Consider the following 49,016-nt stretch of genomic DNA (forward strand, 5'->3'; position numbering starts at 1 on the left):
TCGTTACATCGCCGCTCCGGGGGCACGCCACGACGGGCCGTCCCTGGCCCATCGTGCCTCTCGCGGCATCCATGCCGCTCAACCCCCTCCACGACGATTCCACTCGGCCTGCGCTCAAGGGGCGGGTAGATCAAGATCAAAAGCAGATCAAAAGCCCCTCGCCTAGCCGGCCGCCCCCAGCCCTCTCCCGCAAGCGGGAGAGGGCTGGGGGAGAGGGGCCGTTGATTTGGCTTTTGATCTACCGCTTGTGATCTACCCGCCCCTTGAGCGCCAGGCCGAGTGGAGTCGTCGCGTAAGGGGTCGTAGCGGCCGGGAGCCGCGCAGAGGGATGGGGCCATGGATGGCCCTCAGCCCGGCCCCTGGAGCAACGGCGGAGGGAGGGAACCCGGAGCGCAGCGTAGGGCCCAGGTAGGGGCAAGCGCTTTTGGTTACTTTTCTGGCGATTGAGAAAAGTGACTCGCGCGTAAGGCGCGAAACAAAACGTTCAGCGCACGCGATAACGCAGAAAAACAACAGTCGCCTGGCAAACCGCAAGGTGCGCGAAGCACACCCTACAAAAGCCCCGCGCGTAAGGCGCGAAACAAAACGCCCAGCACACACGCCATGGAATGTTTCCACCCCATAAGCGCAGCAACCCTGCGCGCCAAGGTCGCGAAACCGACCTCTATCCCCCAAGGGATATATACGCCCCCAAACCCCCATTGCTAGTTTCGCTCCACGAGCACAAGAACCAGAACAAGGGGCGAGCGGTGAGCGATTCCAGCCAAGCAGTCGATATCGAGTTCCGTCAGGTGGTCAAGCGCTACGGCGCCACCCCGGCGGTCAACGGTGTGAGCTTCCAGGTGCGCCGCGGCGCGTTCCATTCGTTTCTCGGCAGCTCAGGCTGCGGCAAAACCACCACCTTGCGCATGATCGCCGGCTTCGAACAGCCGTGCGAAGGGGAGGTGTTGCTGGCCGGCCGTTCGGTGGCTGGCGTGCCGGCGTTTCAGCGGCCCGTCAACATGGTGTTCCAAAGCTATGCGTTGTTCCCGCACTTGAGTGTGGCCGACAACATCGCTTACGGCCTGCGCTACCAAACCCCGCGCCCGGACAAAAAAGAACAACGCCGCCTGGCCGACGAAGCGCTGGAAATGGTGCGCCTCAGTGGCTACGGCCACCGCAAGCCGAGCGAGCTTTCCGGTGGCCAGCAGCAGCGGGTGGCCCTGGCCCGCGCGTTGGTGAACAAGCCCACCGTGCTGCTGCTCGACGAACCGCTGGCCGCCTTGGACCGCAAGCTGCGCAAGGAAATGCAGTCCGAACTGCTGCGCTTGCAGCGTGAGGTCGGCATCACCTTTGTACTGGTCACCCACGACCAGGAAGAAGCGCTGTCCATGAGCGACAGCATCAGCGTGATGCAAGACGGCTTGATTGTTCAGACCGCCACCCCCGAACAGCTCTATGAAACCCCCGCCAGCCGCTACGTGGCTGACTTTATTGGTGAGTCCAACCTGTTCAACGGAACCGTGCGCCGCATCGAGGGCAACAGCGTGGTGCTGGAAACGCCACAGGGCCTGCAATTGAGCAGCCCGCGCAGCCCCACTGGCCTGGCTTTGAGCCCGCAGGTGCAAGGCTGCATCGCCGTGCGCCCGGAGTTGATCAGCATCGGCGCGGCCAACTCGCCGCTGGGCCGCGAAGTAACGCTCGATGGCCAAGTGGAAGACCGCATTTACCTCGGCAACCTCACCGAGTACCGCGTTCGTACCGAACCCTTCGGCATCGTGTGTGTGCGCGTGCCTCGGGTGCGGGAGCACAACCAGGCGAGCTTTGAACACGGCGCCGCCGTGCAGATCGGCTGGGACCAGGCCAATGGTCTGGCGATGGGCCTTTGACAGGCAGCGCAGTTCGGCAAGTACACCCATAACTCACCGACACGTTTAAGGGGATCACGCGAAATGGACAAAAAAGACTTCATCAAAACCATGCGTAGCTGGCAGAACGGCTCCATCACCCGCCGCGACTTTCTCGGCCGTACGGGCCTGGGGGTAGCAGCCGCCGTCGTCGCCACCAATATGCCCGGCATCCTGACCAGCCAGGCCTTCGGCGCCGACAAGGGCTCGATTGGCGACCGCGTGGCCATCGCCACCTGGCCCAACTACCACAACCCCGCCAACCTCGAAGCCTTCGCTAGCCAGACCGGCGCCAAGGTACAGATGAGCGTGTTCGGTTCCAATGAAGAAATGCTCGCCAAGCTGCAGGCCGGCGGAAGTGGTTGGGATGTGTTCGTGCCCACCAATTACACCATCAGCACCTACGTGGAGCTGGGCCTGATCGAGCCGCTGGACCTCACGCGCCTGTCCAACTTCGACCCCAACGCCTACGAAAAACGCTTTATGGAACAGGGCATCGTCAACGGCAAGGTGTACGCCGTGCCGAAGAACTGGGGCACCACCGGCTTTGTGTACGACAGCAAGAAAATCGCCGGCAAACCGGCCAGTTGGAAAGAGTTCTGGGACCTGGCCAAAGGTCCGGCCACCGGCCGCGTCATGGTGCACGACTACCAGCTCACCGCCATCGGCAACGCCCTGAAATCCTTCGGCTACAGCTTCAACTCGCTGGATGAAAAAGAACTGGCCGATGCCGAGAAACTGCTGATCGAAGTGAAGCCACACCTGTTCGCCATCAACTCCGACTACCAGCCGAGCATGCGCAGCGGCGATGCCTGGATGTCCATGTGCTGGACCGGCGATGGCTCGCAATTGCACCGCGATCTGCCCAACCTGGAGTTCACCCTGGGCAAGGAAGGTGGCGAATTGTGGAGCGACTTCTTTGCCATTCCCAAAGACGCCGAACACCGCGATGCGGCGTATGCGTTTATCAACTTCCTGCTCAACCCGCAGGTAAACAAGCTGGAAGTGGAAGCGCACGGCTACCCGAGCGGCGATAAACGCGTGGATGCGCTGCTGCCCAAGGCCATGCTCAACGACCCGATCATGTACCCGGCGGCGGAATTGCTCAGCACGCTTGAGTTCGGTGCCGCGGCGACCCTAACCAGCCCGGTGCGAGCGGAGTTGATGGCGCGGTTTAAAGCCGCGTAAGCCACCACGGTCCGTCCCCTCTGCCCGCGTGCGGGAGAGGGCTAGGGTGAGGGTTTTGCTGTTAAAGGCCCCTCATCCCCAACCCTCTCCCGGAGGGAGAGGGGGCAAACCGCGTGAGATTTGAAACTATGCCCAAGGATTCCCCCATGAACATAGCCGTTAGCGCACCGCTGCCTGCGGTGGCTGCCGCTGCGCCGGCCAAGGCGCACGGCCTCGGCCGGCGTATCACCTGGCTGCTGCTGTTGCCTTCAACCCTGTGGTTTGTACTGCTGCTGTTGATGCCGCTGGTGGTCATCCTGCTGTTCAGCCTGGGTGAGCGCAGCGCGGTGGGTGGTTACAGCCCGGCCTTCACTTTCGCCAATTACCTCAACCTGGCCTCTCGCGCCGCGGCGTTCAGCAACACCCTGGTGCTGGCCCCGCTGGGTACATTGGTGTGCCTGCTGGCGGCATACCCGCTGGCGTATTTCCTCGCGGTAAAGGTGCAGCGTAACCGCTCGTTGCTGCTAACCCTGGTGATCGTGCCGTTCTGGACCAGCTTTCTGATCCGCACCTACGCCTGGATTTTTATCCTCAGCGGCAAGGGCATTCCCGCGCTGCTGGCCAGCCTGGGGCTGGACGATGTGCGCCTGATCAACACCCCCACGGCGGTGCTGATCGGCATCGTCTACGGCTACCTGCCGCTGATGGTGTTTCCGATTTTTGTCAGCCTGGAGAAGCTCGATAAGCGGCTGCTGGAGGCCTCCCATGATCTGGGCGCCGGCGCTTTCGAAACCTTCCGCCGGGTAACCCTGCCGCTGTCGGCACCGGGGGTAATCACCGGCGTGATGCTGGTGTTCATTCTGCTGATGGGCGAGTTTCTGATTCCGGCCATTCTCGGTGGCGGCAAGGTGTTCTTTGTTGGTAACGCGCTGGTCGATCTCTTTCTGCAATCGCGCAACTGGCCATTCGGCAGCGCGGTAGCCATGACCCTGGTGGCGATGATGCTGGCGATCATCGCGGTGTATCTGAAACTGGTGGCGCGCTTCGGCGGCCGCCAGCAAGACGGGATGCTTTGAGATGAACGACAAGGCCCTGTGGCTACGAAGCTACTCCACGTCGGTGTACCTGTTTCTGTATGCGCCCATCGCGCTGATCATGCTGTTCAGCTTCAACGCCGGGCGCAGCGGTTTGTCATTCGAGTGCTGTTCCACGCAGTGGTTTGGCCGCGCCTTCGACAACCCGTTCATCATGGAAGCGCTGGGCAACAGCGCGCTGATCGCGCTGTGCTCGGCGCTGCTGGCCACCCTGTTCGGCACCCTGGCGGTGTTCGGGTTGCAGCGGGTGGGCGGGCGCGTGCGGATGCTGTTCGATGCGCTGACCTACTGCGCGATCATCGTGCCGGGCATCGTAATCGGCATTGCCACACTGATCGCTTTTATCACCTTGTTCGACCTGTTCAACCCGCTGCTGGCCGCGCTGGACATGGGCATTCCCAAACTGCGCATGGGCTTTTTCACCGTGATTGCCGCGCACTCACTGTTCACCATGGCGCTGGTGATGGTGATTGTGCGAACCCGGGTAGATGCCTTGGACAAGGCGTTGCTGGAGGCGTCCGCCGACCTGTATGCGCCGCCGCTGGACACCTTCTGGCGGGTAATCCTGCCGCAGATTGCGCCGGCGATTCTGGCCGGGTTTCTGCTGGCGTTCACCTTCAGCTTTGACGATTTCATCATCGCGTTTTTTGTGGCCGGCTCGGAGTCGACGTTGCCGATCTACATCTTCTCGTCGATCCGCCGCGGCATCACGCCGGAGATCAATGCCATATCCACCGTGATCATCCTCGCCTCGCTGGCGTTGCTGTTCACCTCCCGTTATCTGCAGGGCCGTCGGGCCGCGTAAGCCCGGCCTGCCAAGGAGAGATGCGATGCGCGATCAGCTGTATATCAACGGGCAGTGGGTAAACCCGGACCTGGGCGGGTATTTCGAAACCCTCGACCCTGCCACCGAAGAGGTGATTCAGCGCGTGCCAGCCGGCAGCGAAGAGGATATCGACCACGCCGTGCGTGCGGCGCGGCGGGCCTTCGATAATGGCTGGGGGCAAAGCAGCGGCGCAGAGCGTGCCGACTGGCTGGAAGCGCTCGCCACGGAACTGGAAGGCCGCCAGGACGCCCTGGCCCTGCTGGAGGTGCGCGACAACGGCAAGCCACTGCCCGAGGCGCAGTGGGACATTGGTGATGCCATCGGTTGCTTTCGCTACTACGCCGAACTGGCGCGCGAGCTCGATCAGCAACAGAACGAACCACTGGCGTTGCCGGACGAGCGCTTTCGCTGTCATATCCGCCGCGAGCCCATTGGTGTGGCGGGGCAGATTATTCCGTGGAACTACCCGTTGCTGATGGCTTCATGGAAGGTCGCCCCGGCCTTGGCGGCGGGTGCCACGGTGGTGCTCAAACCTTCCGAGCTTACGCCACTCACTGCGCTGGAACTGGCCGCGGCGGCAGACACGATCGGCCTGCCGGCGGGGGTGCTGAATATTGTCACCGGCCTTGGCGCCGATGCCGGCAGCCCGTTAAGCCAACACCCGCAAGTGGACAAGCTGGCCTTCACCGGCAGCGTGCCGACCGGGGCAAAAATCATGTCGGCGGCGGCTGCCGATATCAAAAACATCAGCCTGGAGTTGGGCGGCAAGTCGGCGTTTATCGTGTTCGACGATGCCGATATCGACGCTGCTGTGGAATGGATTCTGTTCGGTATTTTCTGGAACCAGGGCCAGGTATGCAGCGCCACCTCGCGGTTGCTGGTGCAGCAGGGTATTGCCAGCAAACTGCTGGAGCGGCTGGTGGAAGCGGCGCGGGCGATTACCATCGGCAGCGGCCTGGAGCAGGGCGTGTTGCTCGGACCGTTGGTAAGCAAAGGGCAGCTGGAAAAGGTGCTCGGCTTTGTTGAGCAGGCCACCCGCAGCGGCGCCAGATTGCTCACCGGCGGCAAACGGCCGGCGCATCTGGAACGCGGCTACTTTATCGAGCCGACCATCTTCGATGAGCCGGCCGAGAACAGCATTATCTGGCGCGAAGAAGTGTTCGGCCCGCTGCTGTGTGTCAAACGTTTCAACACCGAAGAAGACGCCATCCGCATGGCCAACGCCAGCCGCTTCGGCCTTGCTGGCGCGGTGATGAGCGCCGACCCGCAGCGCGCCACACGGGTAGCCAATGGGCTGCGCGCCGGGATTGTCTGGGTGAACTGCTCGCAACCCACCTTCAACCAGGCGCCGTGGGGCGGCATGAAGCAGAGCGGCATCGGCCGCGAGCTGGGGCGTTGGGGGCTGGATAACTATCTGGAAGTGAAGCAGGTGACGGAGTACATCGGTACCGAGCCGTGGGGGTGGTACTTGAAGTAATCGGGGTGGCCTAAACGCATCGAGGCTGAAACCTCTCCTGCAGGGCAGAGCTCTTGGGTAGGAGAGGCTTTAGCATCGAGCTGTTGCACTAGGAACGTTCCATATAGATGTGATCCGGCACTCCAGCCAACGTCGAAACCCGCTGCACCACCACACGAAACCCCAGCCGCTCATACAACGCCTGCGCCAACGGATTTTCCGCCGACACATCCAGCGCCGCCTTGGGCAACCCACGGGCACAGCCCAGTTTCAGAAAGTAGTCAATCAACTGGCTGCCAATGCCCTGGCCCGTCAGCCCGGTTTGCACGCCAAGGTGAGCAAGGTAGTTCAGGCCCTTTTTCGGCGGCTTGATCAGGTGCTCCATCTGCAAGCCCCTGCGGATGACACCGACCGAACTCCATAGCCCGTAGAACCGCAGAATCTGCCAGGTGGCCGCGAGCATATTGCGCAGGTTGGCATCGGCGCTGATGAGGGTTCCGGCCACCACCACCCGGCCATGTTGTTCACCGACCCAATGCTGGCGATGACTAAATTGTCCCTGCGTGCCGACAAACGCTTGGCGCAGAAAATCCTGCACGCGGTCGGCGCCAAATACGTAGTTGAAGGCGGCAGGGCCAGAGCTGTAGATGAGCGGAACTGCGGCGTCGACATCATCGGCGCGGGCGGGGCGAAAGGTCAGGGACATGGCGGCCTCGTGCAGGCGGGGAGAGGGATGAATCTAGCACGATGGTTCCAGTATTTGGCAGGGGCTTATTGCAGCCAGTCGAGCACACCCAAACCGGCCGCACGGCCGCTGGCAAAACAGGCGGTGAGCAGGTAACCACCGGTGGGTGCTTCCCAGTCGAGCATTTCGCCGGCGCAGAACACACCGGGCAATTGCTGGAGCATCAGGTGGTTATCCATAGCCTCGAAGGGCACGCCGCCGGCGCTGCTGATGGCTTCATCCAGCGGGCGTGTGCGCACCAACGTTAGCGGCAGGGCTTTGATCGCCTTCGCGAGCAGCGCGGGGTCGCCAAAGGTGGCGGCGTCGGTGAGTTCACGCAGCAGGCCGGCACGCACGCCTTCCAAGCCAAGGGCGCTACGCAGGTGGTTGCTGATGGATTTGCTGCCGCGCGGTTTGTTCAGCAGGGCCAGCACCTGCGCGGGGCTTTTGTGGGGCAACAAATCCAGGTGCACGATGGCGCTGCCGTGTTCGCTGATGGTGTCGCGGATCGGCGCCGACAAGGCGTACACCAGGCTTCCTTCCACTCCTTGTGTGGTGACCACAAATTCGCCCAAACGCGGCGCCGCACCCCGGAGAGAAATCGCACAGGATTTCACCGGCGCACCGGCAAACTTGTCGGCGAACACGGCGCTCCAGCCTGCCACTTCAAACCCGCAATTGCTCGGTTGCAGGGGCGCCAGCGCAACGCCACGTTCAGCCAGCAGCGCTTGCCAGGCACCGTCGGAGCCCAGCCTTGCCCAACTGCCACCGCCGAGGGCCAACACCACGGCGCGGGCTGCAATCGCCTGTTCGCCCTCTATGCCGGCAATGCGCAAACGACCATCCGCGTGCCAGCCTAGCCAGCGCTGACGGGTGTGAATAACCACACCATGCTCACGCAGGCGCTTGAGCCAGGCGCGCAGTAGCGGCGCGGCTTTCATATCAGAGGGGAAGACGCGGCCGGAGGTGCCGATAAAGGTGTCGATACCCAGCCCGTGAATCCAGGTGCGCAACTGCTCAGCATCAAAATCCTGCAGCAGGGTTGCGATCTCATCGGCACGTTTGCCGTAGCGGCCGATAAACGCCGGCTTGGCTTCGCTGTGGGTGATATTCATGCCGCCGACGCCGGCCAGCAGAAACTTGCGCCCCACCGAGGGCATGGCATCGAACAGCTCAACCTTTACCCCGGCCAGCGCCAGCACTTCGGCGGCCATCAGGCCGGCGGGACCGCCGCCGATAATCACGACGGGCAAGGGCGAGGTGGGGCTGGCTACGGACATGGTGGCGGGCTGCGGCTAAGGAGAGCGGCATTCTAACCGAGCTCGGCGCAAACGGCCGCTACACTGACTGCCGACCAAGCCAACCAGGGAACGAACCATGGCAAACGACACAGGTAACGCACCACCGGCCAAGCTTGGGCTGTTTTTACTGAGCGGGGTGGTAATTGGTTCAATGATCGGCGGGGGCGGCTTCAACCTGCCGCAGAACATGTCGGCCCACGCGAGCCTGGGTGCCATCGCCATCGCCTGGGCGCTGACCCTGGTGGGCATGTTCTTCCTTGCCAACTGCTTTCGCCTGCTCTCCACCCAACGTCCCGATCTGACTGCCGGTGTTTACGCCTATGCCCGCGAGGGCTTCGGCGACCTGGCCGGTTTTCAGGTGGCGTGGGGTTACTGGCTTAGCGCGGCATTTGGCAATGTGGCGTTTGCGGTGTTGATCATGAAGTCGCTGGGCTATCTGTTTCCGGTGTTCGGCGATGGCAAGAACTGGCTTTCTATCGGCGGCGCATCGCTACTTATCTGGATTATGCACTTTACGGTGTTGTTCGGCGTGCGTCGGGCGGCGGTACTTGGCTCGATTGCCAGCGTACTGAATGTCAGCAGCCTGTTGGTGACCATCGCGATCATGGCGTTGATGGTCAAAGCCGATATGTTTCGCCTCGACCTTTGGGGCGAAGGCCAGCAGTTGGGTAGCGTGATGACCCAGGTGGAAAGCACCATGCTGGTGACGCTCTGGGTGTTTATCGGCATTGAAGGCGCAGTGGTGATGTCGGCGCGGGCGCGCAAACCACAGCAGGTGGGCCAGGCCACCTATATCGGCCTGATGGTGTGCACGCTGCTGTATTTCCTGCTGTCGGCGCTGCCGTTCGGGTTTATGACGCAGCCGGAACTGGCCGGGCTGGATGAGCCGGCGGCGGCCTATATTCTCGAGCGCCTGGTGGGCCGCTGGGGCGCGGTGTTCGTGATTTGTTCGTTGCTCATTTCGCTGCTCAGTTGCTGGCTGGCCTGGACCATTCTGGTGGCCGAGCTGCCGTTTGCCGGGGCCAAGGACGGTGTGTTTCCGCGCATTCTCGGTCGGGAAAACCGCTTTGGTTCACCGGCGCCGTCGTTGTGGTTATCCAGTGCGGTCATGCAGATCATCGTGTTTGTGGTGCTGTTTGCCGAGAACGCCTGGATCTGGCTGATCAGTGTGACGGGCGTGATGATTCTGCCGGCGTACTTAGCGAGTACGGCGTACCTCTGGCGTTATGCGCTGCAGCATCGGTATATGGATGAGTGGGGGCGGGCACTGCGCAGTGGTGTCTTGGGCAGTGTGTATGCGGTGTGGTTGTTGTATGCGGCCGGGCCGCAGTATTTGCTGATGTCGAGTTTGCTGTTTATGGCGGGGCTGCCGGTGTTTTATTACGCGCACCGGCAGAATTGGCCGCATGCGCCGTTGTTTACGCGCGCTGAGGGCGTGGCGGCAATGGCGTTGGTGGTGGTGGCGGGGTTGGCGTTGTGGGCGTTCTGGACGGGGTTGGTGGAGTTGGGGTAGCGGGTTGCGTCTTCCGACGATCGTCGTTTTTCTGGTTCAAAAGATCGAGGCTAAAGCCTCTCCACAGAGGCTTCGTTTTTTGTAGGAGAGGCTTTAGCCTCGATTCCTGCAAACGTCTATGGCGGGTCATTAGGGTTGTTGCGATGCCGCTTCGATAAACGCTTTGATCACCGGCGGCACCCTGCCTTCCAAACCGGCCCGCTCTGGTTGGAACAAGGTACCGACGAAAAACGGGTGCTCTTGCAGCTCAATCCCCCGCGCATCGCCTTCGTCGTCCCACGCGGTGATGCGCAGCGGGCCGCTGGCGAGCGCCTTGGCAAACTCCGGGTTCAGGCCGTAACGGCAGTGGTAGCCCTCGGTGATGCGCAACTCACCGTAGACGTTGGCCAGCTGCGAGTTCGGCGCCAGTTGAATATCGCCGCTCACTTCTACCAACCCACAGCTCAATGGCGCAATCACCAGGCGTTTGCCCTCGGGGTGGGTTTCGGCGTGTTCGGCATCGGCCCAGCCGAGCACTGAGCGGGCGTATTCGAGCAGTGCATGTTGGAAGCCGCCGCAGCTGCCGAAGAAGGGCACTCGCTTTTCCCGGGCGTAGCGGATGGCGTACAAGGCGCCGTCCATATCGCGGTATGGCGTGGCCGGCACGGCCCATAGGCCGTGGTACTCGGCGAGGTGTTTGTGCCCGTTCAGGCTTTCGGTGGCCAACCACTGCGGTTCCACATGCACGCCAACTGCCGCGCCGGCCAGGGCGAGTGCTTTGGGGATGGCTTGGTGGGCAATGACGTCGGCGTTGTAGTCGCCGATCAGGCCGATGTGCAGGGTGGTCATGGGCGGTGCTCCGTCGTTGGGTTAAACGAGGTTTAACCCAACATACGTGGCCTTTACTCCCCAGGCCAGACACGCATTACCAGATAGGGTGGTTTGCCGCTGTCTTGCTGTCCGGTAAAGGCTGTCGTTTTGTAGAGCTGGTTGACCGAGATATACAGCCAGCCGTTGTCGCTCACATGCACGCTGTCCGGCCAGTCGAGGCGGGCATCGCGCACTAGCGGTCGAAGACTGCCGTCGGTGTTCAAAACGTCGATGCCATTTTCGTTGAGGTTGGTGAAAAAGTGCCGGCCGCGGGCGTCGGTGGACGCGCCATCGGACACCGGTTTGGGCCCTACACGTTTAATGGCTGCGCCAACCTGCTTATCGTCAGCGTCCTCGCGCAGCAGTTTGGTTGGCAGCGAATACCAGGTTGTGCCGTTCATGGCGCCGAAGAACAGGGTGGCGCGATCTTTGGACAGCGTCAGCGGGTTAACTGCCACGCTGGCGGGTTTGCCCTGATATTCGATGGCTTTGCCGCCGATGATCATCTTCGCTTCTGGCTCCGCTTGCAGCGCGGGGTGGCCGCTGAAACGACGTGCCTTGCCAGTGGCGATTTCAACGGCAATCAGACCGGGGTTGGCGATATCGGCGAGGTAGACCCAGCCGGCCTGGTCATCCACGGCCAGTTCTTGCACGAAGCTGCCTTTGGGCGCGATGGCTTGCGGCAGCTCGATGCGATACAGCTCGCGGCCGCTGTCGATGTCGAAACCCCACACGCGGGTTTTGCCCAGGCTCAGGCCCATGTCGGTTATCCACAGGCGATTTTTGCTGTCGACGACGATGCCCAATGGGCTGTCGATTTTTTCGTCGCTGGCGGTAGCGGTGCCTCGTTGGATGGCGGCGTGGGGCCAGGGTTGATAGTGCGTGCTGTCGATGATTTCAATCAGTTGCGCGGGGCCAGGGGCGCCCAATGGATGTACGGTGGCGAAAAGACGGTTGTTGGGCGCCGGGGCGACATTGCCAGGGCGAATCGGCAATTGGGCAACCAGCTCTAAGTCGCCGGTCTGGGTTGCGGCCGTCGCGCTGTTGAGCGTGCCGATGCTCAAGGCTAGCCATGCGGCGCTGGCAATGAGGTGAAAGGGGGCTGTAACGGACTTCATGGCAGGGCTTCCTATTCAACCAGAGGGGGGGGGCAGAGCTTGGTGTACGCCCGGTCGTTGAAGAAGCGCAGTGGCGTTGAACCTCTTTCAAGTCGAAAACGAAAGTTGCCGGATGTTTCCCCCAGGGTTACAGCACAAAGAACAGGATGGCGACAAAGTGCAGCAAGCTGCCGGCCATTACGAACAGGTGCCAGATACCGTGCCAGTGGCGGAAGCGGCTGTCGTTGGCGAAGAAGATGATGCCGACGGTGTACAACACACCGCCGGCGGCCAGCCATTTGAAGCCGGTCATGCCCAGGGCGGCAATCAGCGGTTTTACCGCGATCAGCACGATCCAACCCATCACCGCATAAATGATCAGCGACAGCACCCGCGCCTCCGAGCGCGGTTTGATTTCCTGCAGCATGCCGATCACGGCCAGGCCCCAGACGATGCCGAACAGCGTCCAACCCCAGGGCCCGCGCAAGGTAATCAGGCAGAACGGCGTGTAGCTGCCGGCAATCAGCAGGTAAATGGACAAATGATCGAGCTTTTGCAGCAGCCGTTTCGAAGGACCCTGCACGCTGTGGTAGACGGTGGAGATGCTGTAGAGCAGCACCAGGGTGACGCCATAGATGGCCACGCTGACGATCTTCCAGGCATCGCCCGTAAAGCTCGCCAGCACCAGTAACCAGACCGCGCCGATGGCGGCCAGTACGGCGCCGATCAGGTGGGTCCAGGCGTTGAATTTTTCGCCGTAGTACATGGGTTTGTTTGCCTTGAAGGAGTGTTCAGTGCTGGCTTTGCCAGACACGGTTGGCACTGTGATGAAGCAGCCCGTGGCGCCTGGCCAGGGCCACACGGTCCTTGTCGTAACCGCCGCCAATCACCCCCATCACGGGAATATCCCGCTCCAGGCAATGGCGGATCACGCGTTCGTCCCGTTCGGCCACGCCCTTGTCGGTTAGTTGCAGATAGCCCAGGGCATCGTCCTTGTGCACATCCACGCCGGCGTCATACAGCACCAGGTCGGGTTGATACAGCGGCAACAAATAATTAAGGGTGTCGTCGACCACCTTCAAGTAGTCGGCATCGCCCATGCCCATGGGCAGCGCAATATCCCAGTCACTCTCGGCCTTGCGCGCGGGGAAATTTTTTTCGCAGTGCAGCGATACGGTGATGGCCTCCGGCGTGTCAGCGAGAATGCGCGCCGTGCCGTCGCCCTGGTGCACATCGCAGTCGAAGATCAACACACGCTGCACCCGGCCCGCGGCCAGTAGGTAGCGGCTGATGATTGCCAGGTCGTTGAAAATGCAGAATCCGGCGGCGTGATCGTAATGGGCGTGGTGGGTGCCGCCGGCCAGGTGGCAGGCCAGGCCGTGTTGCAGCGCAAGCTCGGCGGTCAGTAGCGAGCCGCCGACCGCGCGCACGGTGCGCCGCGCCAATGCCTCGCTCCAGGGCAGGCCGAGGCGGCGTTGTTCGTCGCGGCTGAGATCGCCGCTGAGAAAACGCTCGATATAGCTGGGCTCGTGGGCCAGGGCGAGAATGTCGGCCGGGCAGATGTCCGGGCGAATTAACTGAGCATCGGTGGTCAGGCCGCTGTCGATCAGGTGGTCGCGCAGCAGGCGGAATTTTTCCATCGGAAAACGATGGTCGGCCGGAAAGGGCGGGCTGTAGTCGTCGTGATAGACCAGGGGCAGACGCATACACTCAACCAGGTAAAAGAGGCCGCCAGTATCCCCGCAGGGCCGGGCGACCTCAAGCCACTCGCCAGACAGGATGTTGTCATGACTAAACCGATAGAACTGCACACCGACCGCCTGCTGCTGCGCGCCTGGCGGCCGGAAGACCTGACGCCCTTCGCCGAAATGGTCGCCGACCCCGAGGTGATGCGTTTTTTCCCCGCCACCCAAAGCACCGCCGAAGCCGCCGCGTTGATGGAGCGCGTGCATGCCCATATCGCTGAACATGGGTTTGGCCTGTGGGCGTTGGAGCGCAAAGACACCGGGGCTTTTATCGGTTTCACCGGGCTGGGGGTCGTGGGTTTCGACGCGCCGTTTTGCACGCCGGGTAGCCCCACCATCGAAATTGGCTGGCGGTTAGCGCGCAGCGCCTGGGGCCAAGGCTTTGCCACTGAAGCGGCGCGGGCATCGCTGGCGTGCGCGTTCGAGCAGTTGCGGTTGCCCGAAGTGGTGGCCTTTACCGTGCCGGCCAACACGCCCTCGCGAGCGGTAATGGAGCGCATCGGCATGCAGCGCAGGCAGGCGGATGACTTCCAGCACCCCAATCTGCCGGCCGATCACCCGCTGCGCGCCCATGTGCTGTATCGCATCAGCCGCGCGCAATGGTTGGCGCAAAAGCCGCCGAGGTTGGACTGATGGCCACCGGCCTTTTTTACCGTGAAGGCCGACATCGGCGGGCAAAGCCATTACCATTTCCCCAGCCTGAATAAATGCGTGATGAGGAATAACCGATGAGCCAACTACTCGATGATCTGGTGGCGTTGCTGAGCCTGGAGCAGATCGAGGAAAACATGTTCCGTGGCGTCAGCCAGGACCTTGGTTTTCGCCAGCTCTACGGTGGCCAGGTACTGGGCCAATGCGTGTCGGCGGCCAGCCAGACAGTTGAGCCCGAGCGTCATGTGCATTCCTTGCACGGCTATTTTTTGCGCCCGGGTGACGCCAGTTTGCCGGTGGTGTACCTGGTGGACCGCGTGCGCGATGGCGGCAGCTTCAGTACCCGCCGCGTAACGGCCATTCAGAAAGGCGCGCCGATCTTTACCTGCAGCGCCTCGTTCCAGGCCGATGAAGAAGGCTTCAGCCATCAGATTCAGATGCCCGATGTGCCTGGCCCGGAAAACTTTCGTTCGGAAACCGAGCTGGCGGGTGAGGCTGCTGCGTTTATTCCTGCGCGCATGCTGGAGCGTGCCACCAGCCCCAAGCCGATTGAAATTCGCCCGGTCACCAGCGGCAACCCTTTCGAGCCGGTGGTGCGTGAACCGGTGAAGTACGTGTGGTTTCGCGCCGACGGCACCCTGCCGGACGAGCGTCAGTTACACAAATACCTGCTCGGTTACGCCTCGGACTTCAACCTGCTGACCACCTCTATGCTGCCCCACGGTGTGTCGGTGTTTCAGAAGTTTATGCAGGTGGCCAGCCTCGATCATTCCCTGTGGTTCCATGCCGACCTGCGCATGGATGACTGGCTGCTGTACGCCATGGATAGCCCGTGGTCGGGCAACGGTCGCGGCTTTGCCCGCGGCAGCATCTTTAACCGCGCCGGCCAGTTGGTGGCCTCGGTGGCGCAGGAAGGTTTGACCCGTGTTCGGGAAGACTGGCGGTAATAAACCGGCGCACGGCAACTATCCCTGATGGGATAGTTGCCGTTGAAAGTTGCACTGCCGCACATCGTCAACTTGCTCGTTTAAAAACAGATTTGAAATATGGGTTAGTGCGACTGGCTATATATAACTGCACTTCTCTTGATGGTTAGTTCGTCGGCCGACTAACTAAAAAGCCCATTAACACAATTGTTTATCTGACATGGCGTTTTGCCGTTAGTCGGGTTCCAATCCCACGAAATACGACGCTTCGCTTGTTTTTAGGTGGCCCTTCTCATCGTAATGTTATGTAGGACATTGGCTATAGGTCATGGCTATTATTTCCTACACAACTAACTGTCCGGTACATAGAACAAACACTTACGTGAAACGCGCGTTAGTTGGCCGGTTCAATGATTGATCGTTGACGCCATAAAGTTGTTTTGAAAGCGGCCGAAAGTCTACTAACTTCCAACCAAGCGTGAATACACGACTAATTTCGTAGGAGTTCTTAGACATGAAACGCCGCTTTCTGCTGCTCCCTGCAGTGCTGCTTGTACCCATGGCCTTGAACGTTGAGGCTGCGGGAACCGTGCAGGGTCAACTGGGCATCCAGATCATCATTGGCGCCGGCTGCACCGTGAATAACGGCACCAGCAATGCCACCACCAACAATTTCGGCAGCATTACTTTCGGTTCGTACCCAAGCCTGGCCAACAACATCGACGCGCAGTCGGTAGGTGCCACTGCCGGCAGCTCCTTCGGTATCGAATGCGCCAACGCCACCAACTACAGCGTGGCACTGAACTCGGGCCTCAACAGCACCGGCACTCAGCGGCGTATGGCCAGCGGCGGCAATTACGTGCTCTACAACCTGTACCAGGACGCCGCGCGGTCTACTCCATGGGGCAATGGCACCAACGGCGGCACCGCATTGGCCGGGGTCGGCAACGGCGCCAACCAGGACATGGTGGTTTACGGCCGGGTACCCAACCAGACCACCCCGGCCACCGGTACCTACACCGACACAGTGCAAGTCACCATTACCTGGTAACAGCGCAAGTCCGCCCGTAGCCGGGTCATTACGAGGGTTTCGCCACCAACGCGACACGGAAGCACCTCTTCTCTGCCAGGAATTGCCATGCGTTGCCTTCGCGATTTTCGGGGGGCGTGGCTGCTGTTGAGCATGCTCAGTTGCAGCCCGGCCGCCTACAGCGTTACCAAATCCGCCACTATCGGCCTGAGCGCCGAGGTGTTGCCGGCGTGCAGTGCCGGCAGCACGGCACCGGTTACGCTGGGCCAGTTCGGCACCTTGAATTTTGGCACCTACTTCTCCCTCAATGCCCTCGTATCGGTGGCCAGCAGCGTTGGCAACGGCTCGCTGCGGGTTAACTGCCTGCTCAACACCCCGTATCGGGTGCTGCTCAGTGCCGGCGGCAGCGGTAATGTGGCGACACGGCGCATGACCGGCCCGGCCTCGGCGCAGATCACTTATAACCTCTACACGTCGGCGGCCTACACCACCATCTGGGATAACACCACCGGCGTAACCGGCACCGGCACCGGGGCCGACCAATACCTGCAAGTGTTTGGCCGTGTGCCAAAACAGGCAGCACCGACCCCGGGCACGTACACCGACACCATCACCGTAACTGTGAGTTGGTAATGAGCGGCTGGTCGTTGCGTTACCTGTTTCTGGCGGCCTTGCTGTGCCTGCTCAACGCACGGAGCTGGGCTGACACCGGCGTCAACGACGTCCCCATCAACAAGGCCTTCGTGGTCAAGGCTGCCATCGTCAACGGCTGCATCCTTGGCTCCGGGGCTGCGGATGTCACCAGCTACGGCAACATCAGCTTCGGCCAGGTCAGCCTGCTGCCCAGCAATGTCGATGTCACCAGCAGCACCGGCGCGGACTCCATCCTGCTGCAGTGCACGCCGGGTACATCGCTCACCATCGGCCTCAGCGCTGGCCTCAATGCCACCAATATTTCCGCTGGTCGTTTTCTGATCAAGGGCAGCGAAACCTTGCGTTACCAGCTCTACCAAGATGCAGGTACTACCATTTGGGGTAATGGGTCCAATGGCGGCACGGTGAAAAGCCTGACGTTTCCTGCCGGCACCGCCACGGTGGCCTATCCGGTATTCGCGCGTTTGTTCGCGGTCACGCCTATGCCTTCAGCGGGGATTTACAACGACACAGTGACAGTGACCATCACCTACTGAGCCGCATAATTAAAAAACAGGAGTTACCCATGGCCGAATGGAGTCGTTCTCGGATACTGCCCATCCTCGCCTTGCTGCTACTCACCAGTGGCCTGGCGCAAGCCGCCAGCTCCGTGTTGATCTGGCCGATCAATCCGCAGATTGAAAGCGCGCAGAAAGCGGCAGCGTTGTGGTTGGAAAATCGCGGCCAGGCGCCCATCGCCTTGCAGGTGCGGGTACTGGCCTGGAACCAGGCCAACTACGGCGACCAGCTCAGCGCCCAGCGCGCCGTGGTGGCCAGCCCGCCGGCGGTCACCATTGAGCCCGGCAAGCGGCAGATGATCCGCCTGATGAAAATGCAACCGGTGCCCGCTGCCAGCGAGCAGACCTTTCGCGTGCTGGTGGATGAATTGCTGCCGCCCGATGCCAAGACGGATGCGGCGCTGGGGGTGAAGTTCCAGATGCGTTATTCGGTGCCGCTGTTTGTCTTTGGCGATGGCGCCGGCCTCGCCAGTGCCGCCGCCAAGCCGACCCCCGGTATTCAACTGCTGCAACCAGACCTGCGTTTTCAGGTGCAAAACGAGGGCGGCAAGCGCTATCTGGAGCTCAACAATCAAGGCCCTGCACATGCCCGGCTGGCGAGCGTGGCGGTGACCCAAGGCGGCAAGAAAACCGTGATCGCCGAAGGCTTGCTTGGCTATGTATTGCCCGGCGCACGAATGCGCTGGGAGTTGCCGACGACGGTGGCGGGCAACGCTTTTGCCCTGGAAGCACGAATAAACGAGCTGGCGGATATCCAGCCCATTTCACCGCACTGATCGCGCGAGAGCCGCGTGCAGAACATCAGGGACGAGCAAACGCCATCGCCAGGCAGGCGATGCGCTGGCCTCGTGCATCCGGCGTTTGTGCTGCTGGCGTTGTTGCTGCTGGGGGTCGGGCCACCCGTGCGTGCGGCTGAAGGGGCCAGACCCATTCCCGGGCCATTGCGCGATGCCCTGGCCGCCGCCGATGCCGCGGCACCCACAAACAACGCGCTAATGCCTGCTGCGCCACAGGCCGCAGCTGACCCGGTAAAACCGGCCAGTGCCATGCCCTGGCCACTGCGAGATGCCTTGGCGGCGGTGCCGGTACCGGCTTCAGCGCCGACCTTGCCAGGCGCTGTGACACCGGCCGATACCGTTCCCGCCGCCCGAATGCAGGCGCCGGGTGCCGCGCAGCCCGAGCCGGCCCCGGCTACCGCGCCCGACGTGGCGGCAACAGCGGGTGAGTACACCCTTTTTCTGGAGTTGGTGGTGAATGAATTGCCCAGCGACCGTGTGGCCCAGGTGACTGTTCGTGGTGAGCGCTACTTCGTCAGCAGCGAAGACTTGCTTGCGGTCGGCGTACGCCTGCCCGACGGCGCCAGCGGCGGGTTGGCCCTGGATACCATCACCGGGCTGCAATTTTCCTACGACCAGGAACTGCAGCGCCTGAAACTGGTGCTGCCCAGCGACTGGCTACCCGACCAGCAACTGGGCGAGCGCTCGGTGTATGCCGCGGTGCCGGCGCAAAGCTCGTTCGGCCTGCTGTTCAACTACGACGCCTACTACAACGACACCGAAGAGGGCAGTCACTACCTCAGTGGTTTTCTCGAGCAGCGCGTGTTCGGCAGCGCCGGCGTTGTAGGCAACACCGGCGTGTACCGCCACAGCTTCAATGACCTGGGTGCCGACCAGGACGGCTACATGCGCTATGACACCTACTGGCGCTACAACAATCAGGAAACCATGACCCGCTATATCGCCGGCGACCTGATTACTGGCGCTCTCACCTGGAACAGCGCCGTGCGCCTGGGCGGTGTGCAGGTGTCACGCAACTTTGCCCTGCGCCCGGACCTGATCACCTACCCCTTGCCGCGCTTTACCGGCGAAGCGGCGGTGCCCACCTCGGTGGACCTGTTTATCAACAACGCCAAGGTCAGCAGCGACCAGATCAACCCCGGCCCCTACACCGTCAGCAACGTGCCCTATATCAGCGGAGCGGGTAACGCCACCGTGGTCACCACCGATGCGCTGGGCCGTCAGGTGGCCACCGATGTGCCGTTTTACGTGACCAACTCCCTGCTGCAAAAAGACCTGTACGACTACTCACTGTCGGTGGGCAAGATTCGCGAGGACTACGGCCAGGAAAATTTCTCCTACGGCACGCCGGTCAGCAGCGGCACCTTCCGCTACGGCCTGACTGATTACTTCACTGCCGAAACCCACGCCGAAGTGGGCGAAGAACTGCGCCTGGGCGGCGTCGGGGCCACCATCGGCCTGGGCAACGCCGGCACCCTCAGCACCTCGGTTGCGCAAAGCCAGTACGAGGGCAAGAAAGGCCTGCAAACCAACGTCGGCTACAGCTATTACTCGAACACCTTTGGCTTTGGCGCCCAGCATGTGCAACGCAACGAAAAGTTTGTCGACGTCAGCATGCTCAGCGCCCTTGAGCTTGGCCGCGACGAACTGAGCCTGGCCAAAACCACCGACCAGGTGACCTTTTCCTTCAGCCCCGGCGATATCGGCAACGTGGGCATCGGCTACTTCGCCAGTGAAACCATGGACGGCCAGCGCACCCGCCTGGTCAACCTGTCGTTCTCGCGCAGCCTGTGGGGCAACAGCAGTATGTACGTGGCGATGAACCGCGACCTGGATGGCGAGGGCTATTCAGCGGTGCTGCAACTGATCGTTCCATTCGATGTGCGCTCCACCTTCAGCGCCAGTGTGGAGCGCGATACCCAGGGCCAGTTTCGCGAACGGGTCAACTTTGGTCGCACCGCGCCCACCAGCGGCGGCGTGGGCTACAACCTCGGCTACGCCACGGGCGACAGCACCTACGAACAGGCCGACGTCACCTGGCGCACGCCCTATGCCCAGGTACAAGGTGGGGTGTACCGCGATAACGGGCGGCTGACCCAGTGGGGCGATGTCACCGGTTCGTTGATCGCCATGGACGGCGATGTGTTTCCCGGCAACCGCGTGGATGACGCTTTCGTACTGATCAGCACTAACGGCGTTAGTGATGTGCCGGTGAGCTTCGAACATCAGTTGATGGGCAACACCAACAGCAACGGCCATCTGCTGGTGCCCTCGGTACCGTCTTACTACGGCGGCCAATACGAGATCGACCCGCTTGGCCTGCCGGCGAACATGCGCGTCCCCCAGGTTGAAAACAAAATTGCGGTGCACCAGGGCAGCGGCGCCTTGCTCAGTTTCGACCTGCGGCGCGTGGTGGCCGCCAGCATTGTGTTGATCGATTCACGCGGCGAAGTGATCCCGCGTGGCAGCGAGGTGACGGTTGAAGGCACCCACCTGCGTGCCTTCGTCGGCTGGGACGGCCTGGTGTATTTCGAAGGCTTGCAGGCGCAAAACCAGCTGCGTGTAACCCGGCCTGATGGCCAGCAATGCGGGGCGGCGTTTGCCCTGGCCAATACCAATGAAGAAGTGAGTCTGGTCGGTCCGTTGACCTGCCGGTGATCCTCTGGGAGTGCAACATGGATGGAATACAGCAGCGTATGAAACGGATCTGGGCGCAGGCTCGACGCGGCTTGTTGTGTCTGCTGCTGGTGGGCAGCGGCGGCGTGGCGCACGCCGCGTGTGTCACCTCCGCCACCAATGTCAGCCTTGGCACCGTCAGCTCGCTGGCGCTGCAAACCACCACCATGGGGAACTACGGCGCTTCGGGTATCAGTTGCACCGGCGGGCTGTCCTTGCTATCGGGGTCGTATGTAAGGCTGATGCTCAACACCGCCAGTTTGAACCTGACCAATGGCGGCTACTCGATTCCCTACACCGTCAGCACTACCCAGGGCGGCGCACCCTTGCAAAACGGTGTGACCGGCACGGCGACTGGCCTGACCGTGCTGTCGCTGGGCGGGGGCAGCAACGGCATCGCCCTGTATTTCACCGTGCCGATGGGCCCCAACGTGCAGGCCGGCACCTACACCGGCACGGTGAGTTTCCGTTGGTATTACGCCATCTGCGACGCCGGCGTGCTCGGGGCATGCGCCTGGAGCCGTTCGCCAGGGCTAGTGCAAGGGTGCGTCACGGTAGTGGTGGAACTCTGTAGTGACCCTACCAACTGGGGCACGGGTGTACTGACCAGTGCCACGCTGACGCTGGTGGTGACCAAGTCCTGCCTGATCAACACCGCCACGCTCGACGTCGATTTCGGCAGTAAAGCGTTGGTCAATCAGTTCACCAAGTTCACCCAGACCGTCAATGTCACCTGCACCAACAACGAGGGTTACAGCGTCAGTTTCGACAACGGTGGGAACTACTCGGCACCCTGGCGCCAGATGGCCAGCGGCGCCAACCGCATGCGTTACAACCTCTACCAGCCCAATACCACGGTGATCTGGAACGCCACGCAGCCCATGGCGTTTCTGGGAACGGGGTTGGGGCAGAGCTTCACCTTTGATGCGGCGGTGGATGCGACGCAGAACAATGTCCCAGCGGGGGCGTATCAAGACAACGTGATCATGACGCTGAGCTATTGAGTTCTTCGTTTGCAGGATTCGAGGCTGAAGCCTCTCCTACAACGGCTCACCGTACCTTGCAGGAGAAGCTCCAGCCTCGATGCGCTTGAGCCCGACCCCGTATACTCCGCCGCTCCCCTCGCGCTGGAGTTAACCGATGAGCCTGGCCCCGATCCGTCACTGGGTGTTCGATATGGATGGCACCCTGACCATCGCCGTGCATGACTTCGCGGCCATTCGCCGTGAACTGGAGATTCCCGCCGAAGACGACATTCTTCATCACCTGGCGGCATTGCCTGCCGAAGTGGCCGCGGCCAAACATGCCTGGCTGATGGAGCATGAGCGCGAGCTGGCGGTGAATGCGCAAGCAGCGCCGGGGGCTATCGAGCTGGTGCGTGAGCTGCACGGGCGCGGCCACCAGTTGGGCATTCTGACCCGCAATGCGCACTCACTGGCGCTGCTGACGTTGGAGGCGATTGGCCTGGGCGACTGTTTTGCCACGGTGGATATTCTCGGCCGCGACGAAGCGCCACCCAAGCCGCACCCTGGCGGGTTGTTGCACCTGGCCGAGCAATGGCAGGTGGCGCCGAGTGAGATGGTGATGGTGGGGGATTACCGCTTTGACCTGGACAGTGGCCGCGCGGCGGGCACGCATACGGTGCTGGTGAATGTGCCAGAAAATCTGTGGCCGGAGCTGGCCGATTGGTATGCCGAGGATTGTCTGGCGCTGTTGCAGTTGAGCCGCGGGTAACGACTATCTCCCCCCCAAACACCCCGTCATCCCAGCGAAGGCTGGGATCCAGAATGTTGGATGGGGTTCGATTCGCGACCCACTGCAAAAATCTGGATCCCAGCCTGCGCTGGGATGACGGTGTCAGCTTTGAGGTTGTGCTTTAAAACAAGAATTACCGCTGCGCCTTGGTATGCCGAGGACTGCCTGGCGTTGTTGCGGTTGAGCCGCGGGTAACGACTATCTCCCCCCAACACCCCGTCATCCCAGCAAGGCTGGGATCCAGAATGTTGGATGGAGCTCAATTCGCGACCCACTGCAAAAATCTGGATCCCAGCCTGCGCTGGGATGACGGTGATAGGGGCGATAGGTAGTGGTTTAAAACAAGAATTACCGCTGCGCCTTGGTATGCCGAGGACTGCCTGGCGTTGTTGCGGTTGAGCCGCGGGTAACGACTATCTCCCCCCAAACACCCCGTCATCCCAGCGAAGGCTGGGATCCAGAATGTTGGATGGAGCTCAATTCGCGATCCACTGCAAAAATCTGGATCCCAGCCTGCGCTGGGATGACGGTGGTAGGGGCGGGAAGTAGTGGTTTAAAAAAAGAAATACCGCTGCGCCTTGGTATGCCGAGGACTGCCTGGCATTGTTGCGGTTGAGCCGCGGGTAACGACTATCTCCCCCAACACCCCGTCATCCCAGCGAAGGCTGGGATCCAGAATATTGGATGGAGCTCGATTTGCGACCCACAGCAAAAACCTGGATCCCAGTCTGCGCTGGGATGACGGTGGTAAGGGCGGGAAGTAGTGGTTTAAAACAAGAAATACCGCTGCGCCTTGGTATGCCGAGGACTGCCTGGCATTGTTGCGGTTGAGCCGCCGGTAACGACTATCTCCCCCAACACCCCGTCATCCCAGCGAAGGCTGGGATCCAGAATGTTGGATGGAGCTCGATTTGCGACCCACTGCAAAAACCTGGATCCCAGTCTGCGCTGGGATGACGGTGGTAAGGGCGGGAAGTAGTGGTTTAAAACAAGAAATACCGCTGCGCCGTGGTATGCCGAGGACTGCCTGGCGTTGTTGCGGTTGAGCCGCGGGTAACGACTATCTCCCCCAACACCCCGTCATCCCAGCCTGCGCTGGGATGACGTTGGTAGGGTGGTTTAAAACAGAAAATACCGCTGCGCCATCGGCAGTTCATCGGCCGCTTCACACCACAGCAATTGCCCGTCGGCTTTCACCTGATAGGTCTGCGGGTCCACGTCGATCTGCGGGGTGTAGTCGTTGTGGATCAAGTCGCTCTTCTGCACGGTGCGGCAACCTTTCACTACGCCAATCAGCTTCTTCAAGCCCAATTGCTCAGGCACGCCGAGGTCCATCGCTGCCTGGCTGATAAAGGTCAAGCTGGTGGCGTGCAGCAATCCGCCGTAGCTGCCGAACATGGGGCGGTAGTGCACCGGTTGTGGTGTGGGAATCGACGCGTTGGCATCGCCCATGAGGCTTGCGGCAATCGCGCCGCCTTTGAGAATCAGGGTCGGTTTTACGCCGAAAAACGCTGGGCGCCACAGCACAAGGTCCGCAAATTTGCCCACTTCAATCGAGCCCACTTCATGGCTGATGCCATGGGTGATGGCCGGGTTAATGGTGTACTTGGCGATATAGCGTTTGACCCGGAAGTTGTCGTTGCCAACGCCATCACCGGGCAGCGCGCCGCGTTGTTTTTTCATCTTGTCGGCGGTCTGCCAGCAGCGCGTGATCACCTCGCCAACCCGGCCCATGGCCTGGCTGTCGGAGCTGATCATGGAGAAGGCGCCGAGGTCATGCAGGATGTCTTCGGCGGCGATGGTCTCGCGGCGAATGCGGCTTTCGGCGAAGGCCACGTCTTCGGCAATGCTGGGGTCCAGGTGATGGCAAACCATCAGCATGTCCAGGTGTTCGTCGATGGTGTTGCGGGTGAACGGCCGGGTCGGGTTGGTGGAACTGGGCAGCACGTTGGGCAGGCTGCAGGCCTTGATGATGTCCGGCGCGTGGCCGCCACCGGCACCCTCGGTGTGGTAGGTGTGGATGGTGCGACCCTTGAAGGCGCCCAGGGTGGTTTCGACAAACCCGGATTCGTTGAGGGTGTCGGTGTGAATGGCCACCTGCACGTCGTACTGGTCGGCCACGCTCAGGCAGTTGTCGATGGCCGCAGGCGTGGTGCCCCAGTCTTCATGCAACTTCAGGCCAATGGCGCCGGCTTTGACCTGCTCGATCAATGGCTCCGGCAGGCTGACGTTGCCCTTGCCGGTAAAACCGATGTTCATCGGGAAAGCATCGGCGGCCTGTAGCATGCGCGCCATGTGCCACGGCCCCGGCGTTACGGTGGTGGCGTACGTTCCGGTGGCAGGGCCGGTGCCGCCACCAATCATGGTGGTGGTGCCGCTCATAAGCGCTTCTTCGATCTGCTGCGGGCAGATGAAGTGGATATGGGTGTCGATGCCGCCGGCGGTGAGAATCATGCCTTCGCCGGCGATCACTTCGGTGGCACCGCCGATGGCGATGGTCACGTCCGGTTGAATGTCCGGGTTGCCGGCTTTGCCGATGGCGGCGATGCGGCCGCCCTTGAGGCCGACGTCGGCTTTGACGATGCCCCAGTGGTCGATGATCAGCGCGTTGGTGATCACGGTGTCGACCACATCGGCTGCGCACAGTTGGCTCTGGCCCATGCCGTCACGAATCACTTTGCCGCCGCCGAATTTCACTTCGTCGCCGTAGACGGTGAAATCTTTCTCCACCTCGATCCACAGTTCGGTATCGGCCAGGCGCACCTTATCGCCGACGGTGGGGCCGAACATATCGGCGTAGGCTTGTCTGCTGATTTTCATAATCGGTTTCCCAGAAGTGCTTCTGCGTAATCTCTTGCCCTCACCCCCAGCCCCTCTCGCACAAGTGGGCGAAGGGAGCCAAGCGGCGTTCGTACCTCCAACGCCCCCTCTCCCGCTTGCGGGAGAGGGCTGGGGTGAGGGGCTCTTTTAAAGATCGCCCATCACCCGCCCGGCGAAGCCGAACACCCGGCGCCCACCTGCCAGCTCCACCAGTTCCACATCACGCGACTGCCCCGGCTCAAAGCGCACGGCGGTGCCGGCCGGAATATTCAGGCGCATGCCACGGGCCACGGCACGGTCGAAGGCGAGGGCGTCGTTGGTTTCGAAAAAGTGAAAGTGCGAGCCCACCTGAATCGGGCGGTCGCCGCTGTTGGCGACGTTCACCGTGGCGGTGCGCCGCCCCACGTTGAGTTCGATGTCGCCGGGCTGGATCTGGTATTCACCGGGAATCATGGCGCGCTCCTTTCAGGGGTCAGGATCAGTTGCATAAAGGTCAGGTCCAGCCAGCGTCCGAACTTGCGGCCCACCTGCGGCATCTGCCCGGTGGTGATAAAGCCCAGGCGCTCATGCAGGCGAATCGAGGCCGCGTTGCCGCTTTCGATGGCCGCCACCATCACGTGTTTGCCACCCGCTTTGCAGCGCTCGATAAGAGCGCGCATCAGCAATGGGCCGACGCCCTTGCCGCGCTGGTCACTGCGCACATACACCGAGTGCTCGACGGTGTTGCAGAAACCGTCGAACGGCCGCCAGTCGCCATAGGAGGCGTAGCCCACCACCGCATTGGCTTCATCGACGACCACCAGGATCGGGTAGCCCTGCTGGGCGCGGGCGGCGAACCAGGCCTCGCGGTTGGCAAGATCGACCACTGCGTCCATCCAGATGGCGGTGGTGTTGAGGACTGCGTCATTGAAGATGTCGCGGATGGCGGGCAGGTCGGCCGGGACGGCGTCGCGAATAATCATGGGCTCTCTTCTTTTTCTCAGGCGATGGGCTGGTGCACGGTTACCAGTTTGGTGCCATCGGGAAACGTCGCTTCAATCTGGATTTCCGGAATCATTTCCGCGATGCCTTCCATCACTTGTTCACGGGTAAGCAGGGTGGTGCCGAAATGCATCAGCTCGGCCACGGTGCGGCCATCGCGCGCGCCTTCGAGCAGCGCGGCGGAAATATAGGCCATGGCCTCGGGGTAGTTAAGTTTCACCCCCCGCGCCAGACGGCGCTCGGCCACCAGGCCGGCGGTGAATATCAGCAGCTTGTCTTTTTCGCGTGGGCTCAGGTCCATCGGTCAGGTACTCCAGATTCGCGGCGGTACGGCAGCGCGGCCCAGCAGGGCAGGGCGCAGCACACGCCAGAGGTCGATCAGCCAGGCCCGCGCATGCAGCGCCTCGACAGCGAGGCACCGTGCAACCACCAGGCCCGGCAATTGGCTGAGGTCACCGCGCACCCGGGCATGGGGTCCGGCGCAGAGTTCGCGGCAGTGTTCGAGTAACTCGGGGGCCAGGTCGCCGGTAATCAACAACGTGGCAAACACCGGGTTGCCGGCCAGCCCAATGGGCGAGTCGAGCAGGCCGTCGCCACCGACCACGCGTTGGCGTTCATGCCAGAGCAGCTTACCGTCGCGGCGGATATCCAGGTGGGCCTGAAAGTGGCCCTTGTCGAAGCGCTCGCCGGCAGCGGGGCGGCCGAGGGCGACCATGTCCCAGTACAGCAGGTTGGCATCGCCCTGCAGTTCGATACGGGTAGTGAGTTCGGCCTGGGCGGCGGCGTACACAATGGTTTCCTGCGGCAGCCATTCCAGGGTGGCGCCGGCTGCAACCTGTACATCGAGCTGCTGATACGCCGGGCCGGCGGCGCGGTACCACTTGGCCGCACCGGGGCTGGTGAGCTGCGCCCAAGCCTGCTCCTGCACCTGCACGCTGATATTCAAACGGTCGCCGCCAGCAATGCCGCCCGGCGGGTGCACGATGATGTGCTGACACACCTCCGGGCCCTCGGCATACAAGTGCTTCTGCACCCGCAGCGGGCCCTGGTGGCGACGCATTACCGGGCGCGTGCTATCGCCCTGACGGGCATAGGCCAGCTCCAGCTCGGCGTACCAGTTGGGGGTGAACAGGGCAGGGGGCAACGGTGCGTTCATCAGCTTCTTGGTTAATTCGGACTGTTGCAGGCTAGAGCAATAGCCGTGCCTTTTGCGCCGAAGTAGTGCGATGAAAGGCTGGAGGTGGCGAGCGCGGGGAATTTGTTGGCGTATTGATCAGGTTTTTGCTGGGTCGCTGCTACAGGGCGTGTGCGCGCTTTTGGTGCGCCGCAAGGTCTATGGGCTGAAATGGTGCGTAGTGCTGCTGATGCTAATCGAGGCTGGCTCAACCACTGCTCCCAACTGGCTCTCTCGCCACGCTCGGTCTCAATCCTACAGTCAGCCCTCCACCATCAGGGGCGCCTGACATGTTGTTGATTCTGGCCTTTGCCGCCGGCCTGCTGCGCGGTTACAGCGGCTTTGGTTTTTCCATGGTGCTGGCGCTGGGCTTGCTCACTGTCAGCCCGCCGGCTCTGGCCATTCCGGTGGTGTTGCTGCTGGACCTGGTGTGCAGCGTCAGCCTCTGGCCAGGCGCGCGCAAAACCTTTGATGCCGGCGTGGGCCTGCGCTTGCTGGCCGGCATGCTGTTGGCGGTGCCGGTAGGCTCGCTGGCCTTGGCACGGTTGCCGGAACAGTGGATGGCGCCGGTGGTGGCGCTGATGTGCTTGCTGGGCGGCGTGCTGGTGCTGTTCCGTCAGCCAGTTGCGGGCCGCCCGATGGCGACGAAGTGGGCCATGCCGGCGGGCTTTGTTTCCGGCTTGGTGACGGCCATGGCGTCAGCCGGAGGACCGCCCGTCGTGGTGTATCTGCTGCGCAGTGGCCTGTCACCCGCCAGCGTGCGCGGCACCGCCATCGTATTTTTTGCCGTGAGCGATGTACTGGCCCTGGCGAGTTTGTGGTGGTTGCAGGTGCTGAGCCTGGCACACCTGCAACTGGCTGCCAGCCTGCTGGTGCCGGCGTTATTGGGCAATGTGGCAGGGCAGTTATTGTTCCGCCGCAAGCCCATGTCGTTGCACCTGTTGATTGGTGGTGTGCTGGTGTTGCTCTCGGCAGCCACGTTGGCCAAAACGCTGTTGTAGCTATCAGCAGCGCTGCATATTTTTTGTATACAAAAGTCAGCGTTCCTGGTTACATTATTTGCGCGCCTACGACACCGGTAATCGCCGGTGTGTATTGCGTTGGTCTCAAGCCATGCAACATGCCGTGCTGCTCGAACCCCCTGAGCGTCTTCTGCGAACGTCGCTCCACGTCAATCAGGCTCGCCAGAGCCCGCGTCCCAGCGACGAACTCCGCATGACCCAAACCGCTCGTTGAAATTGGCCTCCAAGGGGGAGCCTTACCCATGCCCAAGACTTTATTGGTCAAGAACGCTGAACTGTTAGTGACCATGGACGGCGAACGCCGCGAGATTCGTCGCGGTGGCCTGTATATCGAAGACAATTTGATCAAGCAGGTCGGCCCCAGCGACACGCTGCCGGCCACCGCCGATGTGGTGCTGGACATGACCGGCAAGGTGGTCATTCCCGGCCTGGTCAATACCCACCACCATATGTACCAGAGCCTCACCCGCGTGGTGCCGGCCGCGCAGGATGGTGAGCTGTTCAACTGGCTGGAAAATCTGTACCCGATATGGGCGCGCCTGACGCCGGAAATGATCGCGGTGTCCACCCAGACCGCCATGGCCGAGCTGATTCTCTCCGGCTGCACCACCTCCAGCGACCACCTGTACATTTACCCCAACGGCTGCAAGCTGGACGACAGCATCCACGCCGCCGGCGAGATCGGCATGCGCTTTCACGCCGCCCGCGGCAGCATGAGTGTCGGCCGCAGCCAGGGCGGCCTGCCGCCAGACTCGGTGGTAGAGAAAGAAAGCGACATCCTCAAAGAATCCCAGCGCCTGATCGAGGACTACCACGACGCCAGCCATGGCTCGATGCTGCGCGTAGTCGTGGCGCCGTGCTCACCGTTTTCGGTCAGCCGTGACCTGATGCGTGAAGCCGCCGTGCTGGCGCGCCAATACGGGGTGTCGCTGCACACGCACCTGGCCGAGAACGTCAACGACATCGCCTACAGCCGCGAAAAATTCGGCATGACGCCTGCCGAATATGCCGAAGACCTCGGCTGGGTGGGGCACGATGTGTGGCACGCCCACTGTGTGCAACTCGACCAGCACGGCATCGAGCTGTTCGCCCGCACCGGTACCGGCGTTGCCCACTGTCCGTGCTCGAACATGCGCCTGGCCTCCGGCATCGCGCCAATCCGCAAAATGCGTGACCACGGCGTGCCGGTAGGGTTGGGCGTTGACGGTTCGGCCTCCAACGACGGCGCCAGCATGATCGGCGAAGTGCGCCAGGCCTTGCTGCTGCAGCGCGTGGGGTTCGGCCCGGATGCCATGACCGCCCGCGAGGCGCTGGAAATCGCCACCCTGGGCGGCGCCAAGGTGCTCAACCGCAACGACATCGGCGCCTTGGCGCCGGGCATGATCGCCGACTTCGTGGCCTTCGACATGAGCCACGTAAGTTACGCCGGCGCTCACCACGACCCGCTCGCGGCCCTGGTGTTCTGCACCCCTACCCAAGTTCATACCAGCGTGATCAACGGCCGTGTGGTCGTTCAGGACGGTCGCATTACCACCGTCGATTTGCCGCTGGTGCTGGAACGTCATAACCAACTGGCCCGCCAACTGGTGACCGGCGAGTAATACCCCCGGCCGTTGTTCCGAGCCTTGGGTGCGGCGGCCGGAAAACCCAGGCAACACAGAACTCATCGACTGCTGTTAGACGCATAAAAACGACAAAAGCGAGCTACCTACCATGACTTCTCCTGCTACATCTCGTCCCGAAGACGAAAACCTCGGTATCGGCGCCAACCTGGCGTATGGCCTGCAACACGTTCTGACCATGTATGGCGGCATCATTGCCGTGCCCCTTATCGTCGGTCAGGCGGCTGGCCTTGCGCCTGCCGAAATCGGCCTGCTGATTGCCGCCTCGCTGTTTGCCGGCGGCCTGGCCACGTTGCTACAGACCCTGGGTTTACCCTTCTTCGGCTGTCGCCTGCCGTTGGTTCAGGGTGTGTCGTTCTCGGGCGTTGCCACCATGATCGCCATTCTTGGCAGCAACGGTGCGGGTGGTTTGCCTGTGGTGTTCGGTGCAGTAATTGCAGCGTCGGTGATCGGTCTGCTGATCACGCCGGTGTTCTCTCGCATCATCAAATACTTCCCACCACTGGTGAACGGCATCGTCATCACCACCATCGGCCTGACCCTGATGCCCGTCGCGGCACGCTGGGCCATGGGCGGCAACAGCCAGGCGCCGGACTTTGGCAGCGTGGCCAATATCGGCCTGGCGGCGCTCACCCTGGCCTTGGTGCTGCTGCTGAGCAAGCTGGGTAGCGCGAGCATTTCGCGGTTGTCGATTCTGCTGTCGATCGTCATCGGCACCCTGATCGCGACCGCCACCGGCATGGCCGATTTCTCCCGTGTGCTGGAGGGGCCCATTGTTGCCCTGCCGGGTTTGCTGCACTTCGGCATGCCGCAATTTCAGCTTGCGGCCATTCTGTCGATGCTGATCGTGATAGTGGTGACCATGGTGGAAACCTCGGCCGACATTCTGGCCGTGGGCGAAATCATCGACACCAAGGTCGACTCCAAACGCCTGGGCAACGGCCTGCGCGCCGACATGATCTCCAGTGCCTTGGCGCCGCTGTTCGGCTCATTCACCCAGAGTGCGTTCGCCCAGAACGTGGGCCTGGTTGCGGTAACCGGCGTGAAGAGCCGTTACGTGGTGGCCACCGGTGGTCTGATTCTGGTGACCCTCGGCTTGTTGCCGGTAATGGGGCGCCTGGTCGCTGCCGTGCCGACTGCGGTACTCGGTGGTGCTGGCCTGGTGCTGTTCGGCACCGTTGCAGCCAGCGGCATTCGCACCCTGGCGCAGGTGGACTACCGCAACAACATGAACCTGATCATCGTCGCCACCTCGATCGGCTTCGGCATGATCCCGATTGCGGCACCGACCTTCTACCACCAGTTCCCGAGCTGGTTCGAAACCATCTTCCACTCCGGCATCAGTTCGGCGGCGATCATGGCCATCCTGCTGAACCTGCTGTTTAACCACCTACGCGCCGGCAACTCCGATCAGCAATCGGTGTTCGTAGCCGCGAGCGACCGCACCGTGCGCTACCGCGATATTGCCTGCCTCAACGACGGCGACTTTGTCCGCGATGGCAAGCTGTTCGACTGCGACGGCAAGGAAGTGCCGATAGTGGAGGCCGATGAACACCATGGGCCGGGTGCGACGTTGAACCAGAAGCGTACAGAGCACGCGCACTGATAGTCGGATCAACGGCCCCTCTCCCCCGGCCCCTCTCCCGCGAAGCGGGCGAGGGGTGACGTAGGGCGACGACCTCACTTGGTCAGCCCCCTCTCCCGCTTGCGGGAGAGGGCTGGGGTGAGGGGCCGTAGATTGTGATCCACCGTTTTTGATCTACCCGCCCCTTGAGCGCAGGCCGAGCAGAGTCGTTGCGTAAGGGGTCGTAGCGGCCGGGAGCCGCGGAGAGTCCTGAGGGCCATGGATGGCCCTTCAGGACGGCCCCTGGAGCGACGACGTAGCGAGGGGAGTCGGAGCGCAGCGTAGACCCAAGGTGGGGGCTAGACCTTTTGCTTACTTTTAGGGCGATGCTAAAAGTAAGTCGCGCGTAAGGCGCGAAACAAAACGTTCAGCGCACGCGATCAAAAAACCACCGCAATCCCAAAAGCCAACAGCTGGTGCGCAGAGCACACCCTACAAAAGCATCGTGCGTAAGCGCGAGATCACTTATCCCGATCTACCGCAAAAGCCGACCATGCCTGCCGGCTCGGCATAATCTCCAACCGGTTGATATTGATGTGATCCGGCAGATTCGCCACATAGAAAATCTGCTCAGCAATATCTTCCGCACTCAACGGCGTAGTGGTGCCATACATGGCATCGGACGCCGCCTGATTGCCCTTGGTACGCACCAGGGTAAATTCGGTTTCAGCCATGCCCGGCGCAATGTCGGTCACCCGCACGCCGGTGGCAATCAAATCGCACCGCAGGTTGTAACTGAACTGCTTCACGAACGCCTTGCTGGCCCCATACACATGGCCACCCGGATACGGCCATTCACCGGCCACCGAGCCGATATTGACGATGCTCGCGCCCTTGCCGGTTTCCAGCAATTTTGGCAGCACCGCGTGGGTGACGTTGACCAGCCCGGTGATATTGGTATCGATCATGGTGTGCCAGTCTTCCAGCGCCACTTTCTGCGCCGGCTCCGGGGCCAGGGCCAGGCCGGCGTTGTTGATCAGGCTGCGCACGTGGCGAAAGCCTTCCGGCAGGTCATCGACCATTTTCTGCACAGCGGCCGCATCACGTACGTCCAGCACAGCGATATGCACAGGCACCTTGGCCGCCAGCTCTTTCTGCAGCTCGATCAGGCGCTCCTCGCGGCGCCCGCTCAACACCAGCGACCAGCCCGCTTCGGCAAAACGCCGTGCTGTGGCGCGGCCAAAACCCGATGTTGCCCCTGTGATAAATACCACCTTGCTCATGTTTACCTCGTCTTCACGGCGACTTGATGGAGCGGTCAGTTCGACAGCTCGAGAAATTTGCGCACCCGCTCGGTTTCCGGGTTGCTGAAGAATTTGTCCGGGGCCGATTTTTCGATGATCAGGCCTTTTTCCAGAAACACCACCTGGTCGGACACAGCACGGGCGAATTCCATTTCGTGGGTGACCACGATCATGGTGTAGCCCTCGCTCGACAGATTCTTCATCACCTGCAGCACTTCACCGACCCGCTCGGGGTCCAGCGCTGAGGTGGGTTCGTCGAACAATATCACTTCCGGGCTCATGGCCAGCGCGCGGGCAATGGCCACACGCTGCTTCTGCCCGCCCGACAGGGTAAAGGGATAGGCGTCTTTGCGCTCGCTCATGCCAACCTTTTCCAGCAACTGCTCGGCGATGGCGCGGGCCTGATCCTTGGCCATGCCTTTTACGTAGATCGGCGCTTCCATTACGTTCTGGATCACCGTCAGGTGCGGCCACAGATTGAAGCCCTGGAACACCATGCCGGTCTTGGCGCGCAGGGTGGCCAGCTCTTTGTTGTTCATCTTGCGCCCGGCGGCCTCGTTCACGCCGATGCGCTCGCCGGCGATATGAATGCTGCCGCGGTCCGGTACTTCCAGCCAGTTGATGCAACGCAGCATGGTGGATTTACCCGAGCCGCTGGAACCCAGCACGCTGACCACTTCGCCTTTTTTCACTTCCAGATCGATATCGCGCAACACCTCGATATCGCCAAAGCTCTTGGACATGCGCTTGATGCTGACTGCCAGCGCAGCGTTTGAATCAGACATAGTCAAAACCTCGTTTGGCGCCGAAGCGGCCGGCCCATTTGAGTGCCAGTTCCAGGCAGATGCTGATCAGCCAATACAGGATGATCACCAGCACGAAGGCCTGGGTGGGAATGAAGTAAGTGGACTGCGCCGAGTTGGCGGCGGCGGTCAGTTCCTGCACGGTGATGATGGTCAGGAAGGCGGTGTCCTTGAGGGCGATGATGAGTTGGTTGCCGAGCAGCGGCCGGGTCTTGATCACCAGTTGCGGCAGAATAATGCGCCAGAACAGCCGCCCCGGCGTAAAGCCATGGGCCAGGGCTGCTTCCACCAAACCGGCTGGCATTACCAGGCGGCTGCCACGCAGAATCTCGGCAAAGTAGGCCGCGTGGTAAATGATCAGGCTGATAAAACCGGCGGTCCAGGCGTCCATGCGCACGCCCAACTGCGGCAGCCCGTAATAGAGCAAGTAAGCCAGGATCAGAAACGGCAAGGTGCGCATCAGGTTTATCAGGGTGCGAATCACCCAGGAAAAACGGTCGCCTGCTTCCAGCCGGTACACCGCCAGGCAACCCAGCACAAACGCGCACAGCGTCGACAATACAAACAGCACCAGGGTGCCGATCAGGCCGTTGATAAAGGTCTCGCGGGCTTCCCACAAAATCGTCCATTCAGTCATGGTGTGTCGCCCTTACATGGCCAGTCGGTTGGCTTTCTTTTCCGCCATTGCCTGCAGCTTGAGCAACACGCTGATGATCAGCATATACAGCAAGGCAGCGCACAGAATCGGCGGCAACGGCTCGTAGGTGACGGCGGAAATCCGGTTGGTCACCCGGGTCAGATCGACGATGCCGATCACCGCGATGGCCGGGCTGCCCTTGATCAGAAACGACATCTCATTGACCAGGCCCGGCAGGCTGCTGGTGATCATTTGCGGCAGCATGATGCGGCGGAAAAACACCCCGCCGGTCATGCCGCAGGCCAGCGCCGCTTCGCGCTGATCGCGGGAAAAACTGAGAAAGGCCGCGCGCCAGATTTCGGCATTGAAGGCGGCGGTGTTCAACGTCATGGCCACGATGGCGGCGGTGTTGCGGTTCATGTTGATGCCAAACATCGGCGCCGACAAAAACAGGAACAACACAAAGGTCACCAGCGGCGTGGCGCGGGCCAGGCTGATGTACAGAACCAGAATCTGGTCAACGAAAGGGATCTTGGCCATGCGCACCAGTGCGACGCCAAGGCCCAGCACAACGCCGATGGAAATGGCGATGCCGCAGAGCCACAAGGTGGTCCAGGCGCCTTCCAACAGCAACAACCAGGCTTGACCGTTCATGCCTCGGCTCCTTATTTGAAAACGGGATTAATGCGAGCCAGACCGTGAGTGGTTTTTTTAAGGCTTGGGTGAAACAGAAGCAAAGCGGGGGCCAGGTGTGGGGGTAGAATGAAGATGGGTGGTTCGAGTATCCCAACACCACTCACCGTCATTCCCGCGCAGGCGGGAATCCAGAATTGCCCGGCGAACACGGTTCTCCTGACGACTTCCGGGTCCCCGCCTGCGCGGGGACGAAGGTGTTGGGGCTTACATCCCCGCCAGCTTGTGAAACTGCTCGACGTTGGTGATCGGCTCTTTGGGCATATCCGGGAACGCTTCACCGAACCACTTGGTTTGCAGCGCCGCCAGGCGGCCGTTGGCGCGCACTTTGTCCATGAAGCCGGTGAGGAATTTCAACAGCTCAGGGCTGTTCTTCGGCATCGGCCAGGCAGCGAAACCAGGGCCGGATACCGCGATGCCCTTAGCGAAGGTGTCGCCACGGGTTTTGATCAGGTCATTTACCGAGATCAGCGCGTTGACCGCGTAATCCAGACGGCCGTTGGCCAGGTCCGCGTACACCTCAGGGTAGGATTGGTACTCAACCACCTTGCCCATCTCGCAGCCTTTTTCTTTCATCATCGCCTTGAGCTCAGGCAGGCGAGCGAGCAGGGCGCTACCGGCTTGCACGCCGACAGTTTTGCCGCACAGGCTGGCGATATCGCTGAGGCTCTTGTCGTCGGCGCGCTTCACGTAATAGTGCTGGGCGCTGGCGAACGGCGGGGTGAAGTTGAACACGCGCAGGCGCTCGTCGGTGACCAGGGCGCCGGTGAAGGCCACGTCATACTGGCCGGACGACACCGACGCAAGCAGGCCGGTCCAGGGCAGGATGTCCTGCTTTACATCGATCTTCTGTTCCTTGGCGTAGGCAACCAGGTCTTCCAGTAGCTCCTTGTGAAAACCCTCCGGCTTGCCGTCGACGATGTAGTTGAACGGTGCGTAGTCATCTTCGGTCGCCACGGTGAGCACGCCTTTGCTCTTCACCTCATCGAGGTCGGCGTGGGCGAACGGGGCACTGAGTACCAGGGTGGCGAGGGTCAGCTTGCGCAACAGGCCAAGCGATTTGAGGGCCAGCGAACCGTTGTTCGTGTGCTTCATAAGTGCTGCTCCAGTTGTCGTTAGAAGTTGGCTGGACTCAACCATAGAGAGGGCTGCAAGCGAGGGGATAGGGACAGATTTGGCCATTCGACTGGCCAGTCTTGCGGGCCAAAACCATGGCGCGCGAATTGCAAAGCTCATCGGTCGGCAAGCGAGAAAACCCACCATGATCGATCACCTGTTTCATCTGGATTTCGACCACCAGCGTGGCCTTCAGGAGCAACTGCGCGAGTCGCTGGTGTCCACCATTCTCGGCGGCGGCTTCCCGGCAGATGAGCCCTTGCCGTCGTGCCGCAAACTGTCCCAGCAGCTGTCCATTTCCCGCAACACCGTGGCGCTGGTGTACGAAAGCCTGCTCGACAACGGCTACCTGGTCAGCCGCCCACGCAGTGGTTACTACCTGCACCCGGACTACTGCGGCGCCGACTTCGACGACAGCGTGCTGCGCACCACCGCGCAGCGCCAACCCGACCACCTAGAGGATGGCGAGCGTGCACCGAATTGGGCTGCGCGCTTCAAGATGCAGCCCAGCCTGAAGCATGGCGTGCTGCGCCCCAGCAACTGGCCCGGCTTCACCTACCCGTTTGTTTACGGCCAGCCGATTCGCGACCTGTTTCCGCTGGAGCGCTGGCGCGAGGTGTCGCGCAACACCCTGCGCAGCGAGCGCGACCAAGGCTGGTTGCGCGACCGTTTCGACCGCGACGATGAAATGCTTATCGAACAACTGCGCACCCGCGTGCTGCCCAAACGCGGCATCTGGGCGCGGCCCGATGAAATTCTGGTCACCCTCGGCTCGCAAAACGCCTTGTACCTGCTGGCCACACTGCTGATGGGCAAAGGCGTAAAAGTGGCCGTGGAAAACCCCGGCTTTCGCGACGCCTTGAGCATCTTCGACCTGCAAGGTGCGCACGTGCAGCTGCAAGACATCGACCGTGAAGGGCTGGTGGTCGATTCGCGCCTGAACGACTGCGAATACCTGTACGTCACCCCAGGCCACCAGGTGCCCACCGGCATCGCCATGAGCACCGAGCGGCGGGGGCAATTGCTAAAGCAGATTCGTGAGCACGATCAGGTGCTGATCGAAGACGACTACGACGCCGAACTGAACCTCGACAACCACCCGCAGCCGGCGTTGAAAGCCAGCGATAGCCAGGGACGAGTGATTTACCTGAGCAGCCTGTCCAAAGCGTTTTCGCCGGGGTTGCGCATGGGCTACATGGTGGCCGATGCCGAGCTGATTGATGAGCTACGGGCGTTGCGGCGGCTGATGTACCGGCATCCGCCACTGAACAACCAGCGGATGTTGGCGGAGTTTCTTGCGCAGGGGCATTACGACGCGCATCTGCGCAGATTCCGTGAAGAGCATGCGCGGCGGCGTGAGACGTTGAGCCTGGCGCTGCGTGAAGAACTGCCGGGGTGTGAGCATGTGGGTAGCCCCGGGGCGAGTGCCTTCTGGCTGGCGGCGCCGCAGGGGGTGGATACACAGAAGCTGGCCTGGGCGGCGGCGCAGCAGAGCGTGTTGATTGAGTCGGGGGCGCAGTTTTTCTTTGGACAGCATGTGCCGGTGAATTTTATGCGCTTGGGGTTTCATGCGATTGATTCGGAGCGGATTCGGCCGGGGATTCGGGTGTTGGCGCAGGTGTTAGAGCGGATGTGATTGCTCGTGGTTGGGTGGTGTTCTTCTTTGTCGCGTTTGCGGGAAGTTTTATTTCGCGCCTTACGCGCGAGTTTCTTTTTCCAGTCGTCGGAATGCCGCACTATAAAAAAGAAACCAAAAAATCTTGCCCCCACCTTGGGTTTTCACTGCGTGAAAAGTTCCCTCGCTCAAGGGGCGGGCAGATCAAGATCAAAAGCAGATCAAGTTCCCCTCGCCTAGCCGGCCGCCCCCGACCCTCTCCCGCACGCGGGAGAGGGGGCTGCTTCTCGTAGGGGCCAGGGGGCGGCCATCCGATTGCTGGCGAAGCCTGGAAAAGGTAATTCCAATCCTACGTTTGCAGGGTTCGCTAGCAAGCTAGCTCCTACAAGATCAAACGCGGTCGTCGCCCTACGTCACCCCTCGCCCGCTAGGCCGGCCGGGCAGGCGAGAGGGGCCGGGGGTGAGGGGCTGTTGATCTGGCTTTTGATCTACCGCTTGTGATCTACCCGCCCCTTGAGCGCCAGGCCGAGTGGAGTCGTTGCGTAAGGGGTCGTAGCGGCCGGGAGCCGCGAAGAGGGATGAGGGCCATGGATGGCCCTTCAGCCCGGCCCCTGGAGCAACGACGGAGTGAGGAAAGTTTTCACGCAGTGAAAACCCCAGGTAGGGGCAAGCCCTTTTGGTTTCTTTTATGGCGACTGATAAAAGAAACTCGCGCGTAAGGCGCGAAACAAAACGCCCAGCGCACGCGCCAATGAGTTCCAACACCTCACCCCAAGCAAACAAAACCATGGCGCCGAAGCGCCACAAAAATCAAAGCGGCTGATGCTTATCCACACCCGGCGGCACCACCTGCTGCTCGGACTTCAACAAATCCCGAATCTCCGCCAACAACACCACCTCAGCCGTCGGCGCAGCCGGCGCCTTGGCCTGTTCTTTATGCAACTTGTTGATCACCTTCACGCCCATAAAAATGGCAAAGGCAACGATCAGAAAGTCCAGGCAGGTTTGCAGAAATTTGCCGTAGGCCAGCAACACAGCAGGCTTGTCGTCCACCGCCGCACGCAGGGTAATGGCCAGGTCAGAGAAGTCCACGCCGCCGATCAATAACCCCAATGGCGGCATGATCACATCGCCCACGAACGACGACACAATCTTGCCGAACGCCGCGCCAATGATGATACCGACCGCCATATCGACGACATTACCTTTGACGGCAAAGGCTTTGAATTCACTGAGTATGCTCATAGATGGACTCCCTGTTACTGATGATGTTTGGAGGGCAGTGTAGAGCAGCGCTTTGGCGACTCCCAGCTTCAAGTGACCGACCTGGGCGCTCAGTGTTCCCCGTTTTTGCCTCTGGTCTAGGCTGTAGGGGTTAATCCACCTACCGCGACAGGAGACGGCTTATGACCCTTGAACACCACCCGCTGCATCAGGAGTTCCCCGAGTTTCAGGGCGAGTTGCAACGGCTGCTGGGCCAGGATGCACACTTCAGCAAGCTCGCTGCCGACTACTCGGCGTTGGATAAACAGATTTTTCAGGTCGAGGACGGTCGACAGGCCATGGACGATATGGCGCTCAAGGCGCTGAAGAATGAACGGGTCAAACTCAATCTGGAAATCGCCAGGCAACTGCAGGCCGCCAGTAAGGCCTGACAACCGAGCCACCGGCGCCGGTAGCTGAGCTATCATCGGCGCTTTTCGGCAAGGGGGTTGAGATGGCCAAGGCCAAGCGTATGTATGGCTGCACCGAATGCGGTGCGACCTTCCCCAAGTGGGCCGGCCAGTGCGGCGAGTGCGGCGCCTGGAACACCCTGGTGGAGAGCATGATCGAGGTGGGCAGCGAAACGGCTGCCAGCGGTCGTGCCGGCTGGGCCGGGCAACAGGCACAACTGAAAACCCTGGCCGAAGTCAGCGTGGAAGAAATGCCGCGCTTTTCCACGGCCTCGGCCGAGCTGGACCGCGTGCTCGGCGGCGGCCTGGTCGATGGCTCGGTGGTGCTGATTGGCGGCGACCCCGGCATTGGCAAGTCCACCATCCTGCTGCAAACCCTCTGCAACATTGCCACGCGTATGCCGGCTCTGTACGTCACCGGTGAGGAATCCCAACAGCAAGTGGCCATGCGCGCCCGCCGTCTGGGGTTGCCGGAAGACAAGCTCAAGGTGATGACCGAAACCTGCATCGAGCAGATCATCGCCACGGCCAAGATCGAAAAACCCAAGGTTATGGTGATCGACTCGATCCAGACGATCTTCACCGAGCAGTTGCAATCGGCTCCTGGCGGCGTCGCCCAGGTGCGCGAGAGTGCGGCCCTGCTGGTGCGTTATGCCAAGCAGAGCGGCACGGCGATTTTCCTGGTGGGCCATGTGACCAAGGAAGGCGCGCTGGCGGGCCCGCGCGTGCTGGAGCATATGGTGGACACCGTGTTGTATTTCGAAGGCGAGTCCGACGGCCGCTACCGCTTGCTGCGGGCGGTGAAAAATCGTTTTGGCGCGGTGAACGAACTAGGCGTGTTCGCCATGACGGATCGGGGCTTGAAGGAAGTGTCCAACCCCTCGGCCATCTTTCTCACCCGCGCCCAGGAAGAAGTGCCGGGCAGTGTGGTAATGGCGACGTGGGAAGGCACCCGGCCGATGCTGATCGAGGTGCAGGCTCTGGTCGATACCAGCCACCTGGCCAACCCGCGCCGGGTAACCGTCGGGTTGGACCAGAACCGGTTGGCCATGCTGCTGGCGGTGCTGCACCGCCACGGTGGTATTCCAACCCACGATCAGGACGTGTTCCTCAACGTGGTGGGCGGGGTGAAGGTGATGGAGACCGCCTCCGACCTGGCGTTGATGGCGGCGGTGATGTCCAGCCTGCGCAACCGGCCGTTACCCCATGATTTGCTGGTGTTCGGAGAGGTGGGGTTGTCGGGTGAAGTGCGCCCGGTGCCGAGCGGTCAGGAGCGTTTGAAGGAGGCGGGCAAACATGGCTTCAAGCGCGCCATTGTGCCCAAAGGCAATGCGCCGAAGGAGGCCCCGGCTGGGCTGCAGATTATTGCCGTGACGCGTCTGGAGCAGGCGTTGGATGCGTTGTTCGAGTAAGGGCTATCGAGGTTAAAGCCTCTCCCACGATGGACCGCCTATCTGTTCAGAACAGGCATCAAACTCGATGCCTGGAAAAATATATGTAACCTGAACAAAAAACGGAGCCCTGCCAGGCCGCTTAACCGAGCGCAGCAGGTTTCACACGGCCTGCTGCGGCTCCGTTTGCTGTTTTTTCATCAACCTCGCGCTTATTGCGCCAGCTTTTTGTGCCGTACGCGGTGCGGTTGGGCAGCGGCATCGCCGAGGCGTTTTTTGCGGTCGGCTTCGTACTCGGTGTAGTTGCCTTCGAAGAACACGGCTTGCGAGTCGTCTTCGTACGCCAGGATGTGAGTGGCCACGCGGTCCAGGAACCACCGATCGTGGGAGATCACAATGGCGGCGCCAGGGAAGTCCAGCAGGGCTTCTTCAAGCGAGCGCAGGGTTTCAACGTCGAGGTCGTTGGACGGTTCGTCGAGCAGCAGCACGTTGGCGCCCTCTTTCAAGGTCAACGCCAGGTGCAGGCGGCCACGCTCACCACCGGAGAGGTCCTTGACGAATTTCTGCTGGTCGCCGCCTTTGAAGTTGAAGCGGCCCACGTAGGTACGCGATGGCACCTCGTAGTTGCCGATCTTGATCATGTCGGAACCATCGGAAACCATTTCCCACACGGTCTTGTTGCCGTCCAGGTCGTCGCGGCTCTGGTCGACGCACGCGAGTTTGACGGTTTCGCCCACTTCGATGCTGCCAGAGTCCGGGGTTTCCTTGCCCATCAGCATGCGGAACAGGGTCGACTTACCGGCACCGTTACCGCCGATCACGCCAACAATGGCGCCCTTGGGCATGCTGAACGACAGGTTGTCGATCAGCGCGCGGTCGCCGTAGCCCTTGCTGACGTTGACGAAGTCGATGACTTTGTCGCCCAGACGCGGGCCCGCCGGGATGTAGATTTCGTTGGTCTCGCTGCGCTTCTGGAATTCCTGCGATTGCATTTCTTCGAAGCGTTGCAGACGGGCCTTGGACTTGGACTGGCGGGCTTTGGCGCCTTTGCGCACCCACTCCAGCTCTTCCTTCATGGCCTTCTCGTGCGCCGACTGCTGCTTGGACTCTTGCGCCAAGCGGTCGGACTTGGCTTCCAGCCAGCCGGAGTAGTTGCCTTCGTACGGAATGCCGGCGCCGCGGTCGAGCTCCAGAATCCAGCCGGCAACGTTGTCGAGGAAGTAACGGTCGTGCGTGATTGCCACGACGGTGCCCGGGAAGTCGTGCAGGAAGTGTTCGAGCCAGGCCACCGAGTCGGCGTCCAGGTGGTTGGTGGGTTCGTCGAGCAGCAGCATGTCCGGGGCGGACAGCAGCAGACGGCAGAGGGCCACGCGGCGCTTTTCACCACCGGAGAGGTGCACCACCTTGGCATCCCACGCGGGCAGGCGCAGCGCGTCGGCCGCGACTTCCAACTGGCGCTCCAGGTTGTGACCGTCAGCGGCTTGCAGAATGGCTTCCAGCTTGCCTTGCTCGGCAGCCAGGGCGTCGAAGTCTGCGTCAGGTTCGGCGTAGGCGGCGTAGACCTCGTCCAGGCGGGCCTGGGCGTTCTTGATCACGCTGACGGCTTCTTCCACCACCTCGCGCACGGTCTTTTCCGGATCCAGCTGTGGCTCTTGCGGCAGGTAGCCGATATTCAGGTCGGGCATGGCGCGGGCTTCACCGTTGAACTCGGTGTCAACGCCGGCCATGATTTTCAGCAAGGTGGATTTACCCGAACCGTTGAGGCCGAGTACGCCGATCTTGGCGCCTGGGAAGAAGGACAGTGAGATGTTTTTCAGGATTTCCCGCTTCGGCGGCACTACTTTGCCCAGCCGATGCATGGTGTAGACGTATTGAGCCAAAATGTAGCACTCCTTAATAAAAGTAAATAACCAAGCTGAAAGACCATCATTATAGGCTTATCGTCGCTATTGACAAAAGCAGAAGCGCCTCCTAAAACTTTATTTATTAGGTACTCGACGAGATTGCAAATAATGATGCACTTCTATGTCAAAATCATCAGGTGCGCAAGCGGCGAGCGCCTTCCCACGCTCATAGATCGCTCCACTGGAATACCGAACTTCGACGCAACTCTATGGACAGTTTCCGCCCTTAGACCAAGCAACGTGGCCAGCGCAACAATCGATCAAGCGCTCAGAAGCATTGCCATTTTGCTAACTGTGCTCCGCACTCGGGAGATAGATCTTTCCATAAGGCTAAATAACTCAAGATTTTTAGACGCTGAAGAGATTGATGCCATCGTCAAAGCGGCTGGAATACCAAACGTATCACTTAGAGATTACCTGACGCCAACAAAGCAAAAGCACATAAAACCATTCCTGGTTCACTCATTAGAATCTTTTAGAATGAGTAAGCAATCCGAAAAAAACCCTGCCAGCGTTTCCCCCAGCACTACGAGCATTCGACTATTTTATATCAAACAGTTTATAGACTGGAGATTAACGTCCGAAATATTAAAAAGTGACACGACCAAAAAGTCAGAGCTTAGTGCATTAAAAACACTTATCGACTTGGATTTGAAAAATAGATCGCCAACCCAAACCACCAGAAACAACTTATCAGCACGCACGGGAATAAATCGAAAAGCGCAAAGTATTTTGATTTCTTGTATCAACTTAGAAATTAATACAACGCTGTGGCATTCAACTTTCGCCAAGCAGCGTAATGAATTGATCATTCATTTCTTTCTGGGAACAGGCATACGTAGATCTGAGTTGCTAGGGCTTCGCATACAGGACATCAGACCTAGAATGCAGGAAATGCTGATCCTGAGGCGACCTGACGACCGCGACGATCCCAGACTAGTTGAACCGAATGCAAAGACTCAAGATAGGGCGATTCCGCTCACATCTGAGCTTTATAAGCTGACAAAAAACTATCTAATCACTCGAAATAAAATTGTCAAAGGAAAACACGACTTCCTGATCACATCAACATCTGGATCGCCTTTAAGCAAATCTGAAATCAATCGAATCTTTAGAGAATTTGATAGCACCCCAGAACTTAAAGGCTTATCACCTCATATTCTCCGTCACACATACTGTGAAAATCTAGCCGAAGATCTTCACGCTAGTGGTTACTCGCAAACAGAAATACTAACGTTCCTAAGAAGGCTAGGAGGCTGGAGCGACTCATCCAACACGCCTCGAAGATATATCTCTAGATTTATCAACGAAACCGCCGCAAACGCCGGATTGGAGCTTCAAAAGAAGATATTCATTTAGTTCTCGGAGACACATATGCCCTCCAGCGCTGAATTATATTTACACGAAAAACAACATCAAGATTTACCCAGACGTTCCAAGACCAGAAATGGTAGCGTCTTCTCGCCCTCAAGTAACGTCTGGAAATTTCGAGAGGGCACAACTAACGTAAATTTCAACTTCAGCTTAATGCCTGAAAACTTTGGCACCTTAATATCGAGTATAAAAAAGTCCCTAATCTGGTACTTAGAAAATCGAAGCCCCAACACTGCATTCAATGCGTTCACAAACATATTGTGGTTTTCACGAGCAATTGAATCTACTAAACATCAAAAAGGAGACACTATCGAAATAGCGGAAACGCACATACAAGAAATACTAGCCATGGGAAAGTCCGCTGAACATAAACTTTCCAGCTTAAGACCTTTTCTATTGAAATGGCACAGCCTAAATGCTCCAGGAATAACACAACAGGCAGCTGACTTACTCCGAAAGAAAGTACTAAAACAAAATCCTACAGGCGTAGCAGTTGCCACCATGGATCCCTATGAAGGCCCCTTGACTGACTCTGAGTTCGAGGACCTACAAGCAAAGATCAAACAAGCAGCAATAACGGGGCGGATAAGCGAGCCCAAGCTACTTATGTCCTACTTGATGATTGCATTAGGCATACGGCCAATACAAATTGCTTCATTAAAATGCAAAGACTTTATTCAAGGTCCTCTTGCTATTGATGACCACTTACTTAACGTACCTCGCGCAAAACAAAAAAACACTTTAGATCGATCTGAGTTCAGGCTGAGAAAATTGAATCGAGAGCTAGGTGATAGACTAAAATCTTACATTCAGACTCTCTCTAAAAAGCACTCTAAAAAAAACACGAACATAGCTGATCTACCTATGTTTCCGAAGGAGCGCCAACATCGATTCCCTGATGGCCCAGGCTTTGAGTTTCATTGTACCGCGCAAGCAATCGGCATTAAAATTAGTAGAGCTCTGAATTCATTAGACCTTAATTCCGAGCGATTGAACGGAAAAACTCCTATTACCCCTGTTCGTCTGCGAAGGTCATTTGCCACTCGTGCAGCGGAAGAAGGTTGGTCATCACTAATAATTGCAGAATTAATGGACCACACTGACACCCGGCATGTGGAAGTTTATGCAGGGTTAACAACTAAAATCAAAGCCAAGTTCAGCAGGCAGATAGCTTTTGATTTGGCCCCTATATCGCAAGCATTCAGCGGAAAAATTATTGCATCAGAATCGGATGCATCTCGACCAGGACCATCTTCACGCATAATTGACTTACGCATAGATAGAAATGGAGCACCTATCGCCAGTTGCGGCAAGAATTCTCAATGTGATTTTTCCCGCCCCTACGCCTGTTACAACGGTTGCTACGATTTTGAACCTTGGCTTGACGGGCCTCACGAGGCAGCTTTAGATCATATGCTTGCCCGCAGGGAGCATTTACTTGCGACTACCGATTCAAAAATAGCAGCCATAAATGATCGGTCAATTTTAGGCTGTGCACAGGTAATACTTCGGTGCAGAGAATTACTGGAGAAAAAATAATGAGTAAACACATTAATTTTTCACATCTTTTCTCTGAGACCAACAAAAAACTTCAGGATTTTATTCTCAACAAAAAAAACCAACCAAGCATACTCTTAAAGCATAGCAAATTCGAAGAAAACGGATGGTACGTTAAACATATCGGACAAAAGAGCAGCGCAAGAAATTTTGTTTACTTTTCAAAACCGGAGTTCAAACCCAAAATCTCTAAGCGAAACAACGCCAACCCGATTCCAGCTCCACTTCCAGACGAAATGCGCCTATCTGAGCCGTTCAATAGCTTCGCGAAAGCACTACTAATTTCACTAAATGAATCAAATCCAACCGTTGCTAATCACATTCGAATAGTACCTCTAAAGTATCTAGAAGGAGTTCTGGTCAAAACACACGGCAATAGCAACCCGATACGAATCTCTAAGGAAATCCTAGACACTGTCGTAAACCTGTTTAGAAAAAACTTCAGCGAGGAATCTGCATACTCATATACTAGCCAACTTCTCCTGATATATAAGCATATGATAGAACAAGCCATCATAACGGCGCCTATCATCTGGAAGGTTCCTTTAAAACCTAAGCAAAAACGCCGCACTCGTGTCGGCAAAAAGTTTGATGAAGAACGCGCCAAAAAACTTCCGTCTCCTGCCGGAATTTATGCCTTAGCTGAAATATTTAACTCTCACACAGAAAACAGAGCAGCTATTTTCTGCTCATCCATTTGCGCTCTGATGCTATGTGCCCCCGATAGAGCCTCCGAAGCGCTGTTAGCCCCCGTAGATCTGGTAGCGCCTGATTGGACTGATCCAGAATCTGGAGAAGTAGGAACAGGCTTACGATGGTTTCCGTCCAAAGGCGCTCCACCGTTAGTTAAAACTGTTCCGCCATCGATGCGAAATATAGCCTTAAAAGCTGTTGGGAAAATTAAGGAACTGTCCGCGCCCGCAAGAAAAATTGCAGTTTGGTATGAGGAAAATCCTACAAATATATATCTCCCCAGCCAACTTGAGCATCTACGAAAAAAGACGAGACTCACAGAAATCGAATTATTCTCGGTTCTTTTCGGCACCCCAAAACAGCAGATTTCGCCCTCGGAAAGAGACAGAGCCTTGAAATGGTTAAGAAGAAATAATATTCAATCTATTAATCCATCGAATAAAATAAAAGCATTTAAATTTAAACTAGTTGAAGAAGCAGTACTAAAATTACTGCCGATTGATTTCCCGCTCATGGACGCATCGAGCAATATGAAATATAGCGAGGCCCTATGCATAGCCCGTGTCTCGGAATTTCGCTCAAAATTACCTTTCTCTTGTATTTTCTCCAACATCCCTTTCTCCACGCTATCTATGGCATTGAAATCTAGAGGAAAAAACATGTCCATATTTGAGCGCTTTAACTATAGGGACGAAGACGGAGCATTCATAGAAATGACAAGCCACCAGTTTCGTCACTATCTCGATACTTTAGTTCGTCACTCCTCGGGCATCACCGAAGAAAATATCGCTCAGTGGGCAGGCAGAAAGTCTATTTCCCAAAACATAACATACAACCATCAATCCGATAGAGACGTAATCACCAAGCTTCGGGATGCATTAGGTGATCCAACGAAAGCCTTCGGCCCGTTTGGTGACATTAGCAAACGAAACTTCATTACTAGAGACGAATTTGCGTCTTTAAAAATAATTACCGCCCACACGACTGAGAATGGCTTCTGCATACATGATTACACTCAATCCCCATGCGAGCATCATAACAATTGTACGAGTTGCGAAGATCACGTATGTATTAAAGGAGATATAAGAGCCGAAAATAATATCCGTGCGAGCTACAAAGAACTATTAATACTTCAGGATGACGCGCGCAAGGCCTTTTCAACGGACGTATTGGGCAGTGCCGAATGGTTCATCTATCAATCCCATCAAATTCAACGCATGAAAGAACTCATCACCTTACTGGACGATCCAGATGTACCTGTAGGATCTGTAATTCAAATTAGTCCGACTCCGTTTCTTACGGGAATTATCAGGGAAAAGGAGACTCAGAACCTGACAGAGAAGAAACAGATCGAATTTTCTTCGCTTGATGATTTGAGACACTTACTTTCAGCCCCTACTCGAGAAAGTTACGATGATTAAGAAAACCCGCTTCCGCAATTCTAACCTGGACGACGCGATGGTTATTAGGATCGTTCAATTATTAGATGGTTGGCCGAATGAAAGGTTAAGCTGGAAGGCTTTCATCGAAAAAATCGAGTTGGCAACTCGCAAGCGCTATACGAGACAAGCGCTGCATAACCACGCGAGAATTAGAGACGCGTTCGCTCTTAAAAAAACAGTTTTAAGAAGCTGCATAAAGCCACAAATTCCGTCGCCCACCCCAGATCAAGAGCGAATACTAAGACTAGAAGCAGAGGTCAATCGCTTGAAAATGGAAAACAACAACCTACTTGAACAGTTTCATCGCTGGGTTTATAACGGGCACTTATACTCGCTAGGGGAAAACATGCGAAGCATAATGAACTCTCCACTGCCCTCAAACTTTCGCGACCCATCCAGAATCGACTAGCCTCAGCGAAGCTGGTGCAAATTAAAACTACTGCACGACCACGAAAATGATCACCTAGGTAGTTCCCATGCAATATAATACTTATTTATTGACATGTTAGGCTCAGTGATAATTACTCTTTAAACATACTTACGTCATTCAAACTTTCTAAAAATCGGGAAATATCAAAGTATCCCGCACAGTACTTTCTCGATGGCTACTGCCATTTGAACTGAAACATATCAACTAAACCATCGCCTGGTTGTGGTCCGAATATGTCACTTTCAAACCCCAGGCATCTCTCGCCTCTCTGTACTAGGTGTAGACCAGATCTACAGCGGTCGTTGAAGCTGGCTGATCAGAGGCCTTCGATAGCTAGGAATCCATTTTCGGATCTTAACGCTCTGTTATTAGTGCAGGCGAATCGCGTACGAGTTAGATATGTAAGCGCTCCATAAACCCCACCTTCAAATGACCCAAGTACGACCTGATGCTGTGCTCCCGATTTTCTTTCTGGAGCCAGCCCATGATGCGCCCCG

42 protein-coding genes are annotated in these 49,016 nt (G+C 59.2%); 24 read left to right on the forward strand and 18 right to left on the reverse strand.

Annotation, left to right across the window (positions count from 1 at the left end; translation table 11 throughout):
* Positions 1-749 precede the first annotated feature (749 nt).
* From PKE98_RS24195 to PKE98_RS24215, 5 genes are all read left to right on the forward strand, one after another.
* Positions 750-1,868 carry an ABC transporter ATP-binding protein gene (locus tag PKE98_RS24195; protein WP_271197993.1) on the forward strand — a complete coding sequence of 373 codons (1,119 nt, stop codon included), beginning with the start codon at positions 750-752 and terminating at the stop codon, positions 1,866-1,868.
* A gap of 63 nt (positions 1,869-1,931) precedes the next feature.
* Positions 1,932-3,074, forward strand: coding sequence for an ABC transporter substrate-binding protein (locus PKE98_RS24200; RefSeq protein WP_271197995.1), 1,143 nt, complete (start codon positions 1,932-1,934; stop codon positions 3,072-3,074).
* 146 nt (positions 3,075-3,220) lie between these two features.
* Positions 3,221-4,129: an ABC transporter permease gene (locus PKE98_RS24205; protein ID WP_271197996.1), complete on the forward strand. Its 909-nt coding sequence runs from the start codon at positions 3,221-3,223 to the stop codon at positions 4,127-4,129.
* Positions 4,130-4,145: 16 nt separating this feature from the next.
* Positions 4,146-4,952: an ABC transporter permease gene (locus PKE98_RS24210; protein WP_271198038.1), complete on the forward strand. Its 807-nt coding sequence runs from the start codon at positions 4,146-4,148 to the stop codon at positions 4,950-4,952.
* 25 nt (positions 4,953-4,977) lie between these two features.
* A complete protein-coding gene (locus tag PKE98_RS24215) occupies positions 4,978-6,450 on the forward strand; it encodes an aldehyde dehydrogenase family protein (protein ID WP_271197997.1) in 1,473 nt (490 codons plus the stop codon).
* Positions 6,451-6,538: 88 nt separating this feature from the next.
* On the opposite strand, the gene PKE98_RS24220 is transcribed toward PKE98_RS24215, so the two are convergent.
* Positions 6,539-7,135, reverse strand: a complete 597-nt coding sequence (locus tag PKE98_RS24220) for a GNAT family N-acetyltransferase (RefSeq protein WP_271197998.1) — start codon at positions 7,133-7,135, stop codon at positions 6,539-6,541.
* Between the two features lie 65 nt (positions 7,136-7,200).
* Positions 7,201-8,433: a TIGR03862 family flavoprotein gene (locus PKE98_RS24225; RefSeq protein WP_271197999.1), complete on the reverse strand. Its 1,233-nt coding sequence runs from the start codon at positions 8,431-8,433 to the stop codon at positions 7,201-7,203.
* 97 nt (positions 8,434-8,530) lie between these two features.
* Here PKE98_RS24225 and PKE98_RS24230 point away from each other — a divergent pair, with 97 nt between their 5' ends.
* Positions 8,531-9,967: a basic amino acid/polyamine antiporter gene (locus PKE98_RS24230; RefSeq protein ID WP_271198000.1), complete on the forward strand. Its 1,437-nt coding sequence runs from the start codon at positions 8,531-8,533 to the stop codon at positions 9,965-9,967.
* A gap of 129 nt (positions 9,968-10,096) precedes the next feature.
* Here PKE98_RS24230 and PKE98_RS24235 read toward each other — a convergent pair whose 3' ends face one another.
* The 4 genes from PKE98_RS24235 to PKE98_RS24250 all read right to left on the reverse strand — a co-directional run bounded on the left by PKE98_RS24235 (position 10,097) and on the right by PKE98_RS24250 (position 13,619).
* A complete protein-coding gene (locus tag PKE98_RS24235; protein WP_271198001.1) occupies positions 10,097-10,795 on the reverse strand; it encodes a CTP synthase C-terminal region-related (seleno)protein in 699 nt (232 codons plus the stop codon).
* A gap of 53 nt (positions 10,796-10,848) precedes the next feature.
* Positions 10,849-11,934, reverse strand: coding sequence for an L-dopachrome tautomerase-related protein (locus PKE98_RS24240; protein ID WP_271198003.1), 1,086 nt, complete (start codon positions 11,932-11,934; stop codon positions 10,849-10,851).
* A 127-nt stretch (positions 11,935-12,061) separates the two neighbouring features.
* A complete protein-coding gene (gene trhA, locus PKE98_RS24245) occupies positions 12,062-12,679 on the reverse strand; it encodes a PAQR family membrane homeostasis protein TrhA (RefSeq protein ID WP_271198039.1) in 618 nt (205 codons plus the stop codon).
* Positions 12,680-12,704: 25 nt separating this feature from the next.
* Positions 12,705-13,619 carry a histone deacetylase family protein gene (locus tag PKE98_RS24250; protein WP_271198004.1) on the reverse strand — a complete coding sequence of 305 codons (915 nt, stop codon included), beginning with the start codon at positions 13,617-13,619 and terminating at the stop codon, positions 12,705-12,707.
* Positions 13,620-13,700: 81 nt separating this feature from the next.
* On the opposite strand from PKE98_RS24250, the gene PKE98_RS24255 reads away from it, so the two are divergent.
* The 9 genes from PKE98_RS24255 to PKE98_RS24295 all read left to right on the forward strand — a co-directional run bounded on the left by PKE98_RS24255 (position 13,701) and on the right by PKE98_RS24295 (position 22,683).
* Positions 13,701-14,291: a GNAT family N-acetyltransferase gene (locus PKE98_RS24255; protein ID WP_271198005.1), complete on the forward strand. Its 591-nt coding sequence runs from the start codon at positions 13,701-13,703 to the stop codon at positions 14,289-14,291.
* A 95-nt stretch (positions 14,292-14,386) separates the two neighbouring features.
* The gene (gene tesB, locus PKE98_RS24260; RefSeq protein WP_271198006.1) at positions 14,387-15,256 is read left to right on the forward strand and encodes an acyl-CoA thioesterase II; all 870 of its coding nucleotides are present in this window, start codon (positions 14,387-14,389) and stop codon (positions 15,254-15,256) included.
* Positions 15,257-15,749: 493 nt separating this feature from the next.
* Positions 15,750-16,286, forward strand: a complete 537-nt coding sequence (locus tag PKE98_RS24265; protein WP_271198007.1) for a Csu type fimbrial protein — start codon at positions 15,750-15,752, stop codon at positions 16,284-16,286.
* Between the two features lie 87 nt (positions 16,287-16,373).
* On the forward strand, positions 16,374-16,898 hold the full coding sequence (locus PKE98_RS24270) for a Csu type fimbrial protein (protein ID WP_271198008.1): 525 nt from the start codon (positions 16,374-16,376) through the stop codon (positions 16,896-16,898).
* Complete coding sequence (locus PKE98_RS24275; protein WP_271198009.1) at positions 16,898-17,455, forward strand: Csu type fimbrial protein; 558 nt, start codon at positions 16,898-16,900, stop codon at positions 17,453-17,455. The genes PKE98_RS24270 and PKE98_RS24275 overlap by 1 nt, the downstream gene beginning before the upstream one ends.
* Before the next feature lie 29 nt (positions 17,456-17,484).
* The gene (locus PKE98_RS24280; protein ID WP_271198010.1) at positions 17,485-18,252 is read left to right on the forward strand and encodes a fimbrial biogenesis chaperone; all 768 of its coding nucleotides are present in this window, start codon (positions 17,485-17,487) and stop codon (positions 18,250-18,252) included.
* A 375-nt stretch (positions 18,253-18,627) separates the two neighbouring features.
* Entirely contained in the window at positions 18,628-20,931 is a 2,304-nt protein-coding gene (locus PKE98_RS24285) for a fimbria/pilus outer membrane usher protein (RefSeq protein WP_373877914.1), read from the forward strand.
* 38 nt (positions 20,932-20,969) lie between these two features.
* A complete protein-coding gene (locus PKE98_RS24290; RefSeq protein ID WP_271198012.1) occupies positions 20,970-21,953 on the forward strand; it encodes a Csu type fimbrial protein in 984 nt (327 codons plus the stop codon).
* A gap of 136 nt (positions 21,954-22,089) precedes the next feature.
* Complete coding sequence (locus tag PKE98_RS24295) at positions 22,090-22,683, forward strand: HAD family hydrolase (RefSeq protein ID WP_271198013.1); 594 nt, start codon at positions 22,090-22,092, stop codon at positions 22,681-22,683.
* A 1,140-nt stretch (positions 22,684-23,823) separates the two neighbouring features.
* Here the strand turns inward: PKE98_RS24295 and ureC are convergent.
* From ureC to PKE98_RS24320, 5 genes are all read right to left on the reverse strand, one after another.
* Positions 23,824-25,524, reverse strand: a complete 1,701-nt coding sequence (gene ureC, locus PKE98_RS24300) for an urease subunit alpha (protein WP_271198014.1) — start codon at positions 25,522-25,524, stop codon at positions 23,824-23,826.
* A 147-nt stretch (positions 25,525-25,671) separates the two neighbouring features.
* On the reverse strand, positions 25,672-25,977 hold the full coding sequence (locus tag PKE98_RS24305; RefSeq protein ID WP_271198015.1) for an urease subunit beta: 306 nt from the start codon (positions 25,975-25,977) through the stop codon (positions 25,672-25,674).
* Positions 25,974-26,486 carry a GNAT family N-acetyltransferase gene (locus tag PKE98_RS24310; RefSeq protein WP_271198016.1) on the reverse strand — a complete coding sequence of 171 codons (513 nt, stop codon included), beginning with the start codon at positions 26,484-26,486 and terminating at the stop codon, positions 25,974-25,976. Before PKE98_RS24310 ends, PKE98_RS24305 begins: the two co-directional genes overlap by 4 nt.
* Before the next feature lie 17 nt (positions 26,487-26,503).
* Positions 26,504-26,806, reverse strand: a complete 303-nt coding sequence (ureA, locus tag PKE98_RS24315) for an urease subunit gamma (RefSeq protein WP_271198017.1) — start codon at positions 26,804-26,806, stop codon at positions 26,504-26,506.
* A gap of 3 nt (positions 26,807-26,809) precedes the next feature.
* Positions 26,810-27,661, reverse strand: a complete 852-nt coding sequence (locus tag PKE98_RS24320) for an urease accessory protein UreD (protein ID WP_271198018.1) — start codon at positions 27,659-27,661, stop codon at positions 26,810-26,812.
* 308 nt (positions 27,662-27,969) lie between these two features.
* On the opposite strand from PKE98_RS24320, the gene PKE98_RS24325 reads away from it, so the two are divergent.
* The 3 genes from PKE98_RS24325 to PKE98_RS24335 all read left to right on the forward strand — a co-directional run bounded on the left by PKE98_RS24325 (position 27,970) and on the right by PKE98_RS24335 (position 31,929).
* Positions 27,970-28,680, forward strand: a complete 711-nt coding sequence (locus tag PKE98_RS24325; protein ID WP_271198019.1) for a sulfite exporter TauE/SafE family protein — start codon at positions 27,970-27,972, stop codon at positions 28,678-28,680.
* Positions 28,681-28,943: 263 nt separating this feature from the next.
* On the forward strand, positions 28,944-30,302 hold the full coding sequence (locus PKE98_RS24330) for an 8-oxoguanine deaminase (RefSeq protein WP_271198020.1): 1,359 nt from the start codon (positions 28,944-28,946) through the stop codon (positions 30,300-30,302).
* Between the two features lie 112 nt (positions 30,303-30,414).
* Positions 30,415-31,929 (forward strand): nucleobase:cation symporter-2 family protein, encoded by a 1,515-nt coding sequence (locus PKE98_RS24335; RefSeq protein WP_271198021.1) that lies wholly within the window; start codon positions 30,415-30,417, stop codon positions 31,927-31,929.
* A gap of 479 nt (positions 31,930-32,408) precedes the next feature.
* On the opposite strand, the gene PKE98_RS24340 is transcribed toward PKE98_RS24335, so the two are convergent.
* The 5 genes from PKE98_RS24340 to PKE98_RS24360 all read right to left on the reverse strand — a co-directional run bounded on the left by PKE98_RS24340 (position 32,409) and on the right by PKE98_RS24360 (position 36,419).
* The gene (locus PKE98_RS24340; RefSeq protein WP_271198022.1) at positions 32,409-33,170 is read right to left on the reverse strand and encodes an SDR family NAD(P)-dependent oxidoreductase; all 762 of its coding nucleotides are present in this window, start codon (positions 33,168-33,170) and stop codon (positions 32,409-32,411) included.
* A 35-nt stretch (positions 33,171-33,205) separates the two neighbouring features.
* Entirely contained in the window at positions 33,206-33,976 is a 771-nt protein-coding gene (locus PKE98_RS24345; protein WP_271198023.1) for an amino acid ABC transporter ATP-binding protein, read from the reverse strand.
* Complete coding sequence (locus tag PKE98_RS24350) at positions 33,969-34,631, reverse strand: amino acid ABC transporter permease (RefSeq protein ID WP_271198024.1); 663 nt, start codon at positions 34,629-34,631, stop codon at positions 33,969-33,971. Before PKE98_RS24350 ends, PKE98_RS24345 begins: the two co-directional genes overlap by 8 nt.
* Positions 34,632-34,643: 12 nt before the next feature.
* On the reverse strand, positions 34,644-35,285 hold the full coding sequence (locus PKE98_RS24355) for an amino acid ABC transporter permease (protein WP_271198025.1): 642 nt from the start codon (positions 35,283-35,285) through the stop codon (positions 34,644-34,646).
* A 246-nt stretch (positions 35,286-35,531) separates the two neighbouring features.
* Entirely contained in the window at positions 35,532-36,419 is an 888-nt protein-coding gene (locus tag PKE98_RS24360) for a transporter substrate-binding domain-containing protein (protein WP_271198027.1), read from the reverse strand.
* A 166-nt stretch (positions 36,420-36,585) separates the two neighbouring features.
* Here PKE98_RS24360 and pdxR point away from each other — a divergent pair, with 166 nt between their 5' ends.
* On the forward strand, positions 36,586-38,076 hold the full coding sequence (pdxR, locus tag PKE98_RS24365; RefSeq protein ID WP_271198028.1) for a MocR-like pyridoxine biosynthesis transcription factor PdxR: 1,491 nt from the start codon (positions 36,586-36,588) through the stop codon (positions 38,074-38,076).
* 789 nt (positions 38,077-38,865) lie between these two features.
* Here the strand turns inward: pdxR and mscL are convergent.
* On the reverse strand, positions 38,866-39,300 hold the full coding sequence (gene mscL / locus PKE98_RS24370; protein WP_271198029.1) for a large-conductance mechanosensitive channel protein MscL: 435 nt from the start codon (positions 39,298-39,300) through the stop codon (positions 38,866-38,868).
* Between the two features lie 161 nt (positions 39,301-39,461).
* On the opposite strand from mscL, the gene PKE98_RS24375 reads away from it, so the two are divergent.
* Both PKE98_RS24375 and radA read left to right on the forward strand, forming a co-directional pair.
* Positions 39,462-39,710 (forward strand): HP1242/YdcH family protein, encoded by a 249-nt coding sequence (locus PKE98_RS24375; RefSeq protein ID WP_271198030.1) that lies wholly within the window; start codon positions 39,462-39,464, stop codon positions 39,708-39,710.
* 62 nt (positions 39,711-39,772) lie between these two features.
* Complete coding sequence (gene radA / locus PKE98_RS24380; protein ID WP_110617332.1) at positions 39,773-41,140, forward strand: DNA repair protein RadA; 1,368 nt, start codon at positions 39,773-39,775, stop codon at positions 41,138-41,140.
* A 191-nt stretch (positions 41,141-41,331) separates the two neighbouring features.
* On the opposite strand, the gene ettA is transcribed toward radA, so the two are convergent.
* Positions 41,332-42,999 (reverse strand): energy-dependent translational throttle protein EttA, encoded by a 1,668-nt coding sequence (ettA, locus tag PKE98_RS24385; RefSeq protein WP_271198032.1) that lies wholly within the window; start codon positions 42,997-42,999, stop codon positions 41,332-41,334.
* 264 nt (positions 43,000-43,263) lie between these two features.
* Here ettA and PKE98_RS24390 point away from each other — a divergent pair, with 264 nt between their 5' ends.
* From PKE98_RS24390 to PKE98_RS24400, 3 genes are read left to right on the forward strand one after another with little or no spacing between them, the layout of a single operon-like run.
* Complete coding sequence (locus tag PKE98_RS24390) at positions 43,264-44,382, forward strand: tyrosine-type recombinase/integrase (RefSeq protein ID WP_271198033.1); 1,119 nt, start codon at positions 43,264-43,266, stop codon at positions 44,380-44,382.
* Between the two features lie 15 nt (positions 44,383-44,397).
* Positions 44,398-45,936 carry a site-specific integrase gene (locus PKE98_RS24395; protein WP_271198034.1) on the forward strand — a complete coding sequence of 513 codons (1,539 nt, stop codon included), beginning with the start codon at positions 44,398-44,400 and terminating at the stop codon, positions 45,934-45,936.
* Positions 45,936-48,068: a hypothetical protein gene (locus PKE98_RS24400; protein WP_271198036.1), complete on the forward strand. Its 2,133-nt coding sequence runs from the start codon at positions 45,936-45,938 to the stop codon at positions 48,066-48,068. The genes PKE98_RS24395 and PKE98_RS24400 overlap by 1 nt, the downstream gene beginning before the upstream one ends.
* The last annotated feature ends 948 nt before the right edge of the window (positions 48,069-49,016 follow it).

This window comes from Pseudomonas turukhanskensis, assembly GCF_027922365.1.
Taxonomy (GTDB): domain Bacteria; phylum Pseudomonadota; class Gammaproteobacteria; order Pseudomonadales; family Pseudomonadaceae; genus Aquipseudomonas; species Aquipseudomonas turukhanskensis.

What these genes read in the sequence shown, in the direction of transcription:
- PKE98_RS24200 (WP_271197995.1), top strand. Translation starts at nt 1,932, where the DNA reads ATGGACAAAAAAGACTTCATCAAAACCATGCGTAGCTGGCAGAACGGC.
- PKE98_RS24205 (WP_271197996.1), top strand. Translation starts at nt 3,221, where the DNA reads ATGAACATAGCCGTTAGCGCACCGCTGCCTGCGGTGGCTGCCGCTGCG.
- PKE98_RS24215 (WP_271197997.1), top strand. Translation starts at nt 4,978, where the DNA reads ATGCGCGATCAGCTGTATATCAACGGGCAGTGGGTAAACCCGGACCTG.
- PKE98_RS24220 (WP_271197998.1), bottom strand. Translation starts at nt 7,135, where the DNA reads ATGTCCCTGACCTTTCGCCCCGCCCGCGCCGATGATGTCGACGCCGCA.
- PKE98_RS24225 (WP_271197999.1), bottom strand. Translation starts at nt 8,433, where the DNA reads ATGTCCGTAGCCAGCCCCACCTCGCCCTTGCCCGTCGTGATTATCGGC.
- PKE98_RS24230 (WP_271198000.1), top strand. Translation starts at nt 8,531, where the DNA reads ATGGCAAACGACACAGGTAACGCACCACCGGCCAAGCTTGGGCTGTTT.
- PKE98_RS24235 (WP_271198001.1), bottom strand. Translation starts at nt 10,795, where the DNA reads ATGACCACCCTGCACATCGGCCTGATCGGCGACTACAACGCCGACGTC.
- PKE98_RS24240 (WP_271198003.1), bottom strand. Translation starts at nt 11,934, where the DNA reads ATGAAGTCCGTTACAGCCCCCTTTCACCTCATTGCCAGCGCCGCATGG.
- trhA (WP_271198039.1), bottom strand. Translation starts at nt 12,679, where the DNA reads ATGTACTACGGCGAAAAATTCAACGCCTGGACCCACCTGATCGGCGCC.
- PKE98_RS24250 (WP_271198004.1), bottom strand. Translation starts at nt 13,619, where the DNA reads ATGCGTCTGCCCCTGGTCTATCACGACGACTACAGCCCGCCCTTTCCG.
- PKE98_RS24255 (WP_271198005.1), top strand. Translation starts at nt 13,701, where the DNA reads ATGACTAAACCGATAGAACTGCACACCGACCGCCTGCTGCTGCGCGCC.
- tesB (WP_271198006.1), top strand. Translation starts at nt 14,387, where the DNA reads ATGAGCCAACTACTCGATGATCTGGTGGCGTTGCTGAGCCTGGAGCAG.
- PKE98_RS24265 (WP_271198007.1), top strand. Translation starts at nt 15,750, where the DNA reads ATGAAACGCCGCTTTCTGCTGCTCCCTGCAGTGCTGCTTGTACCCATG.
- PKE98_RS24270 (WP_271198008.1), top strand. Translation starts at nt 16,374, where the DNA reads ATGCGTTGCCTTCGCGATTTTCGGGGGGCGTGGCTGCTGTTGAGCATG.
- PKE98_RS24275 (WP_271198009.1), top strand. Translation starts at nt 16,898, where the DNA reads ATGAGCGGCTGGTCGTTGCGTTACCTGTTTCTGGCGGCCTTGCTGTGC.
- PKE98_RS24280 (WP_271198010.1), top strand. Translation starts at nt 17,485, where the DNA reads ATGGCCGAATGGAGTCGTTCTCGGATACTGCCCATCCTCGCCTTGCTG.
- PKE98_RS24285 (WP_373877914.1), top strand. Translation starts at nt 18,628, where the DNA reads ATGCAGGCGCCGGGTGCCGCGCAGCCCGAGCCGGCCCCGGCTACCGCG.
- PKE98_RS24290 (WP_271198012.1), top strand. Translation starts at nt 20,970, where the DNA reads ATGAAACGGATCTGGGCGCAGGCTCGACGCGGCTTGTTGTGTCTGCTG.
- PKE98_RS24295 (WP_271198013.1), top strand. Translation starts at nt 22,090, where the DNA reads ATGAGCCTGGCCCCGATCCGTCACTGGGTGTTCGATATGGATGGCACC.
- ureC (WP_271198014.1), bottom strand. Translation starts at nt 25,524, where the DNA reads ATGAAAATCAGCAGACAAGCCTACGCCGATATGTTCGGCCCCACCGTC.
- PKE98_RS24305 (WP_271198015.1), bottom strand. Translation starts at nt 25,977, where the DNA reads ATGATTCCCGGTGAATACCAGATCCAGCCCGGCGACATCGAACTCAAC.
- PKE98_RS24310 (WP_271198016.1), bottom strand. Translation starts at nt 26,486, where the DNA reads ATGATTATTCGCGACGCCGTCCCGGCCGACCTGCCCGCCATCCGCGAC.
- ureA (WP_271198017.1), bottom strand. Translation starts at nt 26,806, where the DNA reads ATGGACCTGAGCCCACGCGAAAAAGACAAGCTGCTGATATTCACCGCC.
- PKE98_RS24320 (WP_271198018.1), bottom strand. Translation starts at nt 27,661, where the DNA reads ATGAACGCACCGTTGCCCCCTGCCCTGTTCACCCCCAACTGGTACGCC.
- PKE98_RS24325 (WP_271198019.1), top strand. Translation starts at nt 27,970, where the DNA reads ATGTTGTTGATTCTGGCCTTTGCCGCCGGCCTGCTGCGCGGTTACAGC.
- PKE98_RS24330 (WP_271198020.1), top strand. Translation starts at nt 28,944, where the DNA reads ATGCCCAAGACTTTATTGGTCAAGAACGCTGAACTGTTAGTGACCATG.
- PKE98_RS24335 (WP_271198021.1), top strand. Translation starts at nt 30,415, where the DNA reads ATGACTTCTCCTGCTACATCTCGTCCCGAAGACGAAAACCTCGGTATC.
- PKE98_RS24340 (WP_271198022.1), bottom strand. Translation starts at nt 33,170, where the DNA reads ATGAGCAAGGTGGTATTTATCACAGGGGCAACATCGGGTTTTGGCCGC.
- PKE98_RS24345 (WP_271198023.1), bottom strand. Translation starts at nt 33,976, where the DNA reads ATGTCTGATTCAAACGCTGCGCTGGCAGTCAGCATCAAGCGCATGTCC.
- PKE98_RS24350 (WP_271198024.1), bottom strand. Translation starts at nt 34,631, where the DNA reads ATGACTGAATGGACGATTTTGTGGGAAGCCCGCGAGACCTTTATCAAC.
- PKE98_RS24355 (WP_271198025.1), bottom strand. Translation starts at nt 35,285, where the DNA reads ATGAACGGTCAAGCCTGGTTGTTGCTGTTGGAAGGCGCCTGGACCACC.
- PKE98_RS24360 (WP_271198027.1), bottom strand. Translation starts at nt 36,419, where the DNA reads ATGAAGCACACGAACAACGGTTCGCTGGCCCTCAAATCGCTTGGCCTG.
- pdxR (WP_271198028.1), top strand. Translation starts at nt 36,586, where the DNA reads ATGATCGATCACCTGTTTCATCTGGATTTCGACCACCAGCGTGGCCTT.
- mscL (WP_271198029.1), bottom strand. Translation starts at nt 39,300, where the DNA reads ATGAGCATACTCAGTGAATTCAAAGCCTTTGCCGTCAAAGGTAATGTC.
- PKE98_RS24375 (WP_271198030.1), top strand. Translation starts at nt 39,462, where the DNA reads ATGACCCTTGAACACCACCCGCTGCATCAGGAGTTCCCCGAGTTTCAG.
- radA (WP_110617332.1), top strand. Translation starts at nt 39,773, where the DNA reads ATGGCCAAGGCCAAGCGTATGTATGGCTGCACCGAATGCGGTGCGACC.
- PKE98_RS24395 (WP_271198034.1), top strand. Translation starts at nt 44,398, where the DNA reads ATGCCCTCCAGCGCTGAATTATATTTACACGAAAAACAACATCAAGAT.
- PKE98_RS24400 (WP_271198036.1), top strand. Translation starts at nt 45,936, where the DNA reads ATGAGTAAACACATTAATTTTTCACATCTTTTCTCTGAGACCAACAAA.